53 protein-coding genes and 2 tRNA genes (2 of these 55 cut by a window edge) are annotated in these 57,671 nt (G+C 51.4%); 25 read left to right on the top strand and 30 right to left on the bottom strand.

The window, feature by feature from the left end:
- Positions 1–242: the 3' end of an exosortase-associated protein EpsI, V-type gene (gene epsI, locus V7676_RS10760; protein WP_335659710.1), read on the top strand. 457 nt of this gene lie to the left of the window's left edge; the window shows 242 of its 699 coding nt (coding positions 458–699); the start codon falls outside the window, past its left edge; it ends in the stop codon at positions 240–242.
- 19 nt (positions 243–261) lie between these two features.
- Positions 262–1,116: a hypothetical protein gene (locus V7676_RS10755; RefSeq protein ID WP_335659709.1), complete on the top strand. Its 855-nt coding sequence runs from the start codon at positions 262–264 to the stop codon at positions 1,114–1,116.
- A 141-nt stretch (positions 1,117–1,257) separates the two neighbouring features.
- Here V7676_RS10755 and V7676_RS10750 read toward each other — a convergent pair whose 3' ends face one another.
- Positions 1,258–1,833 carry a hypothetical protein gene (locus tag V7676_RS10750; protein WP_335659708.1) on the bottom strand — a complete coding sequence of 192 codons (576 nt, stop codon included), beginning with the start codon at positions 1,831–1,833 and terminating at the stop codon, positions 1,258–1,260.
- A gap of 90 nt (positions 1,834–1,923) precedes the next feature.
- Here V7676_RS10750 and V7676_RS10745 point away from each other — a divergent pair, with 90 nt between their 5' ends.
- Positions 1,924–3,009, top strand: coding sequence for a glycosyltransferase family 4 protein (locus tag V7676_RS10745; RefSeq protein WP_335659707.1), 1,086 nt, complete (start codon positions 1,924–1,926; stop codon positions 3,007–3,009).
- Here the strand turns inward: V7676_RS10745 and V7676_RS10740 are convergent.
- Positions 2,995–3,954 (bottom strand): UDP-glucuronic acid decarboxylase family protein, encoded by a 960-nt coding sequence (locus V7676_RS10740; protein WP_335659706.1) that lies wholly within the window; start codon positions 3,952–3,954, stop codon positions 2,995–2,997. The two genes, V7676_RS10745 and V7676_RS10740, sit on opposite strands and share 15 nt — an antisense overlap.
- A 137-nt stretch (positions 3,955–4,091) precedes the next feature.
- On the opposite strand from V7676_RS10740, the gene V7676_RS10735 reads away from it, so the two are divergent.
- Positions 4,092–5,282 (top strand): glycosyltransferase family 2 protein, encoded by a 1,191-nt coding sequence (locus V7676_RS10735; protein ID WP_335659705.1) that lies wholly within the window; start codon positions 4,092–4,094, stop codon positions 5,280–5,282.
- On the opposite strand, the gene V7676_RS10730 is transcribed toward V7676_RS10735, so the two are convergent.
- On the bottom strand, positions 5,227–5,973 hold the full coding sequence (locus V7676_RS10730) for a WecB/TagA/CpsF family glycosyltransferase (protein ID WP_335659704.1): 747 nt from the start codon (positions 5,971–5,973) through the stop codon (positions 5,227–5,229). The genes V7676_RS10735 and V7676_RS10730 overlap by 56 nt on opposite strands.
- Before the next feature lie 92 nt (positions 5,974–6,065).
- Entirely contained in the window at positions 6,066–7,589 is a 1,524-nt protein-coding gene (locus tag V7676_RS10725; RefSeq protein ID WP_335659703.1) for a tetratricopeptide repeat protein, read from the bottom strand.
- 118 nt (positions 7,590–7,707) lie between these two features.
- Between V7676_RS10725 and V7676_RS10720 the strand changes: the two genes are divergently transcribed.
- From V7676_RS10720 to V7676_RS10705, 4 genes are read left to right on the top strand one after another with little or no spacing between them, the layout of a single operon-like run.
- Positions 7,708–8,322, top strand: coding sequence for a polysaccharide biosynthesis/export family protein (locus tag V7676_RS10720; protein WP_335659702.1), 615 nt, complete (start codon positions 7,708–7,710; stop codon positions 8,320–8,322).
- Positions 8,319–9,557, top strand: a complete 1,239-nt coding sequence (locus V7676_RS10715) for a hypothetical protein (protein ID WP_335659701.1) — start codon at positions 8,319–8,321, stop codon at positions 9,555–9,557. The genes V7676_RS10720 and V7676_RS10715 overlap by 4 nt, the downstream gene beginning before the upstream one ends.
- Positions 9,557–10,996: a GumC family protein gene (locus V7676_RS10710; RefSeq protein ID WP_335659700.1), complete on the top strand. Its 1,440-nt coding sequence runs from the start codon at positions 9,557–9,559 to the stop codon at positions 10,994–10,996. The genes V7676_RS10715 and V7676_RS10710 overlap by 1 nt, the downstream gene beginning before the upstream one ends.
- 27 nt (positions 10,997–11,023) lie before the next feature.
- On the top strand, positions 11,024–11,806 hold the full coding sequence (locus tag V7676_RS10705; RefSeq protein ID WP_335659699.1) for a CpsD/CapB family tyrosine-protein kinase: 783 nt from the start codon (positions 11,024–11,026) through the stop codon (positions 11,804–11,806).
- A 13-nt stretch (positions 11,807–11,819) separates the two neighbouring features.
- Here the strand turns inward: V7676_RS10705 and V7676_RS10700 are convergent, their stop codons facing one another.
- Positions 11,820–12,512 carry a hypothetical protein gene (locus V7676_RS10700; RefSeq protein WP_335659698.1) on the bottom strand — a complete coding sequence of 231 codons (693 nt, stop codon included), beginning with the start codon at positions 12,510–12,512 and terminating at the stop codon, positions 11,820–11,822.
- A 122-nt stretch (positions 12,513–12,634) separates the two neighbouring features.
- On the opposite strand from V7676_RS10700, the gene V7676_RS10695 reads away from it, so the two are divergent.
- Positions 12,635–13,426: a hypothetical protein gene (locus tag V7676_RS10695; protein WP_335659697.1), complete on the top strand. Its 792-nt coding sequence runs from the start codon at positions 12,635–12,637 to the stop codon at positions 13,424–13,426.
- Between the two features lie 79 nt (positions 13,427–13,505).
- Positions 13,506–14,525, top strand: coding sequence for a glycosyltransferase family 2 protein (locus V7676_RS10690; protein WP_335659696.1), 1,020 nt, complete (start codon positions 13,506–13,508; stop codon positions 14,523–14,525).
- A 21-nt stretch (positions 14,526–14,546) separates the two neighbouring features.
- Here V7676_RS10690 and V7676_RS10685 read toward each other — a convergent pair whose 3' ends face one another.
- Together V7676_RS10685 and V7676_RS10680 are read right to left on the bottom strand one after the other, a co-directional pair.
- Complete coding sequence (locus V7676_RS10685; RefSeq protein ID WP_335659695.1) at positions 14,547–15,185, bottom strand: hypothetical protein; 639 nt, start codon at positions 15,183–15,185, stop codon at positions 14,547–14,549.
- A gap of 142 nt (positions 15,186–15,327) precedes the next feature.
- On the bottom strand, positions 15,328–16,047 hold the full coding sequence (locus tag V7676_RS10680; RefSeq protein WP_335659694.1) for a PEPxxWA-CTERM sorting domain-containing protein: 720 nt from the start codon (positions 16,045–16,047) through the stop codon (positions 15,328–15,330).
- A 466-nt stretch (positions 16,048–16,513) separates the two neighbouring features.
- On the opposite strand from V7676_RS10680, the gene V7676_RS10675 reads away from it, so the two are divergent.
- A complete protein-coding gene (locus tag V7676_RS10675) occupies positions 16,514–17,146 on the top strand; it encodes a PEPxxWA-CTERM sorting domain-containing protein (RefSeq protein WP_335659693.1) in 633 nt (210 codons plus the stop codon).
- Between the two features lie 109 nt (positions 17,147–17,255).
- Here the strand turns inward: V7676_RS10675 and V7676_RS10670 are convergent, their stop codons facing one another.
- From V7676_RS10670 to V7676_RS10655, 4 genes are all read right to left on the bottom strand, one after another.
- The gene (locus V7676_RS10670) at positions 17,256–18,443 is read right to left on the bottom strand and encodes a glycosyltransferase family 4 protein (RefSeq protein WP_335659692.1); all 1,188 of its coding nucleotides are present in this window, start codon (positions 18,441–18,443) and stop codon (positions 17,256–17,258) included.
- The gene (locus V7676_RS10665; RefSeq protein ID WP_335659691.1) at positions 18,440–19,411 is read right to left on the bottom strand and encodes a glycosyltransferase; all 972 of its coding nucleotides are present in this window, start codon (positions 19,409–19,411) and stop codon (positions 18,440–18,442) included. The genes V7676_RS10670 and V7676_RS10665 overlap by 4 nt, the downstream gene beginning before the upstream one ends.
- The gene (locus V7676_RS10660) at positions 19,404–20,816 is read right to left on the bottom strand and encodes an oligosaccharide flippase family protein (protein ID WP_335659690.1); all 1,413 of its coding nucleotides are present in this window, start codon (positions 20,814–20,816) and stop codon (positions 19,404–19,406) included. The genes V7676_RS10665 and V7676_RS10660 overlap by 8 nt, the downstream gene beginning before the upstream one ends.
- Before the next feature lie 132 nt (positions 20,817–20,948).
- The gene (locus V7676_RS10655) at positions 20,949–21,749 is read right to left on the bottom strand and encodes an FkbM family methyltransferase (protein WP_335659689.1); all 801 of its coding nucleotides are present in this window, start codon (positions 21,747–21,749) and stop codon (positions 20,949–20,951) included.
- Between the two features lie 118 nt (positions 21,750–21,867).
- Here V7676_RS10655 and V7676_RS10650 point away from each other — a divergent pair, with 118 nt between their 5' ends.
- Positions 21,868–22,965: an acyltransferase family protein gene (locus V7676_RS10650; RefSeq protein WP_335659688.1), complete on the top strand. Its 1,098-nt coding sequence runs from the start codon at positions 21,868–21,870 to the stop codon at positions 22,963–22,965.
- Here the strand turns inward: V7676_RS10650 and V7676_RS10645 are convergent.
- The 12 genes from V7676_RS10645 to aroA form a co-directional block, all read right to left on the bottom strand.
- Positions 22,919–24,292: an O-antigen ligase family protein gene (locus V7676_RS10645; protein ID WP_335659687.1), complete on the bottom strand. Its 1,374-nt coding sequence runs from the start codon at positions 24,290–24,292 to the stop codon at positions 22,919–22,921. The genes V7676_RS10650 and V7676_RS10645 overlap by 47 nt on opposite strands.
- A 6-nt stretch (positions 24,293–24,298) precedes the next feature.
- Positions 24,299–26,857 carry an AMP-binding protein gene (locus tag V7676_RS10640; RefSeq protein WP_335659686.1) on the bottom strand — a complete coding sequence of 853 codons (2,559 nt, stop codon included), beginning with the start codon at positions 26,855–26,857 and terminating at the stop codon, positions 24,299–24,301.
- A gap of 38 nt (positions 26,858–26,895) precedes the next feature.
- On the bottom strand, positions 26,896–27,972 hold the full coding sequence (locus V7676_RS10635) for an acyltransferase family protein (protein WP_335659685.1): 1,077 nt from the start codon (positions 27,970–27,972) through the stop codon (positions 26,896–26,898).
- A gap of 3 nt (positions 27,973–27,975) precedes the next feature.
- A complete protein-coding gene (locus tag V7676_RS10630) occupies positions 27,976–29,370 on the bottom strand; it encodes an exopolysaccharide biosynthesis polyprenyl glycosylphosphotransferase (protein ID WP_335659684.1) in 1,395 nt (464 codons plus the stop codon).
- Positions 29,371–29,997: 627 nt separating this feature from the next.
- On the bottom strand, positions 29,998–30,648 hold the full coding sequence (locus V7676_RS10625) for a PEPxxWA-CTERM sorting domain-containing protein (protein WP_335659683.1): 651 nt from the start codon (positions 30,646–30,648) through the stop codon (positions 29,998–30,000).
- Between the two features lie 238 nt (positions 30,649–30,886).
- The gene (locus tag V7676_RS10620) at positions 30,887–31,129 is read right to left on the bottom strand and encodes an XrtV sorting system accessory protein (protein ID WP_335659682.1); all 243 of its coding nucleotides are present in this window, start codon (positions 31,127–31,129) and stop codon (positions 30,887–30,889) included.
- 494 nt (positions 31,130–31,623) lie between these two features.
- A tRNA-Leu gene (locus V7676_RS10615) sits at positions 31,624–31,710 on the bottom strand.
- A gap of 132 nt (positions 31,711–31,842) precedes the next feature.
- Positions 31,843–32,124 carry an integration host factor subunit beta gene (locus V7676_RS10610; protein WP_335659681.1) on the bottom strand — a complete coding sequence of 94 codons (282 nt, stop codon included), beginning with the start codon at positions 32,122–32,124 and terminating at the stop codon, positions 31,843–31,845.
- 272 nt (positions 32,125–32,396) lie between these two features.
- Positions 32,397–34,103 (bottom strand): 30S ribosomal protein S1, encoded by a 1,707-nt coding sequence (gene rpsA / locus V7676_RS10605; protein WP_335659680.1) that lies wholly within the window; start codon positions 34,101–34,103, stop codon positions 32,397–32,399.
- Between the two features lie 205 nt (positions 34,104–34,308).
- Positions 34,309–34,953: a (d)CMP kinase gene (gene cmk / locus V7676_RS10600; RefSeq protein WP_335659679.1), complete on the bottom strand. Its 645-nt coding sequence runs from the start codon at positions 34,951–34,953 to the stop codon at positions 34,309–34,311.
- The gene (locus V7676_RS10595; protein ID WP_335659678.1) at positions 34,950–35,210 is read right to left on the bottom strand and encodes a CBU_0592 family membrane protein; all 261 of its coding nucleotides are present in this window, start codon (positions 35,208–35,210) and stop codon (positions 34,950–34,952) included. Before V7676_RS10595 ends, cmk begins: the two co-directional genes overlap by 4 nt.
- Complete coding sequence (gene aroA / locus V7676_RS10590; protein ID WP_335659677.1) at positions 35,210–36,577, bottom strand: 3-phosphoshikimate 1-carboxyvinyltransferase; 1,368 nt, start codon at positions 36,575–36,577, stop codon at positions 35,210–35,212. Before aroA ends, V7676_RS10595 begins: the two co-directional genes overlap by 1 nt.
- A 184-nt stretch (positions 36,578–36,761) precedes the next feature.
- On the opposite strand from aroA, the gene V7676_RS10585 reads away from it, so the two are divergent.
- The 5 genes from V7676_RS10585 (at position 36,762) to V7676_RS10565 (ending at position 41,180) form a co-directional block, all read left to right on the top strand.
- Entirely contained in the window at positions 36,762–37,088 is a 327-nt protein-coding gene (locus V7676_RS10585) for a TIGR02300 family protein (protein ID WP_335659676.1), read from the top strand.
- 82 nt (positions 37,089–37,170) lie between these two features.
- A tRNA-Ala gene (locus V7676_RS10580) sits at positions 37,171–37,246 on the top strand.
- Positions 37,247–37,400: 154 nt separating this feature from the next.
- On the top strand, positions 37,401–38,585 hold the full coding sequence (locus tag V7676_RS10575) for an NAD(P)/FAD-dependent oxidoreductase (protein WP_335659675.1): 1,185 nt from the start codon (positions 37,401–37,403) through the stop codon (positions 38,583–38,585).
- A gap of 100 nt (positions 38,586–38,685) precedes the next feature.
- Entirely contained in the window at positions 38,686–40,704 is a 2,019-nt protein-coding gene (locus tag V7676_RS10570; protein WP_335659674.1) for a DEAD/DEAH box helicase, read from the top strand.
- Positions 40,705–40,724: 20 nt separating this feature from the next.
- Complete coding sequence (locus V7676_RS10565; protein ID WP_335659880.1) at positions 40,725–41,180, top strand: YaiI/YqxD family protein; 456 nt, start codon at positions 40,725–40,727, stop codon at positions 41,178–41,180.
- On the opposite strand, the gene V7676_RS10560 is transcribed toward V7676_RS10565, so the two are convergent.
- On the bottom strand, positions 41,177–43,129 hold the full coding sequence (locus tag V7676_RS10560; protein WP_335659673.1) for a proprotein convertase P-domain-containing protein: 1,953 nt from the start codon (positions 43,127–43,129) through the stop codon (positions 41,177–41,179). The genes V7676_RS10565 and V7676_RS10560 overlap by 4 nt on opposite strands.
- Before the next feature lie 147 nt (positions 43,130–43,276).
- The gene (locus V7676_RS10555) at positions 43,277–44,038 is read right to left on the bottom strand and encodes a 16S rRNA (uracil(1498)-N(3))-methyltransferase (RefSeq protein WP_335659672.1); all 762 of its coding nucleotides are present in this window, start codon (positions 44,036–44,038) and stop codon (positions 43,277–43,279) included.
- 137 nt (positions 44,039–44,175) lie between these two features.
- Here V7676_RS10555 and ubiA point away from each other — a divergent pair, with 137 nt between their 5' ends.
- The 4 genes from ubiA (at position 44,176) to V7676_RS10535 (ending at position 48,341) form a co-directional block, all read left to right on the top strand.
- On the top strand, positions 44,176–45,090 hold the full coding sequence (gene ubiA, locus V7676_RS10550; RefSeq protein ID WP_335659671.1) for a 4-hydroxybenzoate octaprenyltransferase: 915 nt from the start codon (positions 44,176–44,178) through the stop codon (positions 45,088–45,090).
- A 103-nt stretch (positions 45,091–45,193) separates the two neighbouring features.
- On the top strand, positions 45,194–46,213 hold the full coding sequence (locus tag V7676_RS10545) for an aldo/keto reductase (RefSeq protein WP_335659670.1): 1,020 nt from the start codon (positions 45,194–45,196) through the stop codon (positions 46,211–46,213).
- Positions 46,214–46,246: 33 nt separating this feature from the next.
- Positions 46,247–47,182: an NAD(P)H-dependent flavin oxidoreductase gene (locus V7676_RS10540; RefSeq protein ID WP_335659669.1), complete on the top strand. Its 936-nt coding sequence runs from the start codon at positions 46,247–46,249 to the stop codon at positions 47,180–47,182.
- A gap of 22 nt (positions 47,183–47,204) precedes the next feature.
- Entirely contained in the window at positions 47,205–48,341 is a 1,137-nt protein-coding gene (locus tag V7676_RS10535; protein ID WP_335659668.1) for an NADH oxidase, read from the top strand.
- Between the two features lie 45 nt (positions 48,342–48,386).
- Here V7676_RS10535 and V7676_RS10530 read toward each other — a convergent pair whose 3' ends face one another.
- Entirely contained in the window at positions 48,387–48,779 is a 393-nt protein-coding gene (locus V7676_RS10530) for a VOC family protein (protein ID WP_335659667.1), read from the bottom strand.
- Between the two features lie 155 nt (positions 48,780–48,934).
- Between V7676_RS10530 and soxR the strand changes: the two genes are divergently transcribed.
- On the top strand, positions 48,935–49,378 hold the full coding sequence (soxR, locus tag V7676_RS10525) for a redox-sensitive transcriptional activator SoxR (protein WP_335659666.1): 444 nt from the start codon (positions 48,935–48,937) through the stop codon (positions 49,376–49,378).
- A 72-nt stretch (positions 49,379–49,450) separates the two neighbouring features.
- Positions 49,451–49,741: a GIY-YIG nuclease family protein gene (locus V7676_RS10520; RefSeq protein ID WP_335659665.1), complete on the top strand. Its 291-nt coding sequence runs from the start codon at positions 49,451–49,453 to the stop codon at positions 49,739–49,741.
- 89 nt (positions 49,742–49,830) lie between these two features.
- Here the strand turns inward: V7676_RS10520 and smc are convergent, their stop codons facing one another.
- From smc to V7676_RS10500, 4 genes are all read right to left on the bottom strand, one after another.
- Positions 49,831–53,268, bottom strand: coding sequence for a chromosome segregation protein SMC (smc, locus tag V7676_RS10515; RefSeq protein WP_335659664.1), 3,438 nt, complete (start codon positions 53,266–53,268; stop codon positions 49,831–49,833).
- Between the two features lie 67 nt (positions 53,269–53,335).
- Positions 53,336–54,079: a thioredoxin domain-containing protein gene (locus tag V7676_RS10510; RefSeq protein WP_335659663.1), complete on the bottom strand. Its 744-nt coding sequence runs from the start codon at positions 54,077–54,079 to the stop codon at positions 53,336–53,338.
- 35 nt (positions 54,080–54,114) lie between these two features.
- Positions 54,115–54,810 (bottom strand): thioredoxin domain-containing protein, encoded by a 696-nt coding sequence (locus V7676_RS10505; protein WP_335659662.1) that lies wholly within the window; start codon positions 54,808–54,810, stop codon positions 54,115–54,117.
- Positions 54,807–55,478 (bottom strand): DUF721 domain-containing protein, encoded by a 672-nt coding sequence (locus V7676_RS10500; RefSeq protein WP_335659661.1) that lies wholly within the window; start codon positions 55,476–55,478, stop codon positions 54,807–54,809. Before V7676_RS10500 ends, V7676_RS10505 begins: the two co-directional genes overlap by 4 nt.
- 27 nt (positions 55,479–55,505) lie before the next feature.
- Here V7676_RS10500 and V7676_RS10495 point away from each other — a divergent pair, with 27 nt between their 5' ends.
- Positions 55,506–56,621 (top strand): A/G-specific adenine glycosylase, encoded by a 1,116-nt coding sequence (locus tag V7676_RS10495; protein ID WP_335659660.1) that lies wholly within the window; start codon positions 55,506–55,508, stop codon positions 56,619–56,621.
- Positions 56,618–57,671 carry the 5' portion of a serine hydrolase domain-containing protein gene (locus V7676_RS10490; protein ID WP_335659659.1) on the top strand. 278 nt of this gene lie beyond the right edge of the window, so the window shows 1,054 of its 1,332 coding nt (coding positions 1–1,054); its start codon is at positions 56,618–56,620; its stop codon lies off the right edge, out of view. The genes V7676_RS10495 and V7676_RS10490 overlap by 4 nt, the downstream gene beginning before the upstream one ends.

Here is a 57,671-nt window from a genome sequence, read left to right as displayed (position 1 = left end):
CTCGGAGGACCGAACAGGTCATTTATTTTACCCGTCTTGGCGATGCATTCCCTCGCTCGTGGAGTGAGCAGCGAATTTCGGTGATGCGTGCCAATCTTGCCGGAGATATCCCTGATGGCATGATGATGCGCGTCTCTGTATTGGGGATAGACCAGCAAGAAGCCATGACAATTTTGACAGAATTTACTCGCGAATTTATTGAAGCATCACCCCACCAACTGCAAAAACTGCTGGTCGGCTGAACTGATTGAGGAGATCAAAATGTTCCATCAACTTTATCTATACGGCGGCGTGTGCTTAGCCCTTCTTTTGACTGGCTGTGACAAGAAGCCTGAAGGGCAAGTAGCGGCCGTAGTAAATGGAGACGAAATTACCCTTCAGGAAATAAATGCCGAGGTAGGGACGGTAGACATTCCTGAAGGAGTGGACAAGAAGGTGGTCCAACAAGCGGCGTTACAGCGGATTTTGGAACGACGGCTTCTCGCACAATCTGCGCGCGAGGAAGATTTGGACAAGACTCCAGAATATTTGATCCGCAGTCGCCAGCTTGACGACTCGCTGTTGGTGCAGCTGCTCGGGAAAAAGGCGGAGCGCACCTTTAAGGTACCGGATCAAAAGGCTATTGACAAATATATGTCAGAAAACTCGACGATGTTCGCAGGACGTAAAATTTTTGCTATTGATCGGATCCAATTTCCCTTTCCTGCCGACATGGAGCAACTGAAATCGCTCGAAGACGACCATTCGATGGAGGCCGTTGCATCCAAGCTGAATAATCTTGGTATTAAGTTCCAACGCGGACCTGCGCAGATCGATTCGGCCCAATTAGGCCAAAAACGGCTTGATCAGATCAGGGCACTTCCCGATGGAGAACCGTTTGTCATTCCAGAAAAAGGTTTGGTTACGGTAGCGGTAATAACGGGTGAAACGGCGGTTTCCAGTGAGGGTAAAGATATGGCACCGATGGCCATGCAAGCTATGCGAAATCAGGAATTGGCCAAGTCGCTTCAAGAGCGGCTGAAGCAAGCAAAGGCAAAAGGCGATATTAAATATCAGCCCCGATTTGCACCGCCTGCGGATGGTAAAGCGAAAGCAGGGGATACCGCGGCCAAATAGGCTGGATTGTCGCTACGACTGGTTGAGAGTTTTATCAGAGGTGCAAAAGTGCCGTCGCATCGCGAGACATTTTCTGCTTAGAGACATCTATTAACCAGATAGCTCGTTTTCATTATTGAAGCTATACCATCGGGGCAGGGTCTAGTATCTGGCTTTGGCCTTCCGCAGATATGCGACGCACGCTATCGCGATTGTCCCGATGCCGGATAATTCCAAAATCCAGTTCCAACGCCACCCGAACGCCTCACGGCCAAGAAATTGATCCACATGATGGAAGGATGCCGCGCGAGTGATTACAAATACGCCAAGAAAACTAAAGCCAAGCAGTGCTAATTTTACCGAAGCAGCTGTTTTTCGCAGAAACCAGAGCATGGCAATTCCAATAGCAATGGCGACGAGGCCCAAGCCTTTTATAAACATCAGTTGATATCTTTGGCGATCTCCATACCATCCCTGCAACTTGGCGATCTCACGAGCAATCTCGGTAAACAGGGATTGTAAATCTAGCTGCTTATTTATACCCAGAGCGACCAGTGTGATTGTTGCCGCAAGCCAAAAATACTGTTCCAGATTGGCCGCAGTCCTGATGTCGATCGATTTTACGTTGGCGGTAATTGCCGCGCGGTGGCAAAGGATAGCGGTTACAAAATATGCAACCACGGTGAACCAGCCTACCAGTGTCGGATCGCCAATTTCGGGTTCCCAATTGATCGTCATGAATTACAGCTCTGGAGTGATGAAATCGAATATGTACGCTAAAGTTAAACATTATAGCTTATTGATTGCCATGCAGACAGAGGAATCCACATGAAACTGCTTTTCGCCTTGCCGGGGTTCCACAATTATGACCGAGGCGCAGAAGTTGCATTGATGTCTGTCGCAGAGGAATTGGCCGCTACCGGTGATGATGTCACTCTGATGGGCTCGGGGCAGCCGCGACCTGGTACATCCTACCATTTTGAACACATTGATGCTCGGGCTAGGGAAGGTTTCGAAAAATGGCCGAATTTCCCGCCCTTGCGCAGCGAAACAGCTTGGGAGGATGCAAGTTTTTCGGTAAATCTGCTTCGTCGCTATAATCCATCCGAATTTGATGCCGTGGTCACCTGTTCCTTTCCCTTTACTCACTGGGCATTGCGCCGACCGGCTCGGCGTAAGCCGCTGCAAATATTTGTGACCCAAAATGGTGACTGGCCTGCTTATGAAAACCGATCAGAATATCGTACATTCTCATGTGATGGGCTGGTCTGCAGCAATCCGGATTATTACGAACGAAATCGGAAGAAGTGGAATTGCGCGCTGATCCCCAATGGAGTGGACCTTTCTAGATTTAAGCCGGGTCAGGGAGATCGCGCCCGTTTCGGTTTTCCGTCAGACAAACGAATAATCCTTATGGTCAGCGCCTTTATAGAGAGCAAACGAGTGCTCGAAGGCATCAGGGCTGTGTCCAAAATGGAGGATGCCTATCTGGTCGTTGCGGGTGATGGCCCCTTACGTAATGAAGCGCAGGCCCTGGCCGACGGGTTGATGCCCGGCAGGTTCCAGAGAATCAGTCTAACCGCAGGAGAAATGCCTTTACTGTACCAATCGGTGGATACTTTTTTGCATTTATCGTTGTTGGAATCATTCGGGAATGTGTTTCTGGAGGCTTGGGCGAGCGGTCTTCCGATCATAGCGCATGACACCGAACGGCTGCGCTGGATTCTGGGCGAATATGGCTATCTATGTGATACTGAGGATCAACCGATGCTGATCCGGACCTTAGTGGACGCACTATCGTCGGGCTGTACTGACAACAGTGTGGGCATTGATCGTTTTGCTTGGTCTACTATCGCGGGGGAATATCGAAGCTTTATCAGTGGCTTGAAGAAAATCGCCTCATCCGTTCCCTAATTTATGGAAATAGCCGATTGTCTTTTCAAGGCCTTCGCGCAGATTTTGTTCGGGTTCCCATCCAAGTTCCGTCCTTGCGAGTGAGATATCCGGCTGGCGCTGCGTTGGATCATCCGATGGTAGCGGTTGTTCCACCAGTTTTGATTTTGCGCCGGTCATTTCGATGACCAGTTCGGCGAGTTGTCGGATGGTGAATTCAACCGGATTACCTAGATTGACAGGGCCGGTGAAGCCTTCCGGGCTGTCCATTAGTCGTATCAGTCCTTCAACAAGATCATCAACGTAACAAAAACTGCGCGTTTGGGACCCATCGCCGTAAATGGTGATATCATCGCCCGCGAGCGCTTGCATAATGAAATTGGAAACTACACGGCCATCGGCTGGGTGCATTCGCGGTCCATAGGTATTGAAAATACGAGCGACCTTGATGTTAAGATTATGCTGCCGGTGATAGTCGAAGAATAACGTTTCCGCGCAGCGTTTTCCTTCGTCGTAGCAGGATCTTATACCGATCGGGTTAACATTGCCCCAATAGGCTTCGGTTTGCGGATGCTGCGTAGGGTCGCCGTAGACTTCACTGGTCGAGGCTTGGAGAATGGGGGCTCTGATGCGCTTAGCCAGACCCAACATGTTAATCGAGCCGATTACAGACACTTTGGTCGTTTGCACGGGGTCGTGTTGGTAGTGGATCGGGGATGCTGGGCAGGCCAGATTGAAGATGGCATCAACTTCAACAAATAGCGGGAAGCAGATATCATGCCGTAGAAATTCAAACCGGGGATGGCCCAGAAGATGGGTGATATTTGCTTTGGCACCCGTAAATAAATTATCTACACAAAGTACTTCGTCGCCTCGGTCGATCAAGCGGTCGATGAGATGGGAACCCACAAAACCCGCGCCGCCCGTCACCAACACGCGGCGAGTTGAAAAATAGTCGCGAGCCATAGCTGTCTCCCCCAGAAAATTCAGTCCGCATTAGACGAAGAAAACGTGCACGCAAGACTTTCTGTTCTTTTAGTCTCACAATGAAACAGTTTGGCGCAACTATACACCGACACAATCTCGGTGCTAGAGTACACGATATGCAACTTGCTTTCATGATTCTCGCTTGGCTGGTGGTCGCCCCTTTGGCGATGATTCTGCTTTATTTGACGGTCGAGGTTGGTGCTGGGCTGGCACGTTCCAGAGAAATCACCTCCTCAGTGTCTGCTAATAACTGGTCGGGTGCCGTGCTTGTGCCGGCGCACAACGAAGCTTCCGGGATAGCAACAACGGTAAAGGCCCTTCAATTTGCGGCACCAGATTGCCGGATTGTGGTTGTAGCGGATAATTGCACTGATGAAACCGCCGGCCTCGCAGAACGGGCAGGGGCCGAAACGATAATACGGTCCGATATTGATCATCGGGGTAAAGGTTTTGCTCTCGCCTTTGGCCGTGACTTCTTGGCGAAGAATCCGCCAGATGCTGTCATTGTGATAGACGCAGATTGCAGGCTGTCGGCGGGCAGCGCGACAAGATTAATTGAAAAGGCGGTAATTAGCGGGGAGCCGGTACAATCAATTAACCTGTTGGAAGCGCCGGCTTCGGCTTCGCCACTTGTGGGTATTTCCAACTTTGCGATGTTGGTAAAAAATCTGGTTCGTGCACGCGGTCTCGGGCGGATCGGCGGCGGTGTTTTGCTGTTCGGAACGGGAATGGCCTTCCCTTGGGAGCTATTTGCTAAACTTGATCTTGCTACATCGGATGCCGTTGAAGATCTTCAGTTAGGCCTATCCCTCGCAAAGCAGGGAGTTAGGGTCTCGTTCGAAGATGGTGCGCTGGTAACCAGTCCCGCGGCGTCTGTCGCTGACAGCAAGGGACAGCGTAGCCGGTGGGAGCATGGTTTTCTCCAAGCGGCTGCGCAAAACGGTTTGCCACTGCTGCTTGCAGGATTGCGCCAGCGTTCGAAGCATCTATTTACTATAGGTGCCCATATGCTGGTGCCGCCGCTGGCTATGTTGATGTTACTGTCGCTTTGTGCGCTTGCTGGCGTTGGCATAATATCGCTCTGGTCGGGCCAATTCGGCCCTTTATGGCTTCTTTTCTTCAGCTATGTAGTCGCATTGATAATATTGTTCGCCGCATGGTGGAGGGAAGGGCGCGCCGTTCTCGGTTTTCAGTCGCTCTTGCGGGTTCCTTTTTATATAGTGTGGAAAATACCGATTTATCTTGGCTTTTTCACTTCCCGTCAGACGGTCTGGAACCGGACGCGCCGAGATGGCGAGAAGCGTTGATTTTTTTTTGCGTAATCGTTTTCCATCGCCACCAGATTCCAAATATCTTCGGTCCTTCCAGTAAATAGCGCCGCCAAAGCCGGGAGGGCTCGCTGCTAAGGCGGTAAAGCCATTCCAAACCAATACGCTGCATCCAGCCGGGCGCGCGGCGCTTGGCACCGGTAAGAAATTCGAGCGATGCGCCAATACACAAGGCAACGCCGCTGGCTCTGCCGCGCATGCTTATTTCGCGGCAGATAACTTCACTTTGTGGTGCGCCGATTGCAAAAAAAACCATGTCAGCTTTTGTGTTCTCGATAAATTCTGCAATCGCTAAGCGAGCGGTAGCATTGCGGAGAATTCCCATAGGCGGCTCATGGAAAGTCCATTCATAATTGGGATAGAGTTTCCTCAGCTTCTCGTGGAGCACTGGATGGCCGCCAATCATTGCCAGATGCCATCCCTTTCTTCCTGTTCGCAACAATTCGCGCGTTATGTCGCTGCCTGGAACTGCCTCAAGCTCAAGGCCTACGCGTTTTGCTAAAAAGGAAAGGATGCGGCTGTCACATATAACCATGCCAGCACCAGAGTAGGCTTCAGCCAGCAAAGCATCGGACGATTTTTCCAACTGCACGATGTGATCCACATTTGGGGTTACTACATAGAAATAGCCGGTTTTCTGTTCTCGCTGTCGAATCTGGCGAATCGCCATTTCCTTGTCAACCTTATCAAAGGTCAGTCCGAGAAATTCGACTTTATTTCGATTGATCCCAGAATCAATTATTAGCGCCGTTGGAACCGTGCTCATCGGGTTACAAACCGACCAAATAGACCATTTGGTGCTAGTTCCCCGGGCAAAAGATCGATCCCATATCTGGTCTTCGAATCCGCGAGCCCCCTATTTGCTTGGGTAACGCAATCTGACCGCGTCTTCGTGCAAATCTCGGTATATAGACGCCAACCGCTATTTAGAGAGGGGGCGGACTGCGTCAACCGTTTGGCGGTTGCAACGGCTTCCCGCCTCTTTCCGTTCGCTAGCAACCATTCGGCATATTTGCGGGTCAGCGGCTCATTTTGCTTATTCGCATCCAATCCTTGACGGTAAACTCGGCGCGCATTGACCGGTTTGCCTAGTTTTGAATAGGCCATGGCTGCGTGCTCCCAGCTATTAACATTTCCTGGGCATTCCGAAACGGCTCTCTGCGCAAATCTTAGAGCGGCATTGGCCTTGCCGGTTTTAAGCCAAAACTGCGCCTGTGTTCCCAGCGCAGCGCAATGCGTATCGTCAAGAGCCAGAATAGATTTTGATAAGGAGTGGGCCAAGGCTTTGTTGCCGTTTAACAGAGCGATGTTTGCGCGTTCGGCATCCGCTTCTGGGCCGGACATACCGTCGATCATACGCACTGCCGTTGCTCTATCTCCGGAATCCGCGAAATAGCGGGACGCTGCGATACGCGCTTGCGACTTGCCAGATTGAATAATTTTGCTCGCAAGATCTCGATTCAGCCGGGATACTGAATATTCGCGCCAGAGATCAATGGAAGACGCGATGGTCTCGATCGACGCTTTTTTGTTGGCCAATATTGCCGCTAGAATCCCGGTAGCTTCGTTCTTTTTTCCGGTTTTGTATCGGAAATTTGCTTCGTCAACACGTATAGAAAGGTCATCCGGCTGTAATTTCCGCAAGTCGATAAATTGCTTTTCAATCTGCACTGCGTTGCGCAGTTCCCGATAGATTTCTAACCGGGTGAGCGCAATTGCCGTTGTGTTCGGACGGGAGGCCGCCTGTTTATCAAGAATTTGTATCGATTCGTCCAGTTTTCCTGCCAAAAACGATGCCCGAGCCTTAAGAACGGCTCCGCCTTCATTCTCAGCATCGGCAGCCAGCAATTTGTTAGCATATGCGTCTGCATCATCAAAATCACGCTTTATCAATGCATGAAGCCCGCGGACCAAGAGCGCATTTTCCTGATTCGGATTGAGCACAAGCAGTTTGTCAGTGGCATCAAGTGATTCGCGCCAGCGCCCAATCTGTAAACCGATCTGCGAAACAGCCTGCAACGCCTCCTGGTTCGTTGTATCAAAGGCAAGTGCTTCGCTATATGCAGAAAACGCACTTTCATTGGCGTCTGCGGCATATTCGATTCTTCCTTGGAGAATATGATATTCTGGAACGTCATCCTCTTTTGAAACGGCTTGTTTGATTGCGATTCGTGCTTCCGCAATTCGCTTTTGCTCAAGATAGGACTGCGCTTGTGCGGCTAATTTTGATGCCTCAACTTCAGAACTTGTACAGGCAGTAACCATCACAAGGACTATAGACAGCATAATCAAGGATGCGTGTCGCACCAGATAGCGGCAAAGGTAAACAGTGTAGCAAATCATAATAGGGTGCCTTATAGGGCCTCAGAACATGTGTCGACTGAAGTAAGGATATTCTGAATCTATGACCCGAATATGGTACATTCTCACGCTTGCCTTAATGGTCCCCTTCTCTTCGCAGGCCTTAGCTGAGGCAGATCCTCAGATTCAACAGTCGGCTTCTGCTGGTGTTTCAGCATATCGAATAAATGCTGGCGACGAACTGTCAATCTATGTTTGGGGGGAAGAGCGTCTGCAACGTGCGGCTAAGGTTCTGCCAGATGGGACCATTGCTTTTCCACTGGTTGGCCAGATTGTCGCACAAGGACGCCTTCCTTCAGAAATTGAAACGTTGATAAGCAACGGGCTCAAGGACCAGTATCGCGGCGAAGTGCCTCAGGTAACGGTATCGGTGGTTTCTCCCAATGGTATGCAGTTTTCGGTCATGGGCCGTGTCAAATCACCTGGTACATTTACGCCGGGCCGTTATGTAAACGTGCTCGAAGCCCTGAGTATGGCCGGCGGCCCTAATGAATTTGCTAATCTGGATAACATCCTGATTATCCGGAAAGTTGGCGATAAATTAGATAGTTTTCGCGTGCAGCTTGCCCCGCTGTTCAAAGTAGGCGCTGACGACAAGGATGTCGCGCGTGCGAATATTCAGCGGTTGGAAACCGGCGACACGGTGATTATTCCATGATTTATAAAGTAATTCATAAAGTGCGCGTCAGGCGATCCGCACTGCTGTTGGCAGCGTCATGTTCCATTTTCCCTCATGCCGCGTGGGCACAAGCAAATCAACCGCGTGCTACCGTCGATATTTCTGTTGGCGGCGTATTTGACAGCAATCCTTTCCTCCTCACAAACGGAGATTCTGCTGCTGCCGTCACCATCAAGATTGAACCAAAAGTTGTATGGGAAGACGAGAGTTCAAGCGCGCTAATTGATAGCAGTTTCCGGCTATCGCAGTATACAAACCAATATGGCAGCGATGAAGCCGCCCGTATTGGTGCTCAGGCCAGTAAACAACTGGATGAGCGTACGTCGATCTCGGCCCGTGCCGGATTTCAAACTTCACGTTCATCTTTGCAGGATTCCTTCTTTTCGAACTCCGCAGACCCTTTCGACCCCGGATTTATCCCTGACATTCCATTGACCGACGTCACGGTGGCTGGCCGCCGGGTTCGGGTGAATACATTCGATGCATCTACCGGTATAGACTATGCCCTTAGTCCGGCTGACTCGATCAGTTTCTCTGCGACGACATCTTATTCGAAGTTTAGCAATAATGCGGGTTCGGACTACCGGACCGGGTTTGGAAATTTGCAATATAGTCGCCGATTGTCCGAGCGCACGTCGATTTTTGCGTCGGTAAATGCGGGGGTAGCGGACTATATTGGCAGGAATGTCGGGGATGCTACGATCATCAGTCCCCAGTTTGGCGCCCAGTATTCGCTAAGCGAACGCATATCCCTAAATGCAAGTGCCGGGGTATCTTATGCAGCGATTGACGATGGTATCGGTGCAAGGAATAATAATACATATATTTCCGGGCGACTTTCACTTTGTGACAGAGACGTTAGAAGCTCATTCTGCGGATCTGTTTCGCGGAGTGCTGAACCTACTGCATTGGGAGGAATAAGCGCCGTAACAAGCTTGGCGGTTAATTATGATTTAAAGCTTAGTCTGAAGGACAGAGTTTCAGTTTCCGGTCGATATGGCCGTACAGATCGCAGCAGCGATCCGATATTCGCCGCAGTTCGAGGCAAGAGCGAAGTCTACGGCATACAAGCAGTTTACTCGCGATATTTCAGCGATCGCGTGTCTTTCGACGTCATTCCAAGTTTTACGAAGATTTACGAACCCTCGGTAAAACGTGATGCCAATTATTCGGTCATGGCTTCTGTTCGAGTGCGTTTAGGGAAGTTACGCTGATGGAATATCCGAAGTTTGATACATTCGAAGGCGATCAGGCCTCGGCCAGCAATTGGATCGAGCAAATACCCATTATATTATGGGAACGAAAATGGTGGATTATTGTGCCTACTTTTATTGGTATAATAGCTGCGATAGCTGCGATTTTGCTGATCCCACCGGTTTATCGGTCGAACGCGATCATGCTAGTGGAATCGTCGCAATTGCCAAGTGATGTGATCGGAATGGATGACGTTGATCTTATCGATCGCCGCGTTGCGCGGATTCGACAGCAGATCACATCCCGGCCCGACTTGATTGCTCTGATTGAACAGTACGGGCTCTATACTTCAGAGCGCCGGTCCAGGCCACTTTCCGAAGTAATTGAAAATATGCGGGAGGCTATTAGCCTTACGCCAGCGGAAGCGAATATTTCTGGTAACAGCCGGGATCAGCGGACAATCGCATTCGAGCTGGCGTTTAATTATGATCAGCCAGTGCAAACCCAAGCTGTTGCTCAGGACTTGATGAACCGTATTTTGCAACTGGATGCCAGCGGAAATGTGGAGCAGGCAACCAATACTGTGCAGTTCCTGACCGATCAGGCAAAGGGTTTGGAAACCCAGATTAACGATCTGCAGGGGCAAATTGCGCAGATCAATGCACAAAATGGGGGTGTTTTATCCGGTGGCGCTATGGTCATTGGCGGAAATTCGGGTAGTTATGATGTCCAGATCGCGGCGTTGCAGCGCGATAATCAATCTTTGCTCCAGCAACGAAATATTGCGCAAACTAGCGATACTCGCGACCCTGTAGTTAGCGCCGCAGAACAACGACTGGCGGCAGCGCGAGCGGTCTACTCAGAGACGCACCCCGATGTGGTGATCGCTAGACAAAACTTAGTGCAGGCGCGCGAGCTGGCAAAAAGCAACACCAAGAAAATTCCGGTCGATTCGATCGATCAGCAAATTGCGTTTAATAATTCGCAGATTGCTTCATTGCGATCAGCAAAGGCCGGAGAAATGGCACAAGTGAATTCTCGTCTCGCTGCACAATCGCGGGCGCCGTTAGTGCAGCAGCAGATTGGCGAGATCCAGCAACGCTTGACTGCGGTAAATCAGCAATATGATGAGGTTCAAGCTCGGTTAATGGCTGCTAATGCGGGAGTTCGAGCCGAAGATGAACGTATGTCGGAACGTTTATCGGTCGTTGAGCCTCCGGTAATTCCTGACAGCCCAAGCTGGCCGGATCGTCTAATTCTAGCGGCTGCCGGAATCGGTGGAGGCTTAGCAATTGGCTTTCTGTTGGCCTTTGCGATTGAGCTGTTCCTTCGGCCGATCCGTGATCCGGCAGCTCTCCATAAAATTGCCGGAGTGGCGCCACTTGGAATTATACCATTGATCGAGCCAAAGCCCACCGCCAAGCGCGGCACCGGTCGTTTCCCCTTTTTACGTCGATAAGACTGCGATTATTTTAGAAGGCTATTTATGTCCCAAGCGGATCTCACAAAAATGTCTGAAAAAGCGGCAATTCGAGTTGATGAATTGCCGATCTTTGCTCCCGATCTTGATGCTGTTCACGAATACCAGTTTATTGGATTGAACAATCGCGACAGTAGATCGCGTCCGTTCCACCTGTTGCGGACCACTCTTTCGAAGCGATTGAAAGAGAAAAACTATCGTCTGGTTGGCATTACTTCCGCGACACCCGCCGCGGGCAAATCATTCCTTTCTATGAATCTGGCCGCATCGCTAGCTCAAGTAGTTGATGACCCTGTTTTTCTGGTCGATCTCGATTTACGCAGAGCATCGCTTGCTCGGGATATTGGTCTGGATGTAAATCGGGGAATTAGCGATTTTTTGACGGGTGACGTCTCGGATTTGCCTTCTATTGCTATTCGTATCGAAGGATCTAACCTAACCCTGTTCCCGACCAAGCGTGTTTCAAATAATACGGCGGAACTGGTGTCAGGCACAAATTTTGATCATTTGATCAATTCATTGCGTGAACAGACTGGACAATCGATTATATTGTTCGATTTGCCACCGGCCTTTGCGAATGACGATACCATGCTCATTCTTGAGAAGCTCGATAGCTACATCATGGTGGTGGATAGCGGAGAAACCAACCGCAGGCAGGTGCAGGACATGCTAGTCATGCTTGATCCGGTGCCCTGCGCCGGTACCATATTGAATCGCTACCGCGGCGGTTTTGGGGACAGCTATGGTTACGGATATGGCGCATCGTCTTATACAAAATATTACGACTGATTTGGATCATAGCTTAGCTGAAGTCTGAATATGCGGAATTGAGCAGAGCCTGAACTGCCGTCAGTGATATTTTTTTGGGTTCGATATGGAAGAGTCTTGAGCGACCAATAGCCTCCGAGTCCCCAAGGAGATTTTCAACGATAGAATATTGGGGGCGGAGGGCATAATCGTCGAATAAAATTTGTGTTGTTTGTTTTTGCTCGATAGCGGCCTTCACGACGCACAGGCAGCATGCAACCCGGAAGCGTCCATCGACCAAAACAAGATCAGGAAATCGGTTGGAAGTCTTAATTATCGCAGGTCCAGTCTCGGGATAGAATTTCCACTTTTGAAGTGCCCCAACCGTTTTGAATCTCCATAAGGGGTAACCCCAGTCCTCTACACGGCCGATGTCGACTGCTACTATTTTCGTGAGATTGTCATCAGGCAGTGCTGCCCGCACGGCGTCGGCGTAAGCTCGGTCGCTCTCAATGCTGATCGTTGGAACCTGAGCATCAGCTGCTAACAGTGTCGAAGCACCGGTCCCATATTCCAGATAAGATTTCGAAGAGCGGATGCGATTTCGGAACCATTTTTCGGTTTCTGGATCAAATGCAGGTTGGCGTCCAATCGGCGGATGCGATTGGGGCATCAGAAGTTTGCGCAAATAATTGCGTGAAGAACGAAACTGAATGACTAAAGGTCGGAGGAATGCCTTGATTTTCATATAGCTGATTGATTTACACCATCCTGTGCCAATACCAACCATTTGGTTGGAATTTGTTGCCCGAGACTCGTTATTCGAGTAGCCAAAACCTCAAATGTAAAAATAGAATGATATTATAGACGATGACTTTACCCCATCTCAACTCCCTATGGGTCGGCCCCAGGCTCGACTATCTGGAGCGTCTTTGTATTGCTTCGGCAAAAGCGACCGGCCATGAATTTACTTTGTGGAGCTACGATCCCGAGAATCTAGATGGTGTTCCGGAGGGAACAGACCTCCGTGATGCTGCCGAAGTGATGCCGCAGGAAAGGCTCCTGCGTTATCGGGACAGTGGCTCGGTTGCCCTTGGTGCAAATTTGTGGCGGATCGAGATGCTTGCCAAAGGTCTTGGGTGCTGGGTTGATATGGATTTTATTTTCCTTAAACCTTTTGATTTTGGTTCCGATTATCTTTTTGGATGGGAATATGAAAACTGGGTTAATAACGCGGTTTTGCTAGCGCCAGCCGATTCGCAGATGGTCGATGACCTTCAGTCCATCCCGAGAACCAATATGTGCCCACCTTGGTGGGGGCCCAAAAACCGCCTGAAATTTTACTGGAGACGGTTTAATGAAGGGCCGATAGAATTGGAGGATTACCCTTGGGGCACCTTCAGTGCAGGTCTCGTGACGCACGCAATCAAACGCAACAAGCTGAAGGATAAGGCACAGTCACCCGATGTTTTCTATCCCGTTCGATGGAAAGATGCGCGAAAATTATACGAGCCTGCCGAAGTGGTTGAGGCGATGCTGACCGATAGAACCCACGCCGTCCATATGTGGCATTCACGGCTCGAAGGCCTGAAAGACCGGCCACCACCGCCAGGAACTTTTATCGATAAAATGTGCCAGCGCTATAATGTGAGCCCAGATTGACCCGCATAAAAATTGTTTTTACGCACTATTGTCGCTCAGCGGCCCCAAAGATTTTCAGCGTCAGTTACGGAAGGCGGTCATGTTAGTTTCGCTTTGTATAATTGCCATGAATGAGCAGGATACGATTGCCGGGCTAATTAGGAGCGTGGCTGAGCAGACGGTGCTGTCTGAAGGCTATGATTTTGAATTCGTGGTCGTCAGCAATGGTTGTACAGACAACACGGCGCAGGTTGCACAAGCTGCTCTGGAAGAGAGCTTTGGTGAGACCAGCGTCCGCATTCGCGTCCACGATACACCCGATGCCGGTAAATCACGATCATGGAACCTTGCGGTTCATTCGATACTCGATGCTGCCACCGATATCATCGTATTTATGGATGCTGATATCGAGCTGATCGATGCAAATGTTATCCGCGATCTCGTTTGGAAATTGGCGAATGAGGAGCGCTTATCGGCGGTTTCGGGTTGGCCAGTAAAAGATATTGCCAAAAAATCTAGTAAGTCACTGATCGACCGCTTTTCGTTAAAAATTTCGAGCCAGACGCCAGCCCCCCATTCGATTAATGGTTCGCTTTATGCTGGCCGGGCAAAGGAGTTGCGGAAAGCTTGGCTCCCGGTTCCTACGCCGGGAGAAGATGGTTTCCTGTCAGCGATGCTGCATACTGAGGGATTTTCTCAGGCAGCACAGTTTGAGCGTATCCAGCGGTTCGATCGGCCTACCCATTATTTTGAAGCGCATTCCATATCCGGGTTTTTCCATCACGAGCAGCGTATGACGATCGGCACAACGGTCAACGGATGGCTCTGTGAAAAATTCTGGGCAGAAGAACATGTCCGTCATATCGGTCCGGTCATCCGTGATTTCAACGAGAATGATCCGCAATGGGTGAACAATGTCGTTGCAAGCAAAGTTGCGGGAAAAACCTGGGCGTTGCCGCCCCGGCTGCTGACTTGGCGCCTACATAATCTTCGAAACGCCGGATTTATGAAGGCGGCCGCGAGGGTGCCATTTTCGATCCTTGCGACACTGCTGAACATTTGGCCATGCATCCAGGCAAACCGGGCATTGAAACGACAGGGTTCGGCCAGCATCTGGTAAAAAAGCACTCGGTCAGCCTTGCTAGCTTCGTCGGATGGCCCTGATCAGATTGGCAATTGTTCGCAAGATCGGAAGGCGATCATACCACCGCAAATTTGCAATATCGCTGCGCGATGCTCGCTGGCCTGCCAATGGCGGGACGGCGAAGTGGGTCGCCACCTCTGGATGGGCGCGCCGGAACCAGACATAGGCAGCATCTATCGGCGGATGAATGCCTTCATAGCGGAGTTGTTCGAGATAGGTGCTGATGGCCTTTGCGCAATCTTTGGAAAAACCCATCATATGGGCACCCATGATATCGCTATTCTGAAGATCATCGGGCTGCGCGGCATTGTGACCGCCATAGAAAATATCACAATTTTCCGGAATTTTATACGCTTCAGCACCCTGAACAAAATCACAATCATCCTCGAGGATTAGGAGCGATTCTCCCTGTTCCGCTGCTTCGAGCAATAGTTGTTTCTGGCTTTCATAGACACCGCGCGCGCCAATCGAGGTAAAAGGCCCCGCGTCACAGGGCCGGATTGCTGCAAAGTAGCTGACTCTGGGGTCATCAGACAACCCCAAACGGGCTAGTTCACGATCCATTTCGCGCCGTCGGTCCGTACGGTTGGATAAATTGATGATTCTGATCCGGTCAAAATTGTCAAAGGAGAGCATATATTGTGTAAACCTGCGAATGAAATCGATGTTTGCGATGCAGCGGGAGTTTCGCCTTGCTCTGCCAATATCGCGGGTAAACCTCAATAAAAAAGCCCTGCGACCGTGGTCCCAGGGCTTTTTGAAATCACGTTATGTAACGTCAGGCGTAAGAAACCGTAGTCGTCACTTTGTTTTTGCGCCGCCGTAGCGATGCACCTGCAAATGCAAAACCAAACAACATCAGCGCCCAAGTCGCCGGCTCAGGCACTGCACCGGCTGAGCCAAACAGGAAACTGAACTGGTTAGCGTAGAGCTGGCTGGAGTCAACTGTGTCGGTAAGAAAACCATTGTGAATGCTGCGTCCACCATTGCCAATTACGATCGCTGCATCGCCATTTTCAAACGTGGCAGCAACGGTGCCGCCTGCAGTAGCCATCAGCCCGGCAGAGAAGGTACCCCAGCCCGGGTTTACGACTGAAAGAGGACTAGCTACTCCGCTTGTAAACTGGGTGAGCGTCAAAACCGTCTGATTATTATTGCCGGTAAACGTGGAATCTAGCGGCGGCGAATCGGCCAGCCAGTTGTTAAAAATAACTCTGCCCCCACCACTGATATAGCTGGCCAAGGCTGCTATGTCACCGGCTGGTGCGCCGGAATTTTGATTAGCATAAAAAACGGCATCAAAATCTGATAGTGTGAAAGATGATAAATCGCCAGCTGTTCTGGTCGCTGTAAAAGCGGACGAGGTAATCGCCTGATCAAAATAATCGGTGCCGAGGTTAAAATCATTCCGATACAAAATATTCTGTGCATTCGCAGGCATTGCGACCGCGATTATAGACGCGAGTAGGGCATATTTAACGCCATTAGCAAATTTCATTATTTTTTCTCCTCGGGATCCTTACAATTGATCACCAGCTCAAGCAGTGGGTGCGACCCCAATTAAGTTAATAATTAGTAAAACATATCAATTGTTTGTGCAAGAGGCCATCTATTCATAGAGTTTTTATGCGAATTTTTGGGCAAGGCTATCTCCCAAGGGCTCAAGAATCCGTCGGAAACTTGAAGGTCTTCCCCAAAGTACGAGGCCGTAGCGATCTTTGGTGTGCCGGTTCCGAACCAGTTTTGTTCCATATTGGCACAATATTAGGGAGAAAATCCTGATTGGGTACAGCCAATTGTTTGTCTCCCACTGGACTCTTGATTAAGAATTCTTTAACTATTGGGCTTAAGGCGCAAGTTTATTTTTGTTGAGCAGCAGAAAAAATACACCGGAGATATGTCCTTAACAGGGGGGGCAAATTGGTTTCACATGCAGGCGCCTGCATCATTGCAAAGGATCGAATATGCGTTCTATTTCATTCACGACAGCGGTGGTCGCTGCTGCATTGGTTTCCGCGCCAGCATTTGCAGCAACGACCGTCGAAACAAGTCCAGGTTTCGTTATTACAAACAATTCGTCAAACAGCTCAACGGTGAACGTTGCTGCAACCGGCAATGTTACAGGCATTAGTGTAACGCTGAGGGGTTTTGTGCACACTTGGGTTGGAGATCTAATCGCCAGTTTGACCCATGGCGGCGTAACAACACAGCTATTTTCTCGGCCAGGCGTTCCGGCATCATTTTTTGGATCTGGCAGTGATCTGGTGGGTACATATAGTTTTAGCGATGGCGGTGGATCATTGTTCCAGACTTTCGCCAATCAGGGAAATAGTGCAGTTGCTCCCGGTTCTTATTCTCCGCTGGAAGCCTTTTCTGCATTTAATGGGTTAAGTGCAAATGGCGATTGGACATTGAGCGTAAGCGATAATGCAGTTGGAGACCAAGGGTTTTTGGGCGCTTTTACCCTGAACGTTAATAGCGTGGGCGCAGTTCCTGAGCCGGCGACTTGGGCGTTGCTGCTGCTCGGTTTTTTCGGGATCGGCGGAATGATCCGAGCTAAGCCGCGGGTTGCGCGGACCACAGTCAGCTATAGCTAACAATTCAATTAGTTAATTTCTGACAATTCGATATTGGCGGCCCGCTCCTGATAATGGGGGTAGGCCGCTTTTTTTGAGCTTTAAAGACCTTGGCCGTCGCCCAAAGCAGCTAATCCGATGTAAAAAGCCTTGCGAGTTGTCGTGCTGGGATGGCGATATCGAATTCGCTTTCCACAATTGCCCGTCCGCGTTCCCCGAGTGTTTCACGTAGGCTTCGATCGGAAAGAAGCCTGAGCAACTGGCTTTCAAGACCGGACCAGTCGGATGGCGTAAACAGCAGCCCGGAATGCCCTTCTTCGATTAACTCAGGAATGCCGGCGACCCTGCTGGCGATCACTGCCTTGTTCATCGCGAGTGCTTCGATTAGTACCACCGGTAGGCCTTCCATCAGGCTGGGCAAGACGAAGATATCGCAACAGCTGATTTCCGTTAACGTCTCAGCCTCTGGCAGTGCTCCGGTGAATCGGACACGGTCGGTCAGCGTAAATGCAGCGACCTTTGCATGGATATCATCCGCTGATGGCCCGTCGCCGACAATCGTCAGGGCAAAGTCTAATCCGTCGGCTGCGAGATGCGCCAGTGTGTCTAGCAGCCCGAAATAACCCTTTTCTGGCGATAATCGTCCCACGCATAACAGATGCACGCTATCGCTTTTATCTTTCCTTAGGTGTTGTGGCTTGATCGGGGGCAAATTCGAGAGATTAATCCCGCAGCGAATAATGTGCATTTTGGGCCAGTGGCTGGTTTCAACTAGCCGCATTGCCTGCGCCCTCATAAAGTAGCTAGCACAAGCAACAAATTCCGCGCGCTCCAGTTTTTTGGGGAGTAACATTCCGGCAGGAAAATCGGTTTCGGAAATTCCGTGAAGGGTTAGGCTCCATGGAAGCTTACCGAAATGCGCGGCGATCATACCTACCGTCGCGCCGCTGTTGGCGAAATGGTTGTGCAGGTGCGTACATTGTGCAGCCATTAAAAGACGAGCCAAGCATATTGCTTCAATGAAATGAAATTGGGACCAGAGAAGCCCACGCGCACCAGGCTGGCGATGCTGCAGGGCTAGCAACCAACTAGATACAAATGGTAGCGGGCGTGTAAAAACGGCCCAAAATAGTGCAAAAAAATAATCCAGCAGTGGCCGGCCGAGCAAACTTTGAACATCTTCGGCGTCACCCTCCGCCGATTGAACTGTGAAAGGAATAATCTCGATCCCTAACTTTCGTAGTGCTGTAATCTCTCTCCGCACGAAAGTGTGTGACGGAGCGAAATAATCGCTGACGAGATATGCGATTCTATTCATTTGTAGAAAATTGCTCCTTGCTTGCGTCCGCGCACGCTACCAATGGCAAAACGCAGTATGCCTAACGTTTCTGCTATCTTACCGAGGAGCAGATGCGAACCTTTCGTGAAACCTTCTCGCACAGCAAGCCTTACAAGCTGTGCTACCCAGATAATGGGAGCGACAATAGTTCCAGCCGGCCCAAAAACTATCGCGGCTAAAAGAGCGACTAAAATCACGCCGAACGTCCAGCCCAAGGCGCTGATTACTTCGCGGCGGTATAATATATCGCGGCCACTAGCTTCGGTTTTTCGCCAGACCTGTGCGTAACCGAACCCGCTTCTGACGGCGCGTCGCCACCATTGGGCGGTGCGGTGCATGTCCGCATCGTGGATGGTCATCGGCGCATCCAGCCGCCATATCCGCCAACCGGCACCTCGCAGCCTCTGACAAAGTTCCGGTTCTTCTCCCGCGATCATGGAAGGATCGTAGCCACCTACCTGTGAAAAAGCCGTGGTGCGCAACATTGCATCGCCACCGCACGCATCAGCTTCTCCAATCGGAGTGTTCCATTCGGCATCGCACATGCGGTTGTAGAAACTCGCACTGGGGAACCTCTCTCTTCTGCGTCCGCAGACGGCAGCTATCGAGCTATCCGCCGATAGGAAATTTTCCGCAGTGGCAAACCATTCGGCTTCAAGTTCACAATCTCCATCGACGAATTGGATGTATTCCGTTTTCGGATGGGATCGCAGCAATTCGTCCGCCCCTTCATTTCGCGCCCGTGCGGCAGTGAAGGGCAGGGCCATATCAAGTTCTACAACACTCGCGCCAACGGACCGGGCGAAAGCGACGCTATCGTCGGTAGATGCGCTGTCCACATACACGGCTGGAATATTGGCAGGTATCGAGCGCAGGCAGCGTTTCAGCCGATCACCTTCATTTCGTCCGATCGCGACGAGACCGATGATATGGCGCTGCTCAGCCATGCGACACCCCGGCCAGTGCAATCCATTCGCCGATCCCTCCGGTCAAACCGGTCAGCATGGTGAGTTCACGAAAGACCAAGACCAGAAGGCAGAAGGCCAGTGTCGCGATAATATCCTGTCGGGTGAAGCCAATGCCAATTCTGCGTGTTTGCCACACTAGTACTGCATAGCGCGACGCTTCGGCAAATATGAACACCGCCAGTGCGGCATTGATTCCATATTGTGTCAAGACGAAGGGCAGTGTGACAGCAAGGATAGCTAGCTTTGCGCCATTGCTGAAAGCCACTCCAGATGGTTTTCCGACACCCATCATCATCGCATCAGCCATTGCACCCAGAATGGAAAACCATGTGCCGATTAATAACACTGGCAGGAAAAATCCGGCAGCGCGATATCGGTGATCATAAATAAGGTAAATAAATTGATCTGCGAGCGCGATGCCCATTGCCAGACTGGTGGCAATGACTAGCAATGCGCCGAGACGCATGGGTCCAATTGTGCTGCGCAAATCGGCGCCGCGTTGCGTGGACGCCGATATTTTCGGGAAGATAAGCAAATTGCCTAGACGCTGAAACAACTGCATGATCACGTCCGAAAAGGTGCGAGCAATTCCGTAAACGCCCAATAATGCAATCGGGATTGCATCCGCGAAATAGAGTCGATCAAAATTCATCGCGAGAAAATATATCAGCGAAGCGGCAAATATCCATTTCCCAAAATGAATAATCGCCTTGGCGGCGGACGCGTCCCATTGTAGCCGGTGGCTTCGCCAATCGATCAGAAAAAAACTGGCGGCTGTTGAGATCGCCGTGCTGATGAGCAATCCCCATATCAACGCCCAGATTGTTGGCGAATATAGCGCTAGAGCTATTTGTATTAGGGTGCCAACGACTGCGAGACCCAGATCAAACAATGCAAGCTTACGGACTTCGACGCGCTTTTGCAGGAGAAACCGGGAGGGTGAAGTGAATCCCGTGAGTATGAAAATTGGTGCCACGATAGGTAGTAAGACTCTTAGAGAAGCACTCTCATAAACTTGCGAGATGGGAATGGTGAGCGCAAGTGCCAATATACACAGCACCAGCCCGCGAACAATCTGGATAGTCCAAGCGGTATTGTAAAAAGAAGGTTCGTTGCCGCGGGGATTATTGACGATGCTTTGCCCAACGCCAACGTCGGTCAGCAACTCTCCGCCCGTCCGCAACGTGTTGATTAGCAGCATCGTACCAAGTAGTTCCGGTGCCAACAGCCATGCTAGAACGATGCTAGTGCCGAGCCGCAGAGCTTGTTGAGAAATATATGCACCGGTGACCCATCCGGTAGCGCCGAATAGTGCTGATTTTGATTTCAGATAATGACGCATACCGCTGACCGGAACGTCAGTCTTTGGCGAAGGACCGTTCATATGGTGGCCATTTAACCTTTTCCGCTCAAGCCCAAGCTATGAGACAGATTTCCTCTAAAGTCTTCCGTTAGCAAGGCTGTAGAAAACTTTGTCACCGGTTTTTTTGACATTTATTGATCCAAATATTGGTAATTAATCGATAAGAGCAAGATAGTCATTGAAACGACAATCCTGTGACGAATTGACTTCTACCAGCGAAGTCATGAACAATTTTTTATCGACCCCGTAAATCTTGTAACCAATACCGTGAAGAATGGAACCAATGGCCCCTTGGGGAGATGCCAATTGCAACTGATCTTCGAAGAGGATTGCTCTGGGCTTCAGACGAGCCAATTCGTCCCTCAAGCCAGTGAAAATAGCTTGTTCATGACCCTCTACATCAATTTTGACTATGTCCAGCTTAACTACTGAGCGCAAGAATTTACCCGCAGCAATAGCAGAAACTACGATCTCTCCGTCATCACTGATGCGCGAAGCTCCCCTGTTTGCTTTATCAATATGAAAACGTAGTTCACCAGACTCGTCCGATAGCGCTACTTGATGGGTGACCACCCGATCACCAAATTGCTCCATGTTTGTCTGCAGAAGTTCGACAATCCCGGGTTGCGGTTCAACACAAATGGCCTGACTACGTTTGACTTTGGCAAGGAAGCAGGCAGTCACGTAGCCTATATTTGCACCAATATCGAGAAGTACATCGCCATCGCGAGCATGATCGAGCAACAGTTGAACAATTGAGCGGTCGAACTTTCCCGAAAGCAGGATATGTCTTCCGATCAGATCATCTGTCAAAACGTGCATCGAAAAGCCATCGCTGGTCTTTGCCGACTGTTCGCTAGATCCGAGGTCGATATTCTGCGCCCATTTATCCAGTATTCTCCCGGAACCATTAGCAAACGGCCAGTTTCTGGCAAAGAACGGGATTAGTGACATTGCTTTTTGAGGCCCCACGTAAAATATTCAACTTATGGGCCATAGGTGAACAGTTCTATTGAAGCCACTGACAATTTGAAATCATATGATAATGAGATAACGGTAGACTGGAGAACAAATGATCAAATTGTATATTACGGAACCGGGATCGACTGCGAACAGGACAAGGCCCCGGACCCTCCATTCGATTCAGGTTCTCAGGGCGCTGGCGGCCATGCTGGTGGTGCTATTTCATGGCCAACTGGCTTTTTCCACGCGTATCGTTGACCCCGGTTTTGTCAGCGAATCCTATCTCTTTGCTTTCGGAGCAGTCGGTGTACATATTTTCTTCGTTATCAGTGGCTTTATCATGGTTTTTACAAGCCGTTTTGATGGTGGCTTCAATGCGAAAGGCTTCATGCGTCGACGTCTGCTGAGGATTTATCCGATCTACTGGATTTGTGCCGCATTGTATCTGTGTGTTCACGCGCTGTTCGGTATTTCTTATGACATCTCACTTGGTAAGGTAGTGGGCGCATTGCTGCTTTTACCCGGCGATGCGGCTGCCATTATCGGTCCGGCTTGGACGCTCGCATTCGAAATGTTTTTTTATCTTTGCTTTGCCGTGACCATGCTTGCAGGCTTGAACCGGGGACTGACCATGCTGGCTGCATTTTTTCTAATCAGCATAATTTTGGGTACTCTATTGCCCATCGACAATCCTGTCTGGAATCTGATTACGAACTCTTTGCTGCTCGAATTTATTGCCGGTGCGATTATCGGCTGGTTGTTGGCAAGGAATCTATTACCTAAAAAGGGTGGTTTCGCTTTGATCCTGATTTCTATGATCATATTTATTGGCGGTATCATCTGTGGGTATGACAAACTACCGAGTATAATAATGTGGGGTGCGCCGAGTACTATGCTCGTTGCAGGGGCGGTGATCGCCGAATCCGGTCGAATGGCACCCATTTGGATCAGGCGGATCGGTCATTTCGGAGATAGTAGCTACGCTCTCTATCTTGTCCATATTCTTGTCATTACGGTCGTGGTCCAACTGGCTCTGCCATTTCCCGCCATGGGCAAAATCGAACCCGCATTGGCGGCCATTATAATCGCTATGCTAGCGCTTGTTATTGCCGAATTGCTTCATCACCGGCTCGAAAAACCATTACTGCGGAAATTAAACCCTAAGCGCCCGTTGTCTCCCGTTCGAGACGCGGAGGCTTCTCGCTAGCTTGCTTTGATTCAGAACGCTGGCGGATAAGCATCATCGCACGATGGGCTTTTTCACGTTTGGCCAAGCGAATAACACCTGCAATAATACCCAGAGATATCGCGAATAAATATTGTGCGTGATACAGCAAGAAGACCCATTCATAAAACCCATGTGCTGCCGTTACTGCTATTGCAACTACCGCACCCAACACAAGGTCTCCGCGTGGATCACGGCGGTGGGCAAAGCTAAATGCCAGACCGCGCATTATTGCCCAACCGATCAGACTTGCCAGCGTGATTAGTCCGAACCAGCCGGTTTCCGCGGCTGTTAGCAAATACATATTATGCACCTTGGCCGAGCGGCTGGCATAATTCCATATCACGCCCGCGCGTTCGGAATAGCCACCTGAATTAGCAGTGACGACATATTGGTTGGCGCCGACCCCCATTGGATGGTCTGCCCACATCGCCTTGGCTGCCCGTTCGAAAGCCTCTCGTTCGCCATCTGGTCCGGTATCTATGGGCTGGTCACCGAATCTCCGGTCAAGGGTGCTGATGGTAAGTGGCGCAATGACTGCGAGAGACACAACCGCCAGCCCGACCATTTTCCATTTATGCGCGGTCATGCGCTTTGCCATCGACAGTACGAAGAGGCCAACCAGACCCATTGCAGCAAAACCGACTGCGCCGCGTGAGGCACCCAGAGCTACAGCAATGAGTGAAGCCAGAACACCGAGGATGATGATCTTGCTTTTCTCTCCTGCGAGCGAGAGCGCCAAAAGGGGGAAGGTAACAAAGTGCAACATTAGTCCGAGTAAATTCTGATGTCCCATTGTCCCTGATGCCTGTAACGCGCCTGACAAGCGTTGGTCAACAGTAGCGATACCCTGAACAATCGCGCCGACCGCAAGCCCCCAGGCTAACCAGCGGATTGCCTTTGGGTCACTCATAATAGATGCGACTGCTACGAAAACGAGAAGTACTCGCGCGATCTGAAATACATAAAAGCTTGAGCTCATCGGTAAATTGGAGAACGCTATAGAAAGGGTCACGGCGAACAGATAGGCCAAAAACAACCCCAGAAACGGGAGCCCTCGCCAAGGAGTGCGGCTGGTTAAAATGATAGCCAGCGCCAATGTGTCGATCAGAGTGATGACGATGCCTTTGGCATAGCCTGTCCAAGCGGGCCAATTTATCAGCGAGGCATCAAGGTTTATCCAACTGATAGTAAAGGGCAATGCGCCTATCGCGAAATAGGCCCATTTCCTATGAGCGGGATAGGTTCTCAACCATCCGATTAAGACCGGGATAGAGAGAAAAATCAAAACGATTCCGACATAACGCATGATGGATCAAATCTCTTTTGCGCTGGGTTTCGCATGGCCAAAAACCAGAAAATATAATCTTCTGCCAAGCCAGAACATTGCTGAAACGAAAGTTAGGCTAGGGATGGCAATCGCCAGTATCGTCGGTGATCCATAAGCTTCCAATATTGCTTTTAACTGAAACACTAGACCATGTCCGATAAATATCGGAAATGCAATCATGCCGCAAATGATCATTAATTTTAGAATTTCTGGTCGATTCTGGGATGCCGCTATATAAACGGCACCCGCATAAAGGAGGAGTGACAATCCCGCAAATGCCCCGATTGCAACCATACCTCCGGCGTTGTTAGTCCAGCCACCAGGGAGAACCGCGACTGCGGTAAAACCAAATATGCCCAATCCCAAGCCAAGTTTCGCTGCATCTCCGCAGATCTTCTTCCAATCGTTGATGCGCTGTAACCATATTGCAGCAGCAAGTCCGAGAAATACTGCGCCTAGCAGGCGGGGATAGGCATAGGGTGCAACTAGCATGTGCCAGCCAAGGCTGACCCAACCAGTCCATTCATTGACCGGCCATAAATATAAAAAGAAGAAATAGCAGGCATAAGCAAATATGGCCATCAACAGGCTGTTAAGAATATGATGTTTCGTGCAGGCGACGATACGCAGCCAGAACAGCGACGTAGGCACCATAAGCGCGTAAAAAAGCAGCACTTCATAGAAGAGCCGTTCGGGCCAGATCGGGCCGAAGTCTGTTCCGGACGTCAGCAAACTCCATGCACTAGTGAGCGCGATAAGAAGAACACCTGCAAAAATCAGCAGAGTATTCTTGCGAATACGCTTATGCAGAATTCTCCTACCCGTGTCGATTTGACCAAAGAAAAAAAAACCGAGACCCATGCCGTAGACCATCGCAAAGCCCGGAGTCCCAATTCTGAGGAGCGGCCCAAGGAAGGACCAGATTGCAGTACCGGCGCTCCCCATTCGATCTATGAGGAACGGTCCCCAATGGGAAATGACAATCAAGAGGGCAAACAAGCCCCGCAATGCGTTCAATGCATCGGCACGGATTGCTCTGGTGTTGCTACGTATAATTGGCGCGGCTTCGTTTTCCAGGGCACGGGCGATTTGTGCGACGGTTTCACCAGCAAACATCCGCTGTAGAATTTCGGGTGGAAAACCTACTTGTTCCGCCTTTATCATAACCGATACTGCAGAGAGCGAATCCCCACCAAGGTCATGAAAGCTGTCGTTCGGGCCGACCTTCGCGAGACCCAAAGCATCCTGCCATATCATAGCGATTTCGGCCTCTTTTGGACTGACCATAACTAAGTCCGGTGCAATAATGTCCGGTTCATCCGGCTGGAGCTTTTTCGCTACAATCATACTGGCGAGAGCTTTTCGGCGGAGCTTTCCGGTTTCAGTGCGGGGAAAATCATCTAGTTCTGCTATGACGATATCTGCAGGGCGAAGGGCTAGCTGTCCGGCAAGTTTCTCTACAGCCGAACGGATCGTTTCAATACTGGAGCAGATATAAGCGACTCCGATCTTATTCCCGCGTAGATCATCATCGAGAACGCAGGCCGCGACCTGCGCACTTTCTGGTATGAGTTCGGATATTTGCTTCTCAAAATGCTCCGCCGAAACCTTTATCCCGCTAATATTGGCAACGTCATCTGCACGCCCGAGAAAATATAGAGATCCGTCACGAATTTCGCCAAGATCGTTGGTACGCAGCCATCCGTCGACTTGGACAACCGGTTCTAAAGCTTTGCCTGTAATTGTCCCGCTAGCGACATGAGGGCCCTTGATCTCTATCCTTTTATCGGACGCGATACGCACAGCTCCGTGGTCGCCAATATACTGACCGATGCTGCCAAGTTCATCATCGGTTGCTTTATCGATGCGCAGGAAGGTTGATCGCGACGCTTCGGTTAAGCCATAATGTTGTAGGATAAGAGCATTCGGGAAAAGCTCGCGAACTTTCTTTTTTTCGTTAACAGACATATGCTGACTCCCAATTTCGAGCCAGCGTAGTTTCGCTCCTGCCGAACCAATCAGTTCCGGGTTTGTGATCATCAAACGCAGCATTGTGGGCACAGCGGACAATGCATTGATTGTCCCTTCGCGCAGCATATTACGGATTTCATCGGGACGGAAATCATCATCGGGAAGGTAAGATTTCCCTCCAACTGCGGCAACAGCACGTAAACGGCCGAGCCCGAAACTGTACGTAACTGGCACTGCAATATATTCACGGATGGAACTGTCCATTTCCATCGTCTCAATCAGTCGGCTCACTGTATTACTGATTGCTCGTCGCGAAATAGCGATGGCTTTGGGCGCTCCGGTAGTTCCTGATGTACTGGAAATCTGGGCAATTTCGTCTGAATTATCAGGCTCGAACCGGCCATCATACCATCCCCCGCCAGGCGCCAGCTTACAGCGCGCTCCGACCGGTAATTTTACCGCAGAATTCTCTCCGATCAGCAAAACCTTATGTTCACGCCAAGCCCGATCGGCACATTTCGCAAATGCAATTCCGCTTAGTTTTTCAACGCTAAGAAGTGATGCAGAGTCCATAAGATCAGAATTAACTCCGTTTTCCATTGGAATGCTCATCAGCCACCTATCTTAGATATGCGAGTTAGAGAAGAAGTGGCTATAGAACGCGACAAACGGTGCGACAGACGTATGAAGGGGCGTTCGATTAGATACATTGACAGTAGGGCCACAACAGGTAGTAGCAAAAGCGTTACAGCAGGACCAATGGCTTCACGGCCAAGAAATAGTTGCTGCCACAAATACAGGCTGTAGGATATCGCACCGATCCATTGTACCGGCCGAGCAACGAGGAACGGGCGAACCCAGCTCAAGCCATAAGACCCGAAAATCAGGATGAGCACGAGTAGCGGCATAATCAGCCCCGAGAGCCAATTACCCAAAATAAATGGCCCAAGGACTGCCAAAATACCAGCAAAAATCCAGAGAAAAGTGCCGCATCGATCCGTCAGAAATTCACGCCAATTGGGCCATAGTGCGATACATACACCACCAGTGATGCAGGCGAACGACAGAGCATTACTATGAAATGTCCAACCCAATACCGCATAGGTAGAGATAAGGCTGATCAGTCCGATCACAGAAAAGTGCGATCTTATTCGCTTTGTAGTGAACAGGAAAATGACAGGCCATGCGAGATAGAATTGTTCTTCCACGGCTAGAGTCCACGTGTGACCTGTATACCATTCACATTCCAACAAATTACATGTGAAAAGGGCCCGTGGAAGCTCGTTCACAGGCGATGCGATAACACCGCTCTTGGACAATAAGAAAACAACGATCAGATATGCTAGCAGCGGCGGAAGGATGCGAAAGGTACGGCGTAAGTAGAAGGCCTGCAGGCTAATCTGTCCCCTCCGTTTCTCTTCGCGCAGCAAAAGATTTGTAATAATATATCCACTGATCGTAAAGAATACATAAACGCCAAGGTTGGCCAGAGGGCCGGATAGCCTCCGTATCTGATGACCAAAAATGCCCCATGACTCAAACTGGTCGGCGAACCGATATGCTATGGCATGTCCAAAAATAACCAAGCCGACCGCATAAGCCCGGAAGCCATCAAGCAAGGCGTCCCTTGGTTCCGGATTACGTTCAATCAATTTCGCTGCATCATTTCCTATGTTCTCGGTCTCCATCTCTTAGAAGGCGTTCTTGTGGATAACCACGGGTAGGGTCTTGATTAGGATCATGGTATCAAGGCCTATCGACCAGTTAGATAGATATTCAAGGTCGCAGCGCAGTCGCTTTTCCAGATCTTCTTTCTGATCCGTTGATCCGCGAAACCCGCGTATCTGGGCAAGGCCGGTAATGCCTGGCTTCAGCGCATGGCGGAGCCAATAATGGTTGGACACTCGCCAGAACAGTGCATCCCCTGCAAGTGAACCCAATGCATGTGGTCGTGGACCTACCATGCTCATTTCGCCGCGCAATACATTGAAGAGTTGCGGCAACTCATCAATGCTAGTGCGACGAATAAGACGCCCCACACGAGTGACGCGGTCATCCTCGCGTCCCGTAGACCGGTTTCCTTTGGCATCACTGTTTTCTATACGCATGGAGCGGAATTTGAATATCCGGAATTGTCGGTTTCCTTGGCCCACTCGCATTTGCCGGAATAAGATAGGCCCTGGGCTATCCATCTTGATGGCAAAAGCAACTATCACTAGCAACGGTGAAAGAACGATCAGTGCGAACAAGGCGACAACAAGGTCTAGTGCGCGCTTTTGAAGGCGGTTGAACAGATTCAAAGGTCCGTGGGAAATTATGATGGTATCGTGGTCTGCATATTCACCAATCCCGACTGCTCCGTGCAGTAGGTCCCGGTCAAGCAGAATCTCTCCGCCTATGTCGTGTCCTTTGAGGAAAGTGGACCAAGCTGCCCGGTGTTCAAACCTGCACGCTATGATGACCCGGTCATAGGTGGCGATAACCCGCGAAAGCGCGTCTATCATCTCGGGGTGATCTAGATCGGGCCACAATCCGGCTTCTCCGGCGTCAAAAACGTCGATCCCAATTTCTGGGGCAGCCTCAAGTCCATCGATGAGCAAAATCGTCGCAATCGCTATGCCATTCATGGTCTTTTTGAAAATCCAGTCGACAATGAATTTGGAGATCACGACAAGCACTGCCGTAGCCGCGAAAGTAACGACAAACCCTAACCGGGAAACTTCGCCTGCTCCGAATAGAAACGTCAGCCCGATCACAACCAACACGCTGGCTATCAATGCACCGAGTGACCGCTGGATACCGAGTAGGCGATTTTCAAGCGTTTCAACCGACTGGGCTCCGCGCGCTATCTCGAACATTATGAAAATTGGTAAAGCCACAACAATCAATGCCTGATTACCTGACTCCAGCCATTGGGGATCACGAACAAGCAGTGCGAACGCATATCCGCCAAACATTGAGAGAATGTCTAGCAGCAGTGAGAAAGCATAGAGAAAAGTCCGCTTATCTCGCGCAGGATATACGGCCACATGTTGATCATGCGCACTGCTATCTAATCTGGATGAGGTGGTTTCGAGAATATTCATTTCCGTCCGAATTAATTATTTTTCAACTACTTCATGATCTATAACTATCTGCATGATCACATGACAGTGCTATTTTTTTATGCTGATTGGGAAAGCATATATAAATCTATAAGATAGAGGGGTTTAACGTTATCTATAATGTTACCCAACGGAAACTCGCCGCATTTACCGGAACCGTGTTTTACGGAAAATGCTCCATTATTCTTGTCTCCATCCATGGCGGGGTTTAATAATTGTAAACGGAATCCTCATTGCATTGTTCGAACCAGATTTCCCCAATCGATTGAGTGAAAAGCTACACTTGACCCGCCATTATTGTTGAATGTTACAGTAGAGCGGTGACTCAAATTCGGCGCAGTATTTTTCACGATCTGCTCTCATCGAGACATTAAGCGCGAGGAAGCTCTTTGATCACAAAGTGCATCGGCTGATGGAATTGTTGGGACCTGGTTGCATTCATCAAACTTCGCTGTTGCATTTGTCTGCGGATGTATCCGCGAGCTAACAAGGCCCGAACGCTAAGTCAGATAAGCGGCGGACCGCGTATTGCGATCGGTGGCATCAGCCATGAAAATAAAAAAGGCGCCAGACTTCTCTGACGCCTTTTGAATTTATTTCGTGTCTGTTCTATGCAAAACGGACACGGACCTTCGTCTTTTCCCGACGACGGAGCGAAAAGCCCATTGCTGCGAAGCCTAGCAACATCATTGCCCAGATGCCGGGCTCTGGGATTGGTGCAACCGCAATATTATCAAATTCGAACGAATTGTTCCGCGAAGAGAAGCGAAGTCCACCGATCTGAGACTCTGTACCGCCATTGAAGTTGAGCGTGACCAGAGCACCACGAGGGAAATAGGCCCCAGCGGTTCCGACCAACCCTTGAATTTGGGTGCCGGTGATGGTTGCGAGCACGTTCGGGATGGCGCTGCGATCAAGAACCTCAAGTAGGTTTGAAGTGTCTATGGAACCCCAAGATAAACTCAGCTTACCAATCTGGCTGAAAGCAGCGAGCGACAGAATAGCCGGACGACCTGCCAACGGCCCAACTGCATAAAAAGAGCCGTCAGTGCCGAATGGAGTAATCGCGACCCCAGGGGCGCTGCTGTAAAAGCGTGTGCCACCGGAGATCGGTACAATATCGCCCAAATCAAAATCATAGGTTGGGGCTGGGCCCGCGTAAGGGTTCGTGGCAGTTGATGCAGACACGGTTGTCGCGGCGTGAGATACAGTGACTGGGGCAAGCGCCAAGACACTGGCCATAATGATAAACTTTTTCACGTCAATCCTCCTCAGAAATCTAAAAAATAATTCCACATGTGACCCTGCACACACGATGTTGTTAGATTAAACATGAATCGCTAATGGTGTACTGTCTCGTCGTTTAGAGGGGGATTTGAAAAAAGTAAACGATTCGTTAAGCTTAAGTTAGTCAAAAATTAGAGATATTCCGGAAATGTCCCAAAATAAGACAATGCCCTGAAGCAAGCGAAATCCATTCGGCAGACTTAAAAAGAACCTAAAAATTTGGAAGGCGTATTTTTAGAACCAAGATCGTATATACGATGACGCCACCGAAGATCACAGCAGCAATGAGGTTTTGCCCGTCATTTCCTAAATAGTTGACAATCGCGCAGCTAATAGCAGGAGGAAAATACTGCCATAGTTTATCGCTCGGTTCATCTTCCATTGATCGTTCCAGCAATAATGTCGCCAGCCCGGCAAAGGCAATTACGGTTATCCAGTCCCAAATCGTTTCCATGAGCTGCTTACTTTCAATAACGAAATCAAACTATCATCGGCGACAGTTCTTAAGTCACTTAGATAACCGGGTTGGCTATTTTTGCAACATTGGGGTTTAGTCAGTGTCCAGCATTGGGATTTGAGGGATCGGGAACCTTCCAGGATGCCGGGACCCGGGAGGGGCTAGTATATTTGTTTGTTCCGATTATAGATTTGTTAGGTTAGCCGGAGATCAAGGTTATATTGGCAGTTCCTTGCCTGTCCAGAAATGTGGATTATCGATGGTGCAACGGATGAACATGGCTCGTTGGTAAAGCTATTGATTATTCCGGCTCCGGCTCACGACAACAAGGCGGTCACCCAGTTGATTGGCCATGAGCGGAAGGGGCGAGATGTTGCTCGCCAACAAAGATTGTAGACGTATCCGGTTGTGCTTTTATGAGTCTACGGACCAGTATGAAAGCTGCCCAGCTATTTCCGTCGTGATGTTAGTGGCAATGTCAAAGGTATAACTGGTGCGGACGGCGGGACTCGAACCCGCACACCCATTTCGGATAGCAGATTTTAAGTCTGCTGCGTCTACCATTTCGCCACGTCCGCACCGGTATATTCAGCTCAAGGCCGAATGAACTTTCGACAAGCATTATTGCACGCAGCAGGTCAAGTGCTGAGATGAACTAATGCGAAGTTTTTTGATAGTCTCCGAGATATTTGACGGTTTCAGCTCAATATTCAGTCTTTATTGAGACGCTCGCGGATTTCTTTGCCCGGCTTGAAATAGGGGACTCGCTTGGCGGGGACCTCTACTGATTCGCCTGTGCGGGGATTGCGGCCGGTGCGTGGTTTGCGCTGACGGGTCGAAAAGGCGCCAAAGCCGCGTAGCTCGACGCGTCCGCCCTCGGCCAATTTTTGGCTTATCTGATTGAAAAACAAGTCCACAATCTTCTCAATTTCATCTGGCTTCAAGTCAGGGTTTTCTTCGGCCAGTTTCTCAAGCAGTTCAGAACGTATCATGAGCGTGCCTTTCCAATTGTCGAGTAGCCACGAGGTTTCTTTTGTAAGTGTCGTGTAAAAGGGTTTGTACTACATCGCGATTAAGAGATGATACTGACAGAAAATTTACTTGTTTTCAATGGACTTTGGATTTTACGAAATAATCAGTCTTGAACTGGGATGCTTTTGCAACTCATCTGCCGTGCTGGTAAAGGGCCAGCCAATGAAAAAGCCCGCCTCGTTTTGCGAGAGCGGGCTTTTTCTTAAAACTGGTTTGGGCAATGCCCAGAGGTTTAGTTTTCTTTTTTCTTGAGCGCTTCGCCAAGAATGTCGCCAAGGCTCGCACCGGAATCGGTTGAACCAAATTGTTCGACAGCCTGTTTCTCTTCGGCCAACTGATGGGCTTTGATCGAGAAGTTTGGTTTCTTGGAGCGATCGAAGCCGATAATCATTGCATCGGCTTTCTGGCCAACCTGGAAACGGTCCGGGCGTTGCTCATCACGATCGCGGCCAAGGTCGGTTCGTTTGATGAAGCCGGTTGCACCGTCGTCGCCGACTTGTACTTCCAGTCCGCCATCGCGCACTTCAAGAACGGTAACAGTGGTGACCGCACCTTTCTTGAGGCCGCCGCCGGCATCGTTACCGCCAACTGCAGGAGCGCCTTTTTCAAGCTGCTTCATGCCCAGTGAAATACGTTCTTTCTCAACATCGATGTCGAGAACGATCGCTTTTACCTGTTCACCCTTATGGTGAAGGTTTAGTGCGTCTTCGCCGGAAATGCCCCATGCGATGTCAGACATGTGAACCATGCCGTCGACGTCGCCTTCAAGGCCAATGAATAGACCGAATTCGGTCGCATTCTTGACTTCGCCTTCAACCGTGCTGCCTACTGGATGTGTATCCGCAAAGTCGATCCATGGATTGGATTGAGCCTGTTTGAGGCCCAAGGAAATCCGGCGCTTCTCGGTGTCGACTTCCAGAACAATGACTTCGACTTCCTGAGAGGTGGAAACGATTTTGCCAGGATGAACATTTTTCTTGGTCCAGCTCATTTCTGAAACGTGGACAAGACCTTCGATGCCAGCTTCCAGTTCCACAAACGCACCATATTCGGTGATGTTCGTGACAGAGCCAGCCAATTTTGTGCCAACAGCATATTTCTCGGAAGCTGCATCCCATGGATCGCTTTCGAGCTGTTTCATGCCAAGCGAAATGCGCTGTGTGTCTTTGTTGATCTTGATGATCTGGACTTTCAACGTATCGCCAATGTTAATCATCTCATTGGGATGATTAACGCGTTTATAGCTGAGGTCGGTGACGTGGAGCAGGCCATCAATGCCGCCCAGGTCAACAAAGGCACCATAATCGGTGATGTTTTTCACAACGCCTTCGGTCACTTGGCCTTCAGCGAGAGATTCAATCAGGCCCGAACGCTGTTCTGCGCGGGTTTCTTCCAGAATGGCGCGACGGGAAACAACGATGTTTCCTCGTTTGCGGTCCATTTTCAGGATCTGGAAAGGCTGCGAAATGTCCATCAACGGGGTCACGTCGCGCACAGGGCGAACATCGACCTGGCTGCCAGGCAGGAAGGCTACGGCGCCGTCAAGATCGACGGTGAAGCCGCCTTTGACGCGTCCGAAGATAATGCCGTCTACACGGTTGCCTTCGTCATATTCTTTTTCGAGCTTATCCCAAGATGCTTCGCGGCGAGCGCGGTCACGGGACAACATTGCTTCGCCGTTCACATTTTCGATGCGGTCGACATAGACTTCGACTTCGTCACCAATATTGAGTTCGGCTTTTTGACCGGGAGCGGCGAATTCGCGCAGCGCTACACGGCCTTCTGATTTCAGTCCTACATCGATGACAGCCATGTCATTTTCGATGCCGACAACGGTGCCTTTGACCACGCGGCCTTCAAAGCCTTGATCTTCACCGCCAATTGATTCGTTTAATAGTGCCGCGAAATCATCGCGACTGGGAAATGCCGTAGAGGCCATATAAGAGTTCCTTAATAGTCATTTTTTCGGGCCAAGCGGTTGGTTCCGCTGGTCTTGGACCAAAACATGGCCGCACCTCATGTGACAACCATATCCCCCAGAAAACTGCCAAAAAATGGTGATACGGGATATGGGCCAGAACAGAAAAAGCTGCACCAAAGCCAGATTGGTAATTAACCGATCCGTCTTGCGCATTGCTATTCAGCTATGCCGGGCCATTATTTTCCCGGCGGCTAATCTTCGCATTCACCAAAGCAATTGCCTGTTGAATGGCGTCGCCTATAGTCAAATTGGTCGTATCAAGCAAGTCCGCATCTTCGGCGGGTTTCAGCGGCGCCGCCGCACGATTTTGATCGCGGTCGTCACGTTTCAAAATGTCCGCAAGAATATCATCAAAATTCACCAGTTCGCCGCGCCGCTTCATTTCCTCGAAACGCCGCACGGCACGTGCCTCGGATGAAGCTGTAACAAAAAGCTTCACATCGGCATCCGGCGCAATGACTGTTCCAATATCACGGCCATCCAGTACCGCCCCGGCGGGTTGGTAAGCGAAATCTTTTTGCCGCTTGTCGAGCGCCCTGCGTAATTCGGGATGAACCGACACCCGGCTGGCCAAGCCACCAATCACTTCGCTGCGCAATGCAGGATTGTCGAGTAGTGCGCTGTCAAATTGACAGGCGGCTAGCGCATCGGCCACATTATCAGCATCTCCCCCTTGATCTCTTAAAGTCCAGCCCACCGCGCGATAGAGCAAGCCGGTATCCAAAAAGGGCAGGGTGAAATGCTTCGCCAGTTCTTTGGAGATTGTACCCTTGCCTGACGCAGTGGGGCCATCAACTGCAATGATCATGGTCGTTGCTCCGCACGTTCCTGAAAAGCTTTCCACAGGCCGCCGAGGGCAATGACGATCCAAACCATTTCAAGAAGAAAAGACGCCAGATTGAAATATACCATAAGCGACAAGGTTAGAAAAAGCGCACCAACCAGATTTGCACCATTATAGATAAAGGCATTCACCCGAGAAGCATGGACATTATAGCCATAAGCAAAGACGACCAGAATACTACCCAATATGCCGACGACATTGGCGGAAAACTCCCCGATCATCAGGAGGCAAGTTCCGTCATAAGGCTTTCAAATCCCGGAAAGCTAGTCTGTACTGGCGTGATATCATCGATCGAAAGGCCCGAATCTGTCACGAGACCAGCGATAGCAAAACTCATTGCGATCCGGTGATCCAGCGCGGTCTGGATCGATATTATATCTGCATTGCCGTTCAGTAACTTGCCGCCGCTTCCCGTAATCGCCAAACCATCTTCTTTTTCCGTTACATCGACGCCCAGTAGAGCGAGCCCTTGGGCCATTTGTGAAAGCCGATCCGATTCTTTGACCCGAAGTTCGGACAAACCATTGGTTATCGTTTCTCCGTCCGCGAGCGCGGCGGCGATGAATAAGATGGGAAATTCATCGATCATGCTGGGTGCGATGTCGGCAGCAACTGTGATGCCGTTGAGCTTGCTGTGCTTTACATGGATGTCCGCGACGGGTTCTCCGCCGACAGTGCGCTGGTTTTCGAAGCTAATGTCGCCGCCCATTTGCTGGAGAATGGTAAATAGGCCAGCGCGGGTCGGGTTTATACCCACATTTTCAACTATAATATCTGAACCGGGCACCAATAAAGCAGCAACCACAGGAAAGGCAGCGGAAGACGGATCGCCGGGAACCGTGATTATTTGCGGCGTCAATTCGGCTTCACCGACAAGCGAAATGATTCGGTTGCCATCTTTGTCCGTCTCTACAGAGATATCTGCGCCAAAGCCCTTTAGCATAGTTTCACTATGATCGCGGGTCGGTACCGGTTCAATGACACGAGTGATCCCTGGCGTATTTAGTCCTGCCAGTAATATCGCCGACTTTACTTGAGCGGACGCCACTGGCAGCCGATATTCCATCGGGATGGCTGGACATAGACCGCGCACCGTTAGCGGCAGGCAAGCCTTGCCATCGGACGATGTCCGGGCGGTAAATTCCGCTCCCATTAGGGACAAGGGGTCAATAACGCGGCCCATGGGACGCTTGGACAGGCTGGCATCGCCCGTGAAGGTCGCGCTGATATCATGTGAGGCGACCAGCCCCATTAACAGCCGCACCGATGTGCCGCTATTACCCATATCAAGGGCGGTTTCGGGTGGCATCAATCCGCCCACGCCAACACCATGCACCGTCCATGTGTCCCCATTTTTGTCGATAGTCGCGCCCATGGCCCGTAACGCTGCCGCCGTGGCCAATACGTCTTCGCCTTCCAGCAATCCGCTAATTTCGCTTTTACCGATTGCGAGAGCAGAGAGAATCAGTGACCGGTGCGATATCGACTTGTCGCCTGGAACTGTTACCCGACCGGTCAATGGACCTGCGGGACTAAAGGAGGCTGGCTCAGCTTCTGTTATGGTCTGATATGGTGGTTTACTGGTCATTTTAGGGGCTTTATTATGCGATCACACGCGGTCGTATCGCGCCTGATTCGTTTCGGGATGTGAAACGGCTTTTGACAGCGCGGCTAAGCTATGGCAAGGCGCGCCCCGATTGGATGCGCGATTCAATAAGTTTTGCGAACGGGCATCATGTATATTACTGACAAATAAGGATTTGGAACCAGCCATGGTGAAGCCAGAATGGGGCACGAAAAGAAGCTGCCCGAAATGCGGAACACGTTTTTACGATTTGGGCAAAGAAAGCCCTGTTTCTTGCATTGAATGTGATGAAACATGGACGCCTGAGCCAGGCCTGAAATCCAAACAGCCTATGCCGTTTGAAGAAGCGCCAAAGAAAGATTCAAAAAAAGAAGATGAAGTTGCCGATGACGATTTGGATATCGACATTGATGACGAAGAGCCTTCACCGGATAATGAAGTCGATCTGGGCGGTGATGATGATTTGGGTGTTACCAAAGGCAAGGGTGACGACGACGATAACGCTGAAACCTAGTCAGAAAATTTGAATTTGATTGAAGCAAGCCTCATTTGGGGCTTGCAAATTGCGGCGTGCTTGGATTAAACGCGCCGCAGAAGGGGCCTTAGCTCAGCTGGGAGAGCGCTTCGCTGGCAGCGAAGAGGTCAGCGGTTCGATCCCGCTAGGCTCCACCAATTTTTCGGATGAAAGCCGGTCCGGCGGACCGGCGACCGAAAAATTCCCGAGCGTAAGCGAAGGGTGTCACACGGTGACCATAATAAATCGTACAATCCCACAAACCGGAATCAGCTTGCCAACCTTAGCTTTGGCGCAGGATGGCATATAATCATGACGAATATCCCGACTCAATATGATGCCATCATCCTTGGCGCTGGCGGCGCTGGTCTGATGTGTGCGGCGATTGCCGGTCAACGGGGCCGTAAGGTGCTGCTAATCGATCACGCGGACGAGCCGGGTAAAAAAATCCTGATTTCAGGCGGCGGTCGCTGTAATTTTACCAATAGCAAGACCGCAGCTGACCGTTACCTCTCCGCCAATAAACATTTCGCCAAATCGGCGCTTAGCCGTTATACGGCGCAAGATTTCATTGCGCTGGTCAATCGCTATGACATTGCCTGGCATGAAAAAACCTTGGGCCAGTTATTTTGCGACGGCCCGGCAAAACAGATTGTTGCGATGTTGATGGATGAATGTCCGGATGACGCCGTGACCTTGTCCTTGGGCCGGTCGATTACGGATATTAGTCATCGAGATGCCCAATATCATGTCGAATACGGCAACGAGAGCGCAACAGCGCCTTCCTTGGTGATCGCAACTGGCGGGCCTTCTATTCCCAAAATGGGCGCTACCAGTTTCGCTTATGACATTGCACGGCAATTTGGCTTAAAAGTGGTGGAGCCGCGTCCGGCGCTTGTTCCGCTCACGCTGGGCGGCGAAGAAACCTTGTTCCGCTCGCTGTCCGGTGTGTCGGCTCCAATTATTGCGAGCTGCGGCAAGACTAGCTTTCGCGAGGCGGCGTTGTTCACCCATAAAGGTTTGTCTGGGCCGGCCATATTGCAAATATCTTCCTATTGGCGGCACGGCGAACCGGTTAGCGTTGACTTTCTACCGGACCTTAAGTCCGATTGGCTGTCCCAATTGAAGCGGGAACAACCCCGCATGGGACTGGCCAAAGCGATTAATGCACATTTGCCTAGCCGTCTGGCCGAAACATTGCTTGATCGAATCGCATTGTCGGGAGATCTAGGGAATCTGGCTGATCGCAAGCTGGACGAGGTCGCACGGCGTCTCTCAAATTGGCGCTTCATGCCCAATGGCACAGAAGGATTTGCTAAGGCCGAGGTCACCGCGGGCGGTATTAGCACGGCGGATTTATCTTCCAAAAATATGGAAGCTAGGCAAATGCCCGGACTCTATGCTATTGGGGAGGCAGTAGATGTTACCGGCTGGCTCGGTGGCTATAATTTTCAATGGGCTTGGGCGAGTGGCCATGCTGCCGGTAAGGCAATCTGACCCCGCAGCACAGACTCTTTAAACAAGCGATATTTTATCGAAAACCGCTGGTGATTGGCATTCCCGGCGGCCTTTTACTTTTGCCACTGAACGGATTTTCATGCCTTTTACCAACCTCCCGCCGCTTCTAGCTGAAGCGCTTGCAGCTCACGAATATACCAAGCCAACTGCCGTACAGGCCGCTGTGCTCGAACCGGAAACGGCCGGGCGCGACCTTATTGTGTCGGCTCAAACCGGATCTGGCAAGACGGTAGCCTTTGGCCTTGCCATGGCCCCCGAGATGCTCGACGAAAATGGACGGTTCCCGTTTCTGGTTGAACCTCTGGCCTTGGTCATTGCGCCCACGCGCGAATTGGCCTTGCAGGTCAGCCGTGAGTTGACATGGCTCTATCAACCAGCCGGTGCGCAGATTGCCACCTGTGTTGGCGGGATGGATGCTTCCAAAGAACGGCGCACATTGCGGCGCGGCGCGCATGTGATCGTGGGAACGCCGGGACGTTTGCGTGACCATTTGGAACGCGGCGCGCTCGACCTCAGCAAGTTGCGGGCTGCGGTGCTCGACGAAGCGGACGAAATGCTCGACATGGGCTTCCGCGAAGACCTGGAAGAAATATTGGATGCGACGGGCGAGAATCGTCGGACCTTGCTCTTCTCTGCGACCATTCCAAAACCGATTATCAATCTTGCCAAACGTTATCAAAATGATGCGCTACGCATTTCCACTGTCGGCGAAGATCGCGGACATGGCGATATTGCCTATCAAGCGATAACTGTCGCGCCTGCTGATACCGAAAACGCAGTCGTCAATCTGCTGCGTTTTCATGAAGCCGAATCGGCGATGCTGTTTTGCGGGACACGCGAAGCCGTACGGCGGCTGCATGCCAGTCTGGTTGATCGCGGATTTAGTGCTGTTGCGCTTTCGGGCGAGCATACGCAGGCAGAACGTAATCAGGCGATGCAAGCGTTGCGTAGCAAGCGTGCGCGGGTTTGTGTAGCAACCGATGTCGCGGCGCGTGGGCTCGATTTACCTAGTTTGAGCCTTGTTATCCACGTAGAAATTCCGCGCGATGCGGAAGGTTTGCAGCATCGGTCAGGGCGTACGGGCCGCGCAGGTAAAAAGGGAACGGCGGTTATCATCGTTCCTTATCAGCGTCGCAAGCGGGTGGAATCCATGCTGCGCGGGGCGAAAATCGAAGCAGAATGGAGAGATGCGCCGACACGGGCTGATATCCGGAAAAATGATGCGAATCGGTTGATTGAAACTTTGTTGCAGCCGGTGGAAATTGACGAAGACGATCTGGAACTCGCAAAACGTCTGATGGCTGAAAAAACGCCGGAAGAAATTGCGGCGATGCTCGTCCAATCGCATCGCGCCAAGATGCCTGCGCCAGAGCAGATGCTGGATCGCGGTACGCAATCACAACCAGCGGCCAGCGGACCCCGTCCCGGCTTTGAAGATACTGTCTGGTTCAAAATGAATGTTGGCCATAATCAGCGTGCCGATGCCCGTTGGTTGCTGCCGGTACTTTGCCGTCGTGGGCATATTACCAAGAATGAAATTGGTGCAATCCGGATAAATGGCGACGACACGTTGTTTGAAATTCCGCGCCGTGTCGTTGAGAAGTTCACAGCAGCCATTGCTGAAAAACGTGAATCTGGCGGCGACGATACAGATGATATCGTGATCACCCAGTTTGAAGGCAAACCACGCGATGAAGCCAAGCGCAACCGTAAAGGCGGACGCGGCGACAATGCGGGCGGCGGTGGCCGGGATTATAGTAATGCCAGCAAGAAATTTGGCGGCAAGAAATTCGGCGCGAATAAATTTGGTGATCGCAACTCCGGTGGCGGCAAATCGGAAGGCCGGGATTTTGGCGGCAAGAAGCCCTATAGCAAAAGGTCTGAAGATGGCGGAAAGCCTTTTGTAAAGCGCAAGCCTTCGGGTGACCGCGAAGGCGGTAACGAAGGTGGCGGAAAACGCGAATTCGGCGATGGCTTTAAAAAGAAATCCGAATTTAAAGGTGATCGCAAATCTGGCCCCAAAGGCGATTTTGGCGGAAAAGGCAAAAGCCCCCACCGTGGTAAGCGGCCATTTGAAGGCAAACCCAGAGGCGACTAAAATGCTGCATGGCTAACGCAATCGAAATATATATTGATGCCGATGCCTGCCCGGTAAAGGATGAAATTTACCGGGTAGCCTATCGACTGGAAGTGGCGGTAATTGTTGTAAGCAACAGCCATTTTCGGGTGCCGATTCATCCGCTTGTCAGTCGTATTGTAGTGAGTGATGCGTTCGATGCTGCTGATGATTATATTGCGGAGCGGGCCTCCGCCGATACCATCGTGATTACGTCCGACATATTGCTGGCGGACCGCTGTATCAAAGCAGGGGCAGAAGTGCTCGCACCCAATGGTAAGCCCTTTACACCGGACTCCATTGGCGCTGCTGTTGCCACGCGGGCCATTATGGCGGACCTGCGCGCTGGCATGGGTACGGAAAATATCGGTGGCCCGCCGCCATTTAGCAAAAATGACCGTTCCACATTTCTATCGTCTCTGGATGCTGTGCTAATGCGGATGAAACGCCGGGCCTAGTTTACCGTGACTTGAAAAGTGAGTGCATAAGCCTGTGCTGGGACCAATGACGCGGCTGTCGCTGTCAGGACGGTCCCGCTAATGGCAGCGCCAAATGGATCTGTCTCATCGGCTCCGGTTGCATTATCATCTTCCACAGTGGCCGCAGATCCGCAATTATTGCCGCTTCGCATGGTTCCTGCCGTATAGGTGATATTGCCGGGAATGGTATCGGTTGCGTTAATCGAGGCTGCGGTGGCGCTACCTGCATTGGAAATCAGGATACAATATTGGATGATCGCGCCCGGGATAGCTTTGGGATTGGCGGTCCCATTAACCGGATCGCTGATGACTTGGCTGATCTTGGTGATACTCAATGCCGTATTTGGCCGACAAAAGTTGAAATCATATATGGACGCCGCCTGACCGTCTGGATCATCGGGTGCTGTCGTGTGGTTTCCGTAAACGATGGAAATAGTATCAACGGGGGCGAGAAAGGTGACAACCACATTGCCGTTGGCTGATGCGCTGTCCGACCCAGCATCGCCGATGACGCTGTTACCGACGACATAATTGGCGATGCCGTTGGTTAGCGTCGGATACACCGTTGCGCCATTGTAAGTACCAGTAACCGTAAATTTATCGGCAAAATCATTGGCCGCATAGTCCACATCAAAAATGGTGAATTGCAGACCGGGAACTGCCGTTGGCAGTGTGACTATGGTGGTGGAGCTTTGTGTTTTGTTGGTAAATTCCAAAAATTGGTACAGTGATTGCTGGCCCGTACCGAAAGCACCTGTGTTGCTGTTGTTTACTTCGGGAGAGCTTTGGAAACTGCCATCTGTTGAAAGAGTGAAATTCACACTGCCGATACCGGCGATCGTGAAGCTATTATTTAACGAACCGCTGGCCCATGACTTGCCATTCCAGTCGAATAATATCTGGTTGGCGGGTGAACAGATGGTGGAAAGATTTGGCGGTGTTCCAGCTGTACGCGTACCAGCGACGGTAAAGCTTCGGGCGGCATAATCATCTTCACCTGTATTTCCGTTATTGGGCGTAGAGTCGATATCTACGATTGATGATGCGGTTATCTCGGCCGTATTAGTTATGACGGCGCCCGATGTCGCATTAACCGTAGCATTGATCGTGAGAGCGCGGGTTTGGCCTGGAGCAACAGTGCCGACGGACCAATTGCCGGTCGCATTATTATAAGAGCCAAATCCCGATGCGCTCACGAATGTCACACCTGCCGGTAGAATGTCTCTTACCACCACATCGGTCGCCGTATTTGGTGATGCGGCAGCGTTGGTGACTTGCAAAGTATAGGCAATGGCGGCCCCGTTTGTTGGTGCCGCGTTATTGACGCTTTTAGAAAGGGATAAATCCGCAAAATTTGTTGGCGTATCTGTCAGCGAGAGGTTGGCTTGATAAAAGCTGCCGCTATCCCCGTTAAACCGGTCACATATTTCCAGCCGCCACGTTCCCGATGAGTTTTGGCCGTTAAAGGCGGTTAGCGCGTTTGCGGGAGAAAAGTTGCGCTGATAAGGCGGAACGCTGGTTCCAGCGGTAGCCGTATCGGCTGAGCTGTGCGTGGAAACTGACGTTCCGAACGCATCGTCCAATTGTACGTTGAAATTATCTGCTCCTGCGCCAGTACCACTGAAAATTTCAACCCGTGTGCCTGCTGGCGATCGCAGATACATAAGAAGGTCGCCGCGATATGTGTGGCCGATTAAAATGCCGATATTTACGTCAGACACCGTATAGCTGGTCCCAACTGAAAATGGTATGAGCAACGGATTGGTACAAGGCGTAGCATTTTCGCTTATGGTTGCATCGGTGCTGTTGGTATAGTTGATTGTCGCGGCTTGCGCTTGCGCGCTGCCGAAGAACATTGCGATAGCGAACAGGCCCAGTAGTGTTTCTACAAAGCCTTTCGCGCATTTATGCATTGCGGATCTGGTCAATCCGACTTGGTATGTTCCCACAAACATGGATTCGCGATAAAAGAATAGGTTGAATATTTGGTAAAAGACCCATCATTAAATAGGATTAACAGGTCTCTTTAGTTGCGAGAATCTTACCGAAACCCCGCTAAATACCCTTATTATGCTTCAGTTGTTCCAATCACCGCGCCCGGCCATCCAAACGCTGATCGCGGCAACCGCAGCGGTATCGGCGCGCAAAATGCGGGGACCAAGTGAGACAGGTACGGATTGGGGGAGGGCGCGGATCAGGCTGTTTTCAACATCCGAAAATCCGCCCTCCGGGCCAATTAATATAGCGGCCGGTCCATCGTGCGCTACTAGTGCCTTGCGGAAGCTTCCTTCTCCGGTCTCATGGATGCGTTCATCGGCGAAAAACAGATGGCGATCCTCGGGCCAGTCCTTGAGCAAAACATCCAGTTTGATCAGATCGTCCAATAAGGGGATGGCCGTACGCTCACATTGTTCCGCCGCTTCAATCATATGAGCGCGCAATTTATCTAGCTTGATCGGATTGTTTTGGGTTCGTTCGGTTTGCACCGGTATTAGTTTTGCTACGCCTAGTTCTGTGGCCTTCTCGGCTATCCAGTCATAGCGCGCGCGTTTTATGGGAGCCGCCAGCAGCCACAGGTCAGGACTATTCTCCCGCTCCCGCGTTTTTCCGTCAATCAGCAATATCAGGTCGCGTTTGCCGATCATTGTCACATGCGCCAGATATTCACCCGTCTGGTCGTCGAATAGCTTTACCGGCTGACCCTCTTTGATCCGCATAACTTTAAGTAGATAATGGGCATGGCTACCATCCAGCCGAATTTCAGCATTTTCGCTGAGTTCGATATCTACATAAAGGCGCGGAGCGCTGCGTGGCGGATAGGCTGGTGTGGCTGGCATGTAGATTTCTATACATAAAATTACATCTTCGTCATGCTGAATCTATTTCAGCATCTGGTAGCCTGTTTTCGATTTCACAGCAGATCTTGAACCAAGTTCAGGATGACGAATTTTATTTACTATTCTATGAGCAACAGATGCAAAGCGAACCTGAAACCCTCCCTGACACTGAATATCGCGGCTTGATCGGCTTGCTGCCCGCCGCGGCTCGCCCTTTTGCGTTGCTCGCCCGTTTAGACCGCCCAATCGGCTGGTGGCTGCTCTTTTGGCCTTGCACTTGGGGCGTGGCCTTGGCTGGCGGAGCGGTGCAGAACTGGGAATTGATTTTCTGGTTGTTGCTGGGCTCCATTGCGATGCGCGGGGCGGGCTGTGTCTATAATGATATTGTGGACCGCGATCTCGATAAACAGGTTGAGCGCACCCGCTCAAGGCCGCTGACCAGCGGTGCGGTGTCACTAAAAGCCGCTTGGGCGTGGCTGGGGGTGCTCTGTTTGATTGGATTGGTTGTGTGGTTGCAACTGGGCATGACGGCCAAGCTGATGGCGCTAGCCAGTCTGGCATTGGTCGCTGCTTATCCGTTTATGAAGCGGATAACCTGGTGGCCGCAAGCATGGCTAGGCATGGTTTTTTCATGGGGCGCATTGGTCGGCTGGCTTGCTGTTGCGCCGGAATTTTCGTCCGCCATGCTCTTGCTCTATGCAGGGTCAATATTCTGGGTGATCGGTTATGATACCATCTATGCACTGCAGGACCGGGAGGATGATGCATTGGTTGGTATCCGGTCCAGCGCGCTGCGTCTCGGCGATAATGTGCGTTTCGGCGTGCTTGTCTTTTACGGGCTTGCGCTGGCCAGTTGGGCGGGGGCTTTCTGGATCATGCGTCCACAAGCGCTGGGTCTGGCCGCGCTGATTCCGATAGGGCTGCATCTCGCGTGGCAGGTCGGTACGCTGAAGAGCGGTGATGGCGAAGACGCGCTCAATAAATTCCGCTCTAACCGCTTTGCCGGTTTCCTAATGTTTCTTGCTTGTCTGGTGCTTGGGCAAGCGGGATAAGAAAAACTGTCACCAGAATAATTGCATTGCCTCTTGCAACCCATTCAAATTCTGGCATCCTTAACTGTGTAGTTAAAACCACAAGAACCTCCGGAGAGCTTGAATGAAACAACGCCGCCTTGGCAAGAGCGCCCTGCATGTGTCGGACATTTGCATGGGAACGATGACTTTTGGTACCGGTGCCGATGAAGCCATGTCCCATAAGATCATGGATCAATCGCTAGATGCGGGGATTAATTTCTTTGATACCGCTGAAATTTATCCGGTGCCGCCGAAGCTCGAATATGCTGGCCGGACCGAGGAATTTGTAGGACGCTGGCTGAAAGATAAAGACCGCGATTCTATCATATTGGCAACCAAAGTGGCTGGCCCCAGCGGCGGCTGGTTTCAGGCGGCTGTTCGTCAGGGCAATACCGCGCTCGACCGGCATAATATCGTTAAGGCGCTGGATGATAGCCTTAAGCGGCTCGGGACGGACTATATTGATCTCTATCAGACCCACTGGCCGGACCATGGTACTGCCTATGATGAAACAATGGAAGTGCTCGACGATCAAATTCGCGCCGGAAAAATTCGGGCCATTGGTTGTTCCAACGAAACCAGTTGGGGGCTGATGAAGTCGCTCGGAGCCTCAGAGCGTCTTGGCGTCACGCGCTACGCCACGATCCAGAATAATTTCAGTATGAACAACCGCCGGTTTGAGGATGAGCTGGCGCAGGTCTGTAACAAAGAGGGTGTCAGCCTTATCCCCTATTCACCGCTTGCGGGCGGGGTCTTGTCCGGCAAATATAATGATGGCGCGAAACCGGAAGGATCGCGTTTTTCAGCCTATCTCGCAACGGAAGGCACGCGCCAGTTCAAAATGGCGCAGCGCTTTGTGAACGAGAAAAGCATCGCGTCAACCAAGCGTTTCATGGCTATTGCCGCAGAAGCGGGCATCGCACCGGTCACACTTGCGACCGCTTGGTCCAAGCAGCATGATTTTGTCGCTTCCACAATTGTTGGCGCAACCCATACGGATCAGCTGCCTGACATATTCGCCGCCAGCGAATTGGTACTCAGCGACGAGGTTATGAAGGCGGTCGATAAAGTGACCAAGGACATCCTCTATCCGATGGGCTGATCGGCCAGATTTAACACAGCGAAAGAATAAATAATGAACCGCTTTCTGAAACATACTGGCGCAAAATATCCGATTGTTCAGGCCCCGATGGGCTGGATCGCTCGTTCGCAACTCGCCTCTGCTGTGTGCAACGCAGGCGGACTGGGTATTATTGAAACCTCATCGGGTGAAACCGAAAATTGTATGGCTGAAATCGCAAAGATGAGCGACTTGACCGATGCACCCTTTGGTGTGAACCTTCCGATTATGTTCCTTAAAGATCCGGCGATACTGGATCATATCTGCGGATCGGGCGTGAAATTTGTTACGACATCGGCTGGCAGTCCCGCCAAATTTATCGGCCCGTTGAAAGAAGCAGGGATCGTTGTTTATCATGCTGTTCCGACCGTCGACGCGGCAATGAAATGCGTGGAAGCAGGGATTGATGGACTGATCGTTGAGGGCGCAGAAGGCGGAGGTTTTAAAAATCCAGAGGAAGTATCTACCCTTGTTTTGCTGCAAGCCATTCGCCGCAAATCCGACATCCCAATGGTGGCTGCTGGCGGTATCGTTGATGGCAAGGGGATGGCAGCGGCCTTTGCGCTGGGCGCAGAAGCGATCCAGATGGGCACGCGGTTTGTGTCGAGCGCTGAAAGTCCGGTCCACCATAATTATAAACAGGCCATATTGGATGCCAAGGAAACCGGTACTCATATCTTGAATAAGAAAGCGACTCCCTGCATCCGTGCTCTGAAAACAGAGCGCACCGCGAAAATATATGAAGATGGCCTGATGCCACCGGACACATTCAAAGGTATATTGGATGTCTATTTTGGCGGTGATATGGAGGCCGCAGTTGGTCTGGCTGGGCAATCAGCCGGTTTGATTGACGAGATAAAAACTGCAAAACAGATAATTGATGAAACGGTGACCGAATTTTTCGAGATTACTGAACGCTTCAGCGCGCTGAATGCCGCCAAGATTTTCTAGAAACATAATAGAGGATAATAGGATGGGCCACGATATTACCGACGCGAAGCAACTGTTTACCACCGTTACGGAAGACGGAAAACTGGTTCTTTCTATTGAACCTTATGCTGTTCCAGAACCGGAGGATCATCAGGTCGTCATCCAGATGGAAGCGGTGCCAATTAATCCATCGGACCTTGGATTGTTGCTTAGCCCTGCACAAATGGATACGGCACGCTCTGAAACCGTTGATGGTCATCCTGCGCTGGTTGCCGATGTTGATCCTGCGATGATGCGTATTTTCGCTGGTCGCAAGGGCAAGAAACTCGCTGCCGGTAACGAAGGCGCAGGCAAAGTTGTCGCGGCGGGTACCAGCGATGCGGCGCAAGCCTTATTGGGAAAAACAGTGACTGTGGTTGGCGGAGAGATGTATCGCACCCACCGCGTCATGCCAGCGATGATGTGTGTTCCGCTCCCCGAAGGCGCGCCAGCGAAAGAAGGTGCATCGCTTTTCGTCAACCCGATGACGGCGCAAGGCTTTATCAACACTATGCGTGCCGAAGGACATGAGGGTATCGTGCATACCGCAGCAGCGTCCAATCTCGGCCAGATGCTTGCGAAGCTATGTGTGAAAGACAATATTCCGCTGGTCGCTATTGTACGGTCCGACGCGCAGAAGAAGATACTGACCGATGTCGGGGTCACTCATGTTTTGGACAGCACGAAAGATGATTTCATGCCTAATCTGGTCGATGCACTGGCGGAAACCGGAGCGACATTGGGATTCGATGCGATTGGCGGCGGCAAGATGGCCAGCTATATCCTGACCGCAATGGAACAGGCTGCGGCCAAACGGGGGGGCGAGTTTAGTGTCTATGGTTCGCCCATTCATAAACAGGTCTATATCTATGGCCGTTTGGATACGGGCGAAACGATTTTGGGCGGTGGACTTGGTCTTTATTGGGGTGTCGGGGGCTGGTTGCTCACTCCGCATCTCGAAAAGGTCGGCATGGAGCGCATGATGGAAATGCGTATGTTTGCTGTCGAAGAGCGCAACGGCATATTTCATAGCGAATACAGCAGCCAGATTTCGCTGATGGATATGATCGACCCCGAAATTGCGAAAGGTTATGACAAGAAGGCGACGGGTGAAAAGGTATTGGTGAACCCAAGCCTGTAACTTTGTGGGCAGTCCCGCGCAATCGGTCCGGGACTGCCGCTTTAGCTAATCATAGCTGACCACTTCAAATTCGATCCCGTTCCAGTCGAAGAAGTAGAACCGGCGACCGGGATCATAATCGGCATGGGCGAAAGGCTCTAGGCCCGCGGCTATGACTTTTGCTTCAACAGCATCCAGATTATCGACCGTCATCGCGACATGATTCAGCGGCTGGCCTTTTTGGAAGGCCGGGCCAGCACCGTCATTGGCGGCCTTCACATCCTCGTTTGTATAGAGCGCAACATATTGGTCATCGGTCCCGACGTGGATTGTATGACCCCCTAATATTGATGGGCCTTCCCACCGGATATGCCAGCCAAACAGGTCGCGCATCAGGGCAGCGGACCGCTGCGGGTTACTGACGGTTATGTTGACGTGTTCGAGAGCTGCTTTTGTCATGTTCTTGTCCTTTTCCTATATGTTAGTCTGTGACTATTGGAGAGAATGGAGGCGATATTGCGCTTGTCAAAGCTCAGCCTCATTCTCTTCACTTGCGATTCGTACAACCTCAAGCTAAGTTGAGGTCAAGCTTTTATTTTGGGACTGTTTTTGCTATGCCGGAAACCAAATCACTCACGATTGGCGCGCTAGCCGCGCGGACGGGTCTCTCGGTTTCGGCTATCCGATTTTACGAGGAAAAGGGGCTGGTCGAGCCGTTTCGCTCCAGCGGGGGCCAACGGCGGTTCCTGCGTTCCGATATCCGGCGGTTGTCATTTGTCCTGATTGCCCAGCAATTGGGGCTCACTATCGGCGAGATTGAGCATCAGTTGGCGGGCCTGCCGCATGGCCGGACCCCGACACAGGCTGACTGGACCCGGATCAGCAAAGCGATGCGTAAGGTCATCGACGCACGGATCGCAGAACTCGAACGGACAAGAGACAGGCTGGACGGGTGCATTGGTTGCGGCTGTTTGAGCTTGCAGAAATGTAAGCTTTATAATCCGGAAGATCGAGCAGGGCTAAAAGGGCCGGGGCCGCAATTGGTTTTGGGGGATTGACATAACAGGCCATATGCCATTGTCCGTCAGCCCTGAGCTTGTCGAAGGGCGCCCGTCGGTTACAATATCGCCATGGCGTTCTACACCTATATATTGAGATGTGCTGATAGCAGTTTTTACACGGGCCAAACCGACAATTTGGAACAACGTATCGCCCAACATCAAAGCGGCTATTTTACCGGCTATACATATAAGCGGCGGCCGATAGAGTTGGTTTGGTCGGAGATATTTTCAACACGTGTTGAGGCACTGGAAGCGGAACGGCAAATAAAAGGCTGGTCAAAGGCAAAGAAACAGGCGCTGATTGACGGCAATTGGGGCTTGTTGTCGGAATTAGCTCGGAACCGTTCCGACGAGCGATAGGCGGGGTTCGACAGGCTCACCCCTCACGGAATAAGGAAATGCAATTTAAACTCCGTCAGCCCTGAGCTTGTCGAAGGGCGTTGCCGGGTTTACTCCGCTGCCAACAATTCTTCCGCAGCATTCAGGTCCACAGAAACCAGCTGCGAAATCCCGCGCTCGACCATTGTTACACCGAACAATCGGTGCATCCGGCTCATCGTCACGGCATTATGGGTCACGATCAGATAGCGGGTGTTGGTTTCTGCCACCATCTTGTCGAGCAAGTCGCAGAATCGCTCGATATTGGCGTCATCTAGTGGCGCATCAACCTCATCGAGCACGCAAATCGGTGCGGGGTTGGTTAGGAATAAACCAAAGATCAGCGCCACTGCGGTCAGCGCCTGTTCGCCGCCGGATAGCAATGTCAGCGAGGTCAGCTTTTTGCCGGGTGGTTGCGCCATGATTTCGAGACCGGCTTGGAGCGGGTCATCATTGTCGATCAGTTCCAGATGCGCGCTGCCGCCATCGAATAGTGTGGAAAATAGCCGCTGGAAATGTTGGTCCACCTCGGTGAACGCGGCCAAAAGCCGTTGCCTACCTTCGCGGTTCAGGCTGCCAATGGAACCGCGCAGCTGGTTGATCGCCTCGTTCAACTCGCTGCTTTCGCGCGTCGATTTTTCCCATTCGGTTTCGAGCTCTTCCAACTCATCCGCCGCTACCAGATTAACCGGACCAATCCGCTCCCGGCTCATCGTCAGCCGTTCTAGCTCGGCAGATTCCAAACTGGCATCAGCAACCGTTGTTTCATCAAATTCAAGCTTTTTGGGCAATACCGGCGCAGGGCATTCAAACTTCTCGGCCGAAATGCGGCCCATTTCCACGCGGCGCAGATCCTGATTTTCCGCGCGCGCTTTGGCACCGGCGCGTAGCTCGCGCGCTTGGCTCAATGCTTCACTGGTCGCAGTCAGCCGTTCTTCATGGTCGCGCTGGGCCAGCTCGGCGGTTTGTAGCGCCGTATCCTTGTCCGTCACTATCTGGTTGAGCGCATTCTGCTGCTCTTCCAATTTGGTCACTTCTACTTCGATGATGCGCGGCCGGTCGGCAAGCTTATCTACTTCCGCCTCAATCGCTGCGCCGCGCTTGGTCATCTCCGCCATCCGCGTCGCGGCTTCGCTGGAACGATCCCGCCAGGATTTAATCTGCGCGCCCGCTACGGCTTTCTGTTCTTTTACCTGCGCTAGCTTTTGGTCGAGACCGGATAGAGAGGCCTGCGAGGACATGACTTGTTGGCGCGCGGCATCGCGCTGGTCCTGCAAGGCAGCGCGTGCGCGTTCCTGTGTTGCGCCATCGGGCTGGCTGGTGCGTTCTTTTTGAGCCGTCTCCAATTCTGCTTGAGCGGTCGCCGCTTCTTCTTTCAGGGCCGCTTCCCGTTCGGACAGGCTGGTGGTGCGTTTTTGGAGCCAGTCCACGGCTTCTTCTGCCTGATCCGCTTCACGCAGTGTTTGCCGCAGTAAATCTTCTGCCTCGCGACGGGCCATGCGGGCTTCTGCTAGCTGTTGTTCCGCTGTGGCAATAGCGGTTTGCTGTTCGTGCAAGGCGGTTTCTGCCGCGGCAACTTTCGCTTTGGCTGGCTCCATCAAGCCGGTTAGTTCGGTTAACCGATTGGCCCGTACCAGCCGTTCCGCGCTGGCATTGCCATCATCGCGGGCAACAAATCCGTCCCAGCGACGAACAGCGCCTGATTTCGTCACCAGTCTTTGGCCGACGGTGAGAGACTGGTTTGTATCGCTATCGGCGACAAAAATTTGGGACAGCCGGCTATGCAATTCCTCCGGTGCCTCGACATGATCGAGCAATATTTCGGTACCGTCGGGGGCGTCGCCAGCGGCAGGCAAAGCGCCACCACCCCAATAGCGGTCCCCGTCTTCCCCGACGGACGCTAGCAAATCATCCCCCAAGGCTGCTGCCAAGGCGCGCTCGTAACCGGGTGCGGCCTTGACCCGGTCGATCGCTTTATGATCGCTCTCGCCTTTGGAAAGCTCCCTTTCGAGCGCACGATGTTCGGACGTAAGGCCAGCCAACTCGGCCTTGGATGAAGCAAGGGCGGATTCCGCATGATCGCGCGCTTCGCTGGCAGTAAGTCGCTGTGCTTCGAGTGCCGAGATTTGCGATCCACTGCCATCTGCCTGTTTCTGGGCAGCTTCTCGGGAGGCAATAGCGTCCGTTAGAACAGCCTTGAGTTCCTTCTCATCGCCCATTTCGGCGCGTTCTTTCACCAGTCGTTCCAGTTCAACGGACAGGCGTCCATGACGGGTCTGCGCGGCTTCTAAGGCCGCATTGGCGACCTTAATCTCTGCTTGTATGCGGGCTTCTTCGGCGACGGCTTTGGCTAGTTCGACTTCGCTATCGCTAGCCGCACGTTCCGCCTTCTCGGCATCGCGTTCTAGCCCCGGCCGTTCCGATTGTAACGTGGTCAATTCGCTCGTCAGGCGTTGATTATCCTGCTCTAACCGCGACAAGGCTTCCATTGCATCGCGGGTCAGTTGATCCTCTCGCGCATTGTCATCATGGATGCGCCGTGCCTGCGCCTGCAAATCAAGCAGGCGGGTTTTCAGATTATCGCGTTCATTGGTCAGGGATAAAAGGCGATGGCTGGATTCGCTGGCTTCTTCCCGCGCTCTGGTGACGTCTGCGCGTAAAATGCCTAATGTCTTGGCGCTTTCATTTTGCGCTTTCACGGCGGATTGTTGGTCAATTTGTGCCGCATTAACAGTCGCTTCGGCTGCATCTGCCTCCGCCTTGGCAGTTTCTGCTGCCGCTGCGGCTTCCCGCCAACGGGCGTAGATCAGGCGAGCCTCGACCGTCGTGATCTCGCTGCTCAGCTTTCTATAGCGTTCCGCCTGTTTGGCTTGGCGCCGCAGGGCAGAGGCGCGTTGCTCCATATCGCCCAATATATCGTCGAGCCGCGCGAGGTTTTTCTCCGCTGCGCGCAATTTTTGCTCGGCATCTTTCCGCCTGACATGCAGTCCGGAAATGCCGGCGGCCTCTTCCAGCATTTCGCGCCGTTCGGTTGGTTTGGACGAAATGACATGGCTGATCTTGCCCTGACTCACCAAGGCGGGACTATGCGCGCCCGTCGCGGCATCGGCGAAAATAAGCGCGACGTCCTTGGCCCGCACATCGACGCCATTGGCACGATAAGCGGAACCGGAGCCGCGTTCGATGCGCCGGACAATTTCCAGCTCGCTGTCATTATCCCCGACGTGGAGCGAAGAGACATCATTGATCTCGCGCTCGGCATGGAGCGCGACTTCTGCAAATTGGCGTTCGGGGCGGTTTTGGGTGCCGGCGAAAATCACATCTTCCATGCCGCCGCCGCGCATGGATTTGGCAGAGCTTTCGCCCATCACCCAGCGGATAGCTTCCAGAAGGTTGGATTTGCCGCAGCCATTGGGGCCGACCACGCCGGTCAGCCCTTTTTCAATGCGCAGCTCGGTGGGATCGACAAAGCTTTTGAAGCCCGAAAGTTTGAGCTTCTTTATTTGCACATTGCGTGCCTCGCCCGAACTTTACTCCTTAGCCGCATTGCCCGCTCCCCCAAGCGATGAAGAGCGCCTACCGCGCGCCAGCTTCTTTCAAATTTGTTTCTACCATGACCCAATTTGTACCTTCAATCTTCTGACCGTTGATAAGGAAGGTTGGTGTGCCTTGAATGTCATAATCTTTCACAGCAACCTGTGTGTCTGCCATTAGTTTTTCAGCCGTTGCTTCGTCGCTTAAGCAGGTTTTGGCTTGGTCGGAAGATATCCCGCGCTGTTGAAAATAGCTCACCAGATCAAGCTGTTCAGCCAGTTTGACAAACCGCACTTTCGGATCGGATTCCAATATGTTTTTGTAGGTTTCTTCGCCCATAGCCTGTGCTTTTTCAAACATCGGTGCCTGATTGCCGAGCGCCTGTTTGGTCAATGCGAAAAACGGACCTTCGCCGCCGCAGCGTGACAGGATCGCCGCTGTAAGATCGAGTGGATCACGCACGAAATTACGGATTTCGAAACTCACACGGCCGCTATCGACATAATCGTCACGGATAGAATTAAACGCTTGCTCTCCAAAATCGGCGCAGTGCGAACAGGTGATCGACATATATTCGACCAGCTTGATCGGAGCGTCGGGGTTGCCCATCACATAACCGCCTGCTTCCGTTTTAGCGACCGTATCAGACCATTTTTGGCCTTCCGGTGCCGCGACAGATTCAACCTTGTCGCCCGAAGCCGCGCCGCTTTCGGTTTCTGCTGCTCCGCCGCAGCCGGTAAGTGCCAGTGCGAGCGCGACGGGTGCGAAATAGAGTGATTTAGCCATAAGTAATTTCCTGTTATTCATTCGAGTTTGAATATTCATTGGGGCAGGGCCGCCAGCGTAGGTCGTAAAAGTTCCCAATTGTGAACCTTATCAATCGGAACGTTGTTCAACGCGAAGCTGGGTGTGCCGGACAGTTTTAAACTTTCGGTCGCATATTTGGTCATACCCAAAATCTTGTCTTGCGCCGACTGGTCGGAGAGGCAAACATTGACCTGACTGGCTGAATAGCCGCGTTTTTTCATCACGCCGTAAAAGTCTGCTGCCTTGGAAATTTTTTTCAGCCGTTCAGATACGGTGCCATCATTCAAAGATTCCATCACGTCTGGAGAAGATGACTGGAATGTTTTCATCCAGCTTTTCTGAGACGTTAGGAGCGCGCGGTGATTGCCAAAAAATTTGGTGCGTCCACCACAGCGGGCGAGCATCGCTGCGGTTAAATCAATCGGGTTGAGAATAAGATTGCGGACCTCGAAGCTGATATGGCCCTTTTGAATAAAACTGGATCTCAGCGGTTGATACGATTCGGCTTCGAAAGCCGCGCAATGGCTGCAGGTATAGCTCATATATTCGGTGAGCCGATGCTTGGCCAAGGGATTGCCCATTATGTGGCCGCCCTTGTCAGACATGGTGACCCGCTGCGTCCAGTCTGTTTTTTGGGCAGCGACCGGGGCGGCGATGATGGTCGCGGTTCCGAGGGCTGCAAAAGCAAGATAGGCGCTGGCAAATTTCATTCGTCGTCCTTTGTTTCTTTCAGCACACGCTTTTTGCCGCCGCCGATTTTTCCAACGATGGTAATCGGCTTCGGCTCTTCTATTTGCGGAGCGCCTTCCGACTTGGCAATAGCAGTTGCGAGTGATTCCAACACTCTATTCAATTCCGGATCACCAATATCACGCAGGCTGTCGCCCAGTTCTATCGGTGCCGGTTTCAGCGAAGGTGGTAGCGAGACCCGTCTTTCTCTAGGCTTTTCAGGGTCTTTTGCGGAATCTACATCGCCATGTCTGAATCGCACCTGACTGATCGCGCCATAGCCGAAAAAGCGGTTCACCCGCTCGATAATCTCTGGCGTAATATGTTGCATCAAGGTGGAATGGGCCCCTGAAACCAATAACTGGAGCGTACCGCCTTCTTTTTCGCCGCGCGGAAAACGGATTGATTCGGGCAGGGAGACATCAGCATAGCGTTCTCCGACTATTTCCGGCCAGCGGCTGACGACCGAGCTTTGGATGAAACCAAAGCGTCTAAATGCAGCGCGGCCGACGTCAGGCATCAGGTCAGAGATGCTCCGCGCCTCACCGCCGCGTGGCCGTTGATATTTCTGAAATTTCCTGCCCACAGCGGATCGCTTGGCGCTCTTGCGCTTTGGCTTTTCACCGTCTGGAACATTTTCCTTCGCCATAGCGTTTCACCATGGCATAGGCGCCCTATGGGCGTCGATAGAATAACCGGTGAAACGCAGAAAATAACCGCCAAAATCAGTGCACATTATGTGGATAACGCACGCAATTTGCCCTGGCGTATTCCGCTTGCGCTTTCCGCCGCTGGCAGTTTGCCCGATCCCTATCATATCTGGTTGTCCGAAGTGATGTTACAGCAAACGACGGTGGCTGCGGTTATTGCCTATTTTATCAAATTCACCCAGCGCTGGCCAACGGTCGGGGATTTGGCGGCCGCGGATGAGGCTGATGTACTCGCAGCATGGGCGGGGCTGGGCTATTATGCGCGGGCGCGGAACCTTCATAAATGCGCGCGATATGTGACAGAAAATTTGAACGGCATCTTTCCAGAGGAGGAAGCTGAACTGTTAAAACTGCCGGGGATCGGCGGATATACCGCTGCGGCCATTGCGGCTATCGCGTTTGGCCGGCGCGCCGTGGTTGTGGATGCCAATATCGAACGTCTGGCGGCGCGGCTGTTCGCAATTGATACACCGTTACCCAAAGGCAAAGCGGATATCCGTATTGCTATGGATGTTTTGACGCCAGAAACTGGCGCCGGTGATTTTGCGCAGGCCTGTATGGATATCGGTGCGAGCATTTGCACCGCAAAATCACCAAAATGTGAAATCTGTCCGGTGCAGGTGCATTGCTTGGCTTTTGCCGCAGGCGATCAGGAACGCTATCCGGTAAAACCGCCCAAAAAAGCGAAGCCGACGCGCAAGGGCCGGTTTTTCTGGGTGGAGCAGGACAACAAATTATTGCTCGTCACACGCCCGTCAAAGGGCATGCTTGGTTCTATGCGCGCGCTGCCCGACGACAATTGGGCGGCCGGAATCGATGGACATGGCGAGCCGCCATTTGCCGGAAAATGGCGACTGCATGAGAATGTCATTCAGCACAGCTTCACGCATTTTTCGCTTGAGGTTGATTTGGCGGTTTATCAAAGTGACAAAATCAGTATTAACAATGATGATAATAAAAAAACCGACATCGAAACCGCTATTTGGTGGCCGATGCACGGGATTGAGGATGCCGGACTGCCGACTTTATTTGCCAAGGCGGTGCGCTGGAATATGAAGCAAAAATCGAAGGGATCAGAATGACGACGGACAAAATAACCCTCCCAGCATTTAGTCGGCGCTCCGTTCTTGGAGCCATCGGTGCCAGCAGCTTGCTCGCCGGTATGCCGAAAATTGCTTTTGCGAGTTCCCTGACAACGCAATTTCCTAGTCTGACTAAGATTATTAACGAATATGTCGCCGAGAAAAAAGTGGCGGGCATGCTCGCAGCCATTGGCATGGGACAGAATGACCCGGCGATCATTTCTGCCGGAACCCAAAAATTGGGCGGTGAAAAGCCCGTTGATAGGAACACATTATGGCGGCTTTATTCGCAGACCAAGCCGGTGACAGGCATGGCGGTGATGATGCTGATCGAGGATGGCCAGTTAAAACTGGATCAGCCGCTTGCAGATATTTTGCCCGAATTTTCCAACATGCGGGTCTTGCAAAACCCCGAAGGATCGCTGGCCGAGACTGTGGCCGCCCGTACGCAGATCACCATCCGCCATTTGCTGACCCATACAGCGGGTCTGGGCTATACAATCATTAGCAAAGGTCCGATCCTGAAAGCCTATTTTGCGAAAGGCATTACGCCGGGCGTGGTTAGCCGGATGCCTATACCGGGTTTCGAGCCGGGTGCACCGACGCCGGATGCTGCGACATTTTCTAAAAATCTTGCATCATTGCCACTGGTTTATGAACCCGGCACGAGATGGAGCTATTCGGTTAGCCTTGATTTGCTCAGCTATGTCGTCGAGGTGGCTTCCGGATTGCCATTGGATGAATTTTTGCAGAAACGCATGTTTGATCCACTGGGAATGAAAGATACGTTTTTCCAGTTGCCAGCCGACCGTGTGCAAGATTTTACCGACAATTATGCGCCTTTTGCAGGCAAATTGCTCCCAATAGATCCGGCAGAAAATAGCATTTTTCTTGATAAGCCCGCATTTGCTTTTGGCGGCGCAGGCCTGGTGGGGTCCGCTGCGGACTATGACAAGTTCCTTGCCATGCTGCTAGGTTTCGGAACCTATAAAGGTACAGCGATCATGCACCCGGAAACGGCAAAGCTCGGTATGTCTAACCTGCTACCCG

It is taken from the genome of Parasphingorhabdus sp. (assembly GCF_036963805.1).
Classification (GTDB): Bacteria; Pseudomonadota; Alphaproteobacteria; order Sphingomonadales; family Sphingomonadaceae; genus Parasphingorhabdus.
Note: the sequence above shows the minus strand (reverse complement) of the source record. Positions and strands in the feature narration are given on the sequence as shown.

Coding starts and splice junctions, on each gene's coding strand:
- V7676_RS10755 (WP_335659709.1), top strand. CDS start 262: ATGTTCCATCAACTTTATCTATACGGCGGCGTGTGCTTAGCCCTTCTT.
- V7676_RS10750 (WP_335659708.1), bottom strand. CDS start 1,833: ATGACGATCAATTGGGAACCCGAAATTGGCGATCCGACACTGGTAGGC.
- V7676_RS10745 (WP_335659707.1), top strand. CDS start 1,924: ATGAAACTGCTTTTCGCCTTGCCGGGGTTCCACAATTATGACCGAGGC.
- V7676_RS10740 (WP_335659706.1), bottom strand. CDS start 3,954: ATGGCTCGCGACTATTTTTCAACTCGCCGCGTGTTGGTGACGGGCGGC.
- V7676_RS10735 (WP_335659705.1), top strand. CDS start 4,092: ATGCAACTTGCTTTCATGATTCTCGCTTGGCTGGTGGTCGCCCCTTTG.
- V7676_RS10730 (WP_335659704.1), bottom strand. CDS start 5,973: ATGGCGATTCGCCAGATTCGACAGCGAGAACAGAAAACCGGCTATTTC.
- V7676_RS10725 (WP_335659703.1), bottom strand. CDS start 7,589: ATGCTGTCTATAGTCCTTGTGATGGTTACTGCCTGTACAAGTTCTGAA.
- V7676_RS10720 (WP_335659702.1), top strand. CDS start 7,708: ATGACCCGAATATGGTACATTCTCACGCTTGCCTTAATGGTCCCCTTC.
- V7676_RS10715 (WP_335659701.1), top strand. CDS start 8,319: ATGATTTATAAAGTAATTCATAAAGTGCGCGTCAGGCGATCCGCACTG.
- V7676_RS10710 (WP_335659700.1), top strand. CDS start 9,557: ATGGAATATCCGAAGTTTGATACATTCGAAGGCGATCAGGCCTCGGCC.
- V7676_RS10705 (WP_335659699.1), top strand. CDS start 11,024: ATGTCCCAAGCGGATCTCACAAAAATGTCTGAAAAAGCGGCAATTCGA.
- V7676_RS10700 (WP_335659698.1), bottom strand. CDS start 12,512: ATGAAAATCAAGGCATTCCTCCGACCTTTAGTCATTCAGTTTCGTTCT.
- V7676_RS10695 (WP_335659697.1), top strand. CDS start 12,635: ATGACTTTACCCCATCTCAACTCCCTATGGGTCGGCCCCAGGCTCGAC.
- V7676_RS10690 (WP_335659696.1), top strand. CDS start 13,506: ATGTTAGTTTCGCTTTGTATAATTGCCATGAATGAGCAGGATACGATT.
- V7676_RS10685 (WP_335659695.1), bottom strand. CDS start 15,185: ATGCTCTCCTTTGACAATTTTGACCGGATCAGAATCATCAATTTATCC.
- V7676_RS10680 (WP_335659694.1), bottom strand. CDS start 16,047: ATGAAATTTGCTAATGGCGTTAAATATGCCCTACTCGCGTCTATAATC.
- V7676_RS10675 (WP_335659693.1), top strand. CDS start 16,514: ATGCGTTCTATTTCATTCACGACAGCGGTGGTCGCTGCTGCATTGGTT.
- V7676_RS10670 (WP_335659692.1), bottom strand. CDS start 18,443: ATGAATAGAATCGCATATCTCGTCAGCGATTATTTCGCTCCGTCACAC.
- V7676_RS10665 (WP_335659691.1), bottom strand. CDS start 19,411: ATGGCTGAGCAGCGCCATATCATCGGTCTCGTCGCGATCGGACGAAAT.
- V7676_RS10660 (WP_335659690.1), bottom strand. CDS start 20,816: ATGAACGGTCCTTCGCCAAAGACTGACGTTCCGGTCAGCGGTATGCGT.
- V7676_RS10655 (WP_335659689.1), bottom strand. CDS start 21,749: ATGTCACTAATCCCGTTCTTTGCCAGAAACTGGCCGTTTGCTAATGGT.
- V7676_RS10650 (WP_335659688.1), top strand. CDS start 21,868: ATGATCAAATTGTATATTACGGAACCGGGATCGACTGCGAACAGGACA.
- V7676_RS10645 (WP_335659687.1), bottom strand. CDS start 24,292: ATGCGTTATGTCGGAATCGTTTTGATTTTTCTCTCTATCCCGGTCTTA.
- V7676_RS10640 (WP_335659686.1), bottom strand. CDS start 26,857: ATGGACTCTGCATCACTTCTTAGCGTTGAAAAACTAAGCGGAATTGCA.
- V7676_RS10635 (WP_335659685.1), bottom strand. CDS start 27,972: ATGGAGACCGAGAACATAGGAAATGATGCAGCGAAATTGATTGAACGT.
- V7676_RS10630 (WP_335659684.1), bottom strand. CDS start 29,370: ATGAATATTCTCGAAACCACCTCATCCAGATTAGATAGCAGTGCGCAT.
- V7676_RS10620 (WP_335659682.1), bottom strand. CDS start 31,129: ATGGAAACGATTTGGGACTGGATAACCGTAATTGCCTTTGCCGGGCTG.
- V7676_RS10610 (WP_335659681.1), bottom strand. CDS start 32,124: ATGATACGTTCTGAACTGCTTGAGAAACTGGCCGAAGAAAACCCTGAC.
- rpsA (WP_335659680.1), bottom strand. CDS start 34,103: ATGGCCTCTACGGCATTTCCCAGTCGCGATGATTTCGCGGCACTATTA.
- cmk (WP_335659679.1), bottom strand. CDS start 34,953: ATGATCATTGCAGTTGATGGCCCCACTGCGTCAGGCAAGGGTACAATC.
- V7676_RS10595 (WP_335659678.1), bottom strand. CDS start 35,210: ATGATCGGGGAGTTTTCCGCCAATGTCGTCGGCATATTGGGTAGTATT.
- aroA (WP_335659677.1), bottom strand. CDS start 36,577: ATGACCAGTAAACCACCATATCAGACCATAACAGAAGCTGAGCCAGCC.
- V7676_RS10585 (WP_335659676.1), top strand. CDS start 36,762: ATGGTGAAGCCAGAATGGGGCACGAAAAGAAGCTGCCCGAAATGCGGA.
- V7676_RS10575 (WP_335659675.1), top strand. CDS start 37,401: ATGACGAATATCCCGACTCAATATGATGCCATCATCCTTGGCGCTGGC.
- V7676_RS10570 (WP_335659674.1), top strand. CDS start 38,686: ATGCCTTTTACCAACCTCCCGCCGCTTCTAGCTGAAGCGCTTGCAGCT.
- V7676_RS10555 (WP_335659672.1), bottom strand. CDS start 44,038: ATGCCAGCCACACCAGCCTATCCGCCACGCAGCGCTCCGCGCCTTTAT.
- ubiA (WP_335659671.1), top strand. CDS start 44,176: ATGCAAAGCGAACCTGAAACCCTCCCTGACACTGAATATCGCGGCTTG.
- V7676_RS10545 (WP_335659670.1), top strand. CDS start 45,194: ATGAAACAACGCCGCCTTGGCAAGAGCGCCCTGCATGTGTCGGACATT.
- V7676_RS10540 (WP_335659669.1), top strand. CDS start 46,247: ATGAACCGCTTTCTGAAACATACTGGCGCAAAATATCCGATTGTTCAG.
- V7676_RS10535 (WP_335659668.1), top strand. CDS start 47,205: ATGGGCCACGATATTACCGACGCGAAGCAACTGTTTACCACCGTTACG.
- V7676_RS10530 (WP_335659667.1), bottom strand. CDS start 48,779: ATGACAAAAGCAGCTCTCGAACACGTCAACATAACCGTCAGTAACCCG.
- soxR (WP_335659666.1), top strand. CDS start 48,935: ATGCCGGAAACCAAATCACTCACGATTGGCGCGCTAGCCGCGCGGACG.
- V7676_RS10520 (WP_335659665.1), top strand. CDS start 49,451: ATGGCGTTCTACACCTATATATTGAGATGTGCTGATAGCAGTTTTTAC.
- V7676_RS10510 (WP_335659663.1), bottom strand. CDS start 54,079: ATGGCTAAATCACTCTATTTCGCACCCGTCGCGCTCGCACTGGCACTT.
- V7676_RS10505 (WP_335659662.1), bottom strand. CDS start 54,810: ATGAAATTTGCCAGCGCCTATCTTGCTTTTGCAGCCCTCGGAACCGCG.
- V7676_RS10500 (WP_335659661.1), bottom strand. CDS start 55,478: ATGGCGAAGGAAAATGTTCCAGACGGTGAAAAGCCAAAGCGCAAGAGC.
- V7676_RS10495 (WP_335659660.1), top strand. CDS start 55,506: ATGGGCGTCGATAGAATAACCGGTGAAACGCAGAAAATAACCGCCAAA.